Origin of the sequence: Caulobacter endophyticus (assembly GCF_029543245.1) — a bacterium.
Lineage (GTDB): Bacteria > Pseudomonadota > Alphaproteobacteria > Caulobacterales > Caulobacteraceae > Caulobacter > Caulobacter endophyticus_A.
The window spans coordinates 1-52,144 of record NZ_JARQWV010000032.1; the positions used below are offsets into that span (position 1 = coordinate 1).

At 66.0% G+C, this 52,144-nt stretch carries 39 protein-coding genes and 1 pseudogene; 19 read left to right on the forward strand and 21 right to left on the reverse strand.

All coding sequences use genetic code 11. The annotated features are described in order from the left end of the window. From P7A99_RS22725 to P7A99_RS22745, 5 genes are all read right to left on the reverse strand, one after another. Nucleotides 1-1,219 (reverse strand): right-handed parallel beta-helix repeat-containing protein (locus tag P7A99_RS22725; RefSeq protein WP_277795998.1); only part of this gene is annotated, 1,219 nt, incomplete at its 3' end. Between the two features lie 290 nt (nt 1,220-1,509). Then, the gene (locus P7A99_RS22730) at nt 1,510-2,373 is read right to left on the reverse strand and encodes a hypothetical protein (protein ID WP_277795999.1); all 864 of its coding nucleotides are present in this window, start codon (nt 2,371-2,373) and stop codon (nt 1,510-1,512) included. Between the two features lie 57 nt (nt 2,374-2,430). Next, nucleotides 2,431-3,822 (reverse strand): HlyD family type I secretion periplasmic adaptor subunit, encoded by a 1,392-nt coding sequence (locus tag P7A99_RS22735; RefSeq protein ID WP_277796000.1) that lies wholly within the window; start codon nt 3,820-3,822, stop codon nt 2,431-2,433. After that, on the reverse strand, nt 3,819-5,954 hold the full coding sequence (locus P7A99_RS22740; protein WP_277796001.1) for a type I secretion system permease/ATPase: 2,136 nt from the start codon (nt 5,952-5,954) through the stop codon (nt 3,819-3,821). Before P7A99_RS22740 ends, P7A99_RS22735 begins: the two co-directional genes overlap by 4 nt. 104 nt (nt 5,955-6,058) lie before the next feature. Further along, on the reverse strand, nt 6,059-10,333 hold the full coding sequence (locus P7A99_RS22745; protein WP_277796002.1) for a glycosyl hydrolase: 4,275 nt from the start codon (nt 10,331-10,333) through the stop codon (nt 6,059-6,061). A gap of 487 nt (nt 10,334-10,820) precedes the next feature. Between P7A99_RS22745 and P7A99_RS22750 the strand changes: the two genes are divergently transcribed. The 4 genes from P7A99_RS22750 (at nt 10,821) to P7A99_RS22765 (ending at nt 15,427) form a co-directional block, all read left to right on the forward strand. Beyond that, nucleotides 10,821-11,780, forward strand: a complete 960-nt coding sequence (locus P7A99_RS22750; protein ID WP_277796003.1) for a helix-turn-helix domain-containing protein — start codon at nt 10,821-10,823, stop codon at nt 11,778-11,780. A gap of 171 nt (nt 11,781-11,951) precedes the next feature. Next, nucleotides 11,952-12,665: a DUF2306 domain-containing protein gene (locus P7A99_RS22755; protein ID WP_277796004.1), complete on the forward strand. Its 714-nt coding sequence runs from the start codon at nt 11,952-11,954 to the stop codon at nt 12,663-12,665. Between the two features lie 373 nt (nt 12,666-13,038). Beyond that, on the forward strand, nt 13,039-14,346 hold the full coding sequence (locus P7A99_RS22760) for an amino acid permease (protein ID WP_277796005.1): 1,308 nt from the start codon (nt 13,039-13,041) through the stop codon (nt 14,344-14,346). A 259-nt stretch (nt 14,347-14,605) separates the two neighbouring features. Then, on the forward strand, nt 14,606-15,427 hold the full coding sequence (locus tag P7A99_RS22765) for a p-hydroxycinnamoyl CoA hydratase/lyase (protein WP_277796006.1): 822 nt from the start codon (nt 14,606-14,608) through the stop codon (nt 15,425-15,427). A gap of 55 nt (nt 15,428-15,482) precedes the next feature. Here P7A99_RS22765 and P7A99_RS22770 read toward each other — a convergent pair whose 3' ends face one another. Next, a complete protein-coding gene (locus P7A99_RS22770) occupies nt 15,483-17,288 on the reverse strand; it encodes a feruloyl-CoA synthase (RefSeq protein WP_277796007.1) in 1,806 nt (601 codons plus the stop codon). A 236-nt stretch (nt 17,289-17,524) separates the two neighbouring features. On the opposite strand from P7A99_RS22770, the gene P7A99_RS22775 reads away from it, so the two are divergent. Then, nucleotides 17,525-18,748, forward strand: coding sequence for an MFS transporter (locus tag P7A99_RS22775; protein WP_277796008.1), 1,224 nt, complete (start codon nt 17,525-17,527; stop codon nt 18,746-18,748). Between the two features lie 853 nt (nt 18,749-19,601). Here the strand turns inward: P7A99_RS22775 and P7A99_RS22780 are convergent. Next, nucleotides 19,602-20,327 (reverse strand): outer membrane protein, encoded by a 726-nt coding sequence (locus P7A99_RS22780; protein WP_277796009.1) that lies wholly within the window; start codon nt 20,325-20,327, stop codon nt 19,602-19,604. 218 nt (nt 20,328-20,545) lie between these two features. Between P7A99_RS22780 and P7A99_RS22785 the strand changes: the two genes are divergently transcribed. From P7A99_RS22785 to P7A99_RS22805, 5 genes are all read left to right on the forward strand, one after another. Next, entirely contained in the window at nt 20,546-21,259 is a 714-nt protein-coding gene (locus P7A99_RS22785) for a response regulator (protein ID WP_277796010.1), read from the forward strand. A gap of 131 nt (nt 21,260-21,390) precedes the next feature. After that, entirely contained in the window at nt 21,391-22,230 is an 840-nt protein-coding gene (locus P7A99_RS22790; RefSeq protein WP_277796011.1) for a cytochrome-c peroxidase, read from the forward strand. After that, complete coding sequence (locus P7A99_RS22795) at nt 22,227-24,683, forward strand: two-component system VirA-like sensor kinase (RefSeq protein WP_277796012.1); 2,457 nt, start codon at nt 22,227-22,229, stop codon at nt 24,681-24,683. Before P7A99_RS22790 ends, P7A99_RS22795 begins: the two co-directional genes overlap by 4 nt. A gap of 164 nt (nt 24,684-24,847) precedes the next feature. Beyond that, nucleotides 24,848-25,273 (forward strand): cupin domain-containing protein, encoded by a 426-nt coding sequence (locus P7A99_RS22800; RefSeq protein ID WP_277796013.1) that lies wholly within the window; start codon nt 24,848-24,850, stop codon nt 25,271-25,273. Between the two features lie 755 nt (nt 25,274-26,028). Further along, nucleotides 26,029-27,669, forward strand: coding sequence for a type VI secretion protein IcmF/TssM N-terminal domain-containing protein (locus P7A99_RS22805; RefSeq protein WP_277796014.1), 1,641 nt, complete (start codon nt 26,029-26,031; stop codon nt 27,667-27,669). A 173-nt stretch (nt 27,670-27,842) separates the two neighbouring features. Here the strand turns inward: P7A99_RS22805 and P7A99_RS22810 are convergent, their stop codons facing one another. Continuing rightward, nucleotides 27,843-28,172 carry a hypothetical protein gene (locus P7A99_RS22810; protein ID WP_277796015.1) on the reverse strand — a complete coding sequence of 110 codons (330 nt, stop codon included), beginning with the start codon at nt 28,170-28,172 and terminating at the stop codon, nt 27,843-27,845. Nucleotides 28,173-28,724: 552 nt separating this feature from the next. Here P7A99_RS22810 and P7A99_RS22815 point away from each other — a divergent pair. Both P7A99_RS22815 and P7A99_RS22820 read left to right on the forward strand, forming a co-directional pair. Further along, the gene (locus P7A99_RS22815) at nt 28,725-29,879 is read left to right on the forward strand and encodes a dATP pyrophosphohydrolase (RefSeq protein WP_277796033.1); all 1,155 of its coding nucleotides are present in this window, start codon (nt 28,725-28,727) and stop codon (nt 29,877-29,879) included. A 100-nt stretch (nt 29,880-29,979) separates the two neighbouring features. Then, nucleotides 29,980-30,477 (forward strand): isoprenylcysteine carboxylmethyltransferase family protein, encoded by a 498-nt coding sequence (locus P7A99_RS22820; RefSeq protein ID WP_277796016.1) that lies wholly within the window; start codon nt 29,980-29,982, stop codon nt 30,475-30,477. On the opposite strand, the gene P7A99_RS22825 is transcribed toward P7A99_RS22820, so the two are convergent. After that, on the reverse strand, nt 30,471-31,379 hold the full coding sequence (locus P7A99_RS22825; RefSeq protein ID WP_277796034.1) for a helix-turn-helix domain-containing protein: 909 nt from the start codon (nt 31,377-31,379) through the stop codon (nt 30,471-30,473). The two genes, P7A99_RS22820 and P7A99_RS22825, sit on opposite strands and share 7 nt — an antisense overlap. A gap of 429 nt (nt 31,380-31,808) precedes the next feature. Here P7A99_RS22825 and P7A99_RS22830 point away from each other — a divergent pair, with 429 nt between their 5' ends. Beyond that, on the forward strand, nt 31,809-32,498 hold the full coding sequence (locus P7A99_RS22830) for a MarC family protein (protein ID WP_277796017.1): 690 nt from the start codon (nt 31,809-31,811) through the stop codon (nt 32,496-32,498). Nucleotides 32,499-32,668: 170 nt separating this feature from the next. Continuing rightward, complete coding sequence (locus tag P7A99_RS22835) at nt 32,669-33,007, forward strand: P-II family nitrogen regulator (RefSeq protein ID WP_277796018.1); 339 nt, start codon at nt 32,669-32,671, stop codon at nt 33,005-33,007. Nucleotides 33,008-33,051: 44 nt separating this feature from the next. Here the strand turns inward: P7A99_RS22835 and P7A99_RS22840 are convergent, their stop codons facing one another. The 6 genes from P7A99_RS22840 to P7A99_RS22865 all read right to left on the reverse strand — a co-directional run bounded on the left by P7A99_RS22840 (nt 33,052) and on the right by P7A99_RS22865 (nt 39,456). After that, nucleotides 33,052-34,215: a helix-turn-helix domain-containing protein gene (locus tag P7A99_RS22840; RefSeq protein WP_277796019.1), complete on the reverse strand. Its 1,164-nt coding sequence runs from the start codon at nt 34,213-34,215 to the stop codon at nt 33,052-33,054. Further along, on the reverse strand, nt 34,212-34,706 hold the full coding sequence (locus P7A99_RS22845) for a cytochrome C (RefSeq protein WP_277796020.1): 495 nt from the start codon (nt 34,704-34,706) through the stop codon (nt 34,212-34,214). Before P7A99_RS22845 ends, P7A99_RS22840 begins: the two co-directional genes overlap by 4 nt. A gap of 124 nt (nt 34,707-34,830) precedes the next feature. After that, nucleotides 34,831-35,493, reverse strand: a complete 663-nt coding sequence (locus tag P7A99_RS22850; protein ID WP_277796021.1) for a phosphatase PAP2 family protein — start codon at nt 35,491-35,493, stop codon at nt 34,831-34,833. A 71-nt stretch (nt 35,494-35,564) separates the two neighbouring features. After that, nucleotides 35,565-36,866, reverse strand: coding sequence for a glycosyltransferase (locus P7A99_RS22855; RefSeq protein ID WP_277796022.1), 1,302 nt, complete (start codon nt 36,864-36,866; stop codon nt 35,565-35,567). 320 nt (nt 36,867-37,186) lie between these two features. Next, nucleotides 37,187-38,182 carry an SDR family oxidoreductase gene (locus P7A99_RS22860; protein ID WP_277796023.1) on the reverse strand — a complete coding sequence of 332 codons (996 nt, stop codon included), beginning with the start codon at nt 38,180-38,182 and terminating at the stop codon, nt 37,187-37,189. A gap of 566 nt (nt 38,183-38,748) precedes the next feature. Further along, the gene (locus P7A99_RS22865) at nt 38,749-39,456 is read right to left on the reverse strand and encodes an SDR family NAD(P)-dependent oxidoreductase (RefSeq protein WP_277796024.1); all 708 of its coding nucleotides are present in this window, start codon (nt 39,454-39,456) and stop codon (nt 38,749-38,751) included. A gap of 539 nt (nt 39,457-39,995) precedes the next feature. Between P7A99_RS22865 and P7A99_RS22870 the strand changes: the two genes are divergently transcribed. Continuing rightward, on the forward strand, nt 39,996-40,163 hold the full coding sequence (locus tag P7A99_RS22870) for a helix-turn-helix domain-containing protein (RefSeq protein ID WP_347276705.1): 168 nt from the start codon (nt 39,996-39,998) through the stop codon (nt 40,161-40,163). 107 nt (nt 40,164-40,270) lie between these two features. On the opposite strand, the gene P7A99_RS22875 is transcribed toward P7A99_RS22870, so the two are convergent. Next, entirely contained in the window at nt 40,271-40,534 is a 264-nt protein-coding gene (locus tag P7A99_RS22875) for a hypothetical protein (RefSeq protein WP_277796026.1), read from the reverse strand. A gap of 122 nt (nt 40,535-40,656) precedes the next feature. Here P7A99_RS22875 and P7A99_RS22880 point away from each other — a divergent pair, with 122 nt between their 5' ends. Continuing rightward, nucleotides 40,657-41,265, forward strand: coding sequence for a sigma factor (locus P7A99_RS22880; protein WP_431307702.1), 609 nt, complete (start codon nt 40,657-40,659; stop codon nt 41,263-41,265). Here the strand turns inward: P7A99_RS22880 and P7A99_RS22885 are convergent. Further along, nucleotides 41,245-41,589 (reverse strand): hypothetical protein, encoded by a 345-nt coding sequence (locus tag P7A99_RS22885; RefSeq protein ID WP_277796027.1) that lies wholly within the window; start codon nt 41,587-41,589, stop codon nt 41,245-41,247. The two genes, P7A99_RS22880 and P7A99_RS22885, sit on opposite strands and share 21 nt — an antisense overlap. Nucleotides 41,590-41,767: 178 nt before the next feature. Between P7A99_RS22885 and P7A99_RS22890 the strand changes: the two genes are divergently transcribed. Next, the gene (locus P7A99_RS22890) at nt 41,768-42,124 is read left to right on the forward strand and encodes a SemiSWEET family sugar transporter (protein ID WP_347276706.1); all 357 of its coding nucleotides are present in this window, start codon (nt 41,768-41,770) and stop codon (nt 42,122-42,124) included. A 289-nt stretch (nt 42,125-42,413) separates the two neighbouring features. On the opposite strand, the gene P7A99_RS22895 is transcribed toward P7A99_RS22890, so the two are convergent. Then, nucleotides 42,414-43,118, reverse strand: coding sequence for a hypothetical protein (locus P7A99_RS22895; RefSeq protein ID WP_277796028.1), 705 nt, complete (start codon nt 43,116-43,118; stop codon nt 42,414-42,416). A gap of 546 nt (nt 43,119-43,664) precedes the next feature. On the opposite strand from P7A99_RS22895, the gene P7A99_RS22900 reads away from it, so the two are divergent. Next, nucleotides 43,665-43,937 (forward strand): hypothetical protein, encoded by a 273-nt coding sequence (locus P7A99_RS22900; protein ID WP_277796029.1) that lies wholly within the window; start codon nt 43,665-43,667, stop codon nt 43,935-43,937. 535 nt (nt 43,938-44,472) lie between these two features. Here the strand turns inward: P7A99_RS22900 and P7A99_RS22905 are convergent. From P7A99_RS22905 to P7A99_RS22915, 3 genes are all read right to left on the reverse strand, one after another. Continuing rightward, the gene (locus tag P7A99_RS22905; protein ID WP_277796030.1) at nt 44,473-45,612 is read right to left on the reverse strand and encodes an acyltransferase family protein; all 1,140 of its coding nucleotides are present in this window, start codon (nt 45,610-45,612) and stop codon (nt 44,473-44,475) included. Between the two features lie 157 nt (nt 45,613-45,769). Next, complete coding sequence (locus tag P7A99_RS22910; RefSeq protein ID WP_277796031.1) at nt 45,770-47,116, reverse strand: HlyD family type I secretion periplasmic adaptor subunit; 1,347 nt, start codon at nt 47,114-47,116, stop codon at nt 45,770-45,772. A 1-nt stretch (nt 47,117) separates the two neighbouring features. Beyond that, the gene (locus P7A99_RS22915; protein WP_277796032.1) at nt 47,118-48,863 is read right to left on the reverse strand and encodes a type I secretion system permease/ATPase; all 1,746 of its coding nucleotides are present in this window, start codon (nt 48,861-48,863) and stop codon (nt 47,118-47,120) included. Nucleotides 48,864-49,389: 526 nt separating this feature from the next. Between P7A99_RS22915 and P7A99_RS22920 the strand changes: the two are divergent. After that, nucleotides 49,390-52,144, forward strand: a pseudogene (locus P7A99_RS22920) (hypothetical protein); the annotation flags it as partial.

Here is a 52,144-nt window from a genome sequence, read left to right on the forward strand (position 1 = left end):
CTGCGCCCGCGCCGCCATCGAGCGTGTCGTCGCCGGCCCCGCCATCGAGGGTGTCGGCTCCCGCCAACCCCGCCAGCCTGTCGGCTCCGTCCGAACCCTTCAGGACGTCCGCGGCCGCCGTGCCCGTCTTGTCCCCGCTCGTCACCGGCGGGGGCGAGGTCGGCAGCGTCGGAAGGCTTGCGCTAAGCGCAGGGCCCACTGGCTTTGCCCAGATAGACGCGGCGTTGTCAGCGACAATCAAATCCACGCCGTTGCCGCTATCGACCTGCGTTACGCGCTTGGCGCCGACGAGCACATTGTTGCTGATCTGCACGTCAGATGAATAGAGGCGGACGGCGGCGGTTTTGTCGCCCGTCGTTAGGTAGACAGCCCAAGGGTTGGTCGTGTTGGCCGCCAGATAGTTGCCGTAGATATCTACGTCCACCGCTCCGCGGACGCTGACCGGCTGCTTGCCGACATCGAGAACCTTATTGTCAAAGATGTCGACGCTTTTCGCTTCGTAGTTTGTTCCCGGTCGCATTGACGAGGCGCTGGTCGATCCGCCCGCCGCAATGCCGTCGCCTTTGACGTCGTGAATATAATTTCCAGAGATCTGGACGTTGCTGGAGCCGCCCTTGGCGAATATCGCCGCCGATGTGCTTCCGACCCGGGCGACCTCATTCCGGGCGATGACCACGTTCTGCGAGCCGACGACGTCAATGCCCTCCTCGTCCCGAATATCGGTGATGAGATTGTCGACAATCTGCACGTTGTTAGCTTGGCCGATCTTTACCCCATCGTGAACGGCGCACGTAATGACGTTGCCCTGAATGACGACGTTATTGACCAAGTTCGTGTAATCGGTGCCGCTCTGACTGAACTGCACCCCATCATAGCCCCCCGCGATGGCGAAGTTTTTGATGACGTAATTGTCGACGCCCAAGGCCTGGATCACGGGCTTGTCGGCGCTAGCCCCGATGATCTTGGCGGCCTGGGGGCCGTCGGCTGAAACCAACCAGATCGGAGCCCCGTCTGAGCCGCCGGCCGAATGGGGGATTTTGACGTTCTCGACGTAGGTTCCAGCGTGAACATAGATCGCCGTGCCGGGCGTTGCGGCGACGACGGCTGACTGGATGGTCGCAAAAGGCCTTTCCGCGCTGCCATCACCTCCGGCTGCCGCCCCTGCTGAGACATGGATAATGCGCAGGGGCGAGACCCCCGCAAACAGCTCTGCGGCCATGTAGATCCCCGATACAGAAAACATACTGGTCAAATGTCGCCAAGTAGACCATGGCGCGCCGACGCCAGCGGATTTAAAGATTGGGCGTCACCGGCCTGTAAAGCAACGCGGCAAATTATCGCTTAACTATAATGTCGCAGTCGGGCGCGACAGCAGTGCGCCCATCTGTCTTAAGTGCTGGTTAATATTGCTCGCAATCATTTTGTATCTTCGCGGACCACTTCCCGCCGCGCATTCAGTGTTGCGGCGCCAAGCTGGTGCAGCACCACGCGGGTCAATGGCCGCCGGCTCTACGTCGCCGCCCGGCGCCAGGGTCTTGAGCAGTCGCTTCTAGAGCCGCAGATGTTGAGGGTGGTTGGCGAGGTGATTCCACCCGCTGGGCGACCGCTCTCGTCAGGTCCCGACATCGGCCCCATCCTCTCGTCGTAGCGCCTGGCGCGTCGCCTCCGCGCAGGCGGAAGGCGCGGCGTCCCAGGACGTCCTGCTGATAGCGCCAAGGCCTTCGCCCCCACGCCAAGACGTTCTTGGCCAACGTCAAGTTGCTGACGGACACCACGGACAAGAGCGAGGCCCTCAAGAAGGTTCGGATCGACGCGGTCGGCAAGGCTGTCGAGCAGAGCGTCGAAAAAGGTCCGCAGCTGGCCGTTGGCGGCGGCCCAGTCGCCGCGCGCATGCGTGTCCATGGCTTGCCGAAGATGGCCCTTTGCCGTGTGCAGTTGGTAGACGTCGAGAAGACGCAGCAGCTCCGATTCCGTTTCCGGCAGGCCGATGTCAGCCGGCAGAATGCGGCGCAGCACGCCGTCCGTGACCGTGTAGCCGTCCATTTCCAGCGTGCGCTTGAAGGTCTCCATGGCCGGCGTCAGCTGGACCGGAGGCGACCATGAATGTTTCGGCTCCCCCGGAAGCTTCGAGACCGCTCGCTCAACGAGGACGCGCGCCAGCGGCTCGCCGTCGATCATCGCCGTCGGATCCTGGTCAAAGACGCCCTTCAGGTCGCTCATGCGGTTTTTCAGGCTGACCTGGTCCGTCCTGATCAGTTGGTAGATGCTAGGACCCAGTTCCATCAGGAAAGCCGTGAAGTCCGCATGGCGCCAGGCGCCCTCGAGGACATCGATCGCCGCGATGACGCAGCGCCTGGAAAACCGTTCGCCCATGGTCCCACCCTATGCTGGCCGCGCCGCCTCGACCCGCTCGTTCGATCCTCGCCCGCCCTAGCGCTCGCGCCCCGCCTCGCGGCGGATCTGCTCGATCGGGCCGACGAGGTAGGCGAGGATCGAGCGACGACCCACGACGATGTCGCTGGTGGCGGCAAGACCCGGAGAGAGCTTCACCGGTCCCTTGGGGGTGTCAATACGGCTGCGCTCCAAGGCGATGCGGGCCAGGAAGTATGGGCCCGCATCCTTGTCCGGGACCGCGTCGCGGCTGATGGAAACGATGCGGCCCGGCACTGTCCCATAGACCGTGAAGGGGAAGGCCTGCAGCTTGACGGCCACCGGTTGCCCCAGGCGGACGAAGCCGGCGTCCTTGTTGAGAACCTTGGCCTGGACGGTCAACGCGCCGTCGGGCACGACGACCATCAGGGGTTTGACCGCCTCGACCACCCCGCCCACCGTGTGGACCTCCAGCTGTTGGACCGATCCGTCGACGGGGGCGACGAGACGCTGCAGCCGTGACTTCTCGCGCGCCTTACGCAATTCCTCGCCTCGCAACACCACCTCGCTCTGAGCGCGCGCCAAGTCCGAGAGGGCCCGCTGGCGCGCGTCCTGCGCCGACTCCTGAGCCTGAGCGGCGAACTTTCGCGCGTCGGCCAAGGCGCGCTCGCGCTGGGCGCGGGCGACTTCGCGCTCACCCGCCTCCGCCCCCCGCTGCCGGCTGAGCTCCATCAGGCGCATGCCCGGGGCGTAGCCCTTGGCGGCCAGCGCGCTCATGCCGGCGATCTGCTTGTCGAGGATCGGCAAGGTCGTGTCGTACTTGCTGATCTGCGCCTGCGCCGAACGGGCGTCGGCCAGCGCGGCGGCGCGAGCGTCGAGCAAGGCCGACCGGGCCGAGCGCGATTGGGCCAGTTGCGCCTCCACCAGGCGAGCCTGCGTCTGCGCCACTTCGGGAGGAAGGTCGGCGGCCGGGGTGAAAGGGGCGCCTCCCCCAGCCAGGGCGTCGGCAATGGCGCGGCTGCGCGAAGCTTCGATCCGCGCGGCCGCCAGGGCGGCGGCGGCCTGGATTTCCTCGGCGCCGGAGACGGTCGGGTCCAGGTCGATAAGCGGATCCCCCCGACGCACCCAGTCGCCTTCGCGCACGTGGATGTGACGGACGACGCCCGGACCGGAGGCCTGCACCAGCTTGACGTTGTCGGTGGGCGCGATCTGGCCTTCGGCCGAGGCCACGATGTCGACCTTGCCGAAGGCTGCCCAGAGCAGGGTCAGCAACAAGCCTGAGAGAAGGAGCCAGCTCGTCAGGCGCGCGGTTGGGGACACCGGCCGCTCGATGACCTCCAGAGCGGCAGGCAGGAAGTCGGGTTCGGCCGGCGCGATCCTGGTCCTGAGACGCTCGCGCTCCGCGGAAACGGCCTGGCGCCATTGCCTTGCATAGTGCTGCCACTGGCTCATGCCGCCGCCCCTTGGCTGACGCCAAGCTGGCGCCGGTAAAGGTCGGCGTAGCGTCCATCCAGGGCCAGAAGCTCCGCATGGCCGCCGCGTTCGGCGATACGTCCCTTCTCCAGGGCGATGATGCTGTCGCACTGGCGGATCGCCGAGAGGCGGTGGGCGATGATCAGCACGGTGCGGCCACGCGCCATGGCCTTCAGGTTGGCCTGGATGATCTCCTCGCTTTCGGCGTCCAGGGCCGAGGTGGCCTCGTCGAAGATCAGGATGCGCGGATTGGTCACCAGGGCGCGGGCGATCGCCAGGCGCTGGCGCTGGCCGCCGGAAAGATTGGTCCCGCGCTCCTCGATGAGGCTGTCATAGCCTTGGGGAAGCCGCGTGATGAAGTCGTGCGCTCCGGCGAGCTTGGCCGCCTCGATCACCGCGTCCAGCGGCGCGGCCGGGTTGGCGATGGCGATGTTCTCGCGGACAGTGCGGGTGAAGAGCAGGTTTTCCTGCAGAACCACGCCGATCTGCCGGCGCAGCCAGGCCGGGTCGATCTGGGCGATATCGATCCCGTCGATCAGGACCCGTCCCGAGGCGGGGACGTAGAGCCTCTGCAGCAACTTGGTCAGGGTCGATTTGCCGGAGCCCGACGAGCCGACGATGCCGATCGAGCGCCCGGCCGGAACGACCAGATCGATGTCCTCCAGGGTCCATGGTCCGTCCAGGCCGTAGCGGAACTTGACCCCCTCGAAGCTGATGGTCCCGACGATGTCGGGCAGGGTGACGCGGCTGCCAGCGCCCGGTTCGGTGGGCTGGTTCAGCACGTCGCCGAGGCGATCGATCGACAGGCGCACCTGCTGGAAGTCCTGCCACAGCTGAGCCATCCGGATCACCGGGCCCGAGACGCGCTGGGCGAACATGTTGAAGGCCACCAGCCCGCCCACCGTCAGATCGTGGGCGATGACCGCCTTGGCGCCGAAGTAGAGGATGGCCGCCATATTGAGCTTGAAAATCAGCTGAATCGCCTGGCTGCCGGTGTTGCCAAGATTGATGACGTGCTGGCTGGCAAGAGAGTAGCCGGCCAGCTGCCTTTCCCAGCGATCCTGCCACTGCGGCTCGACCGCCGAGGCCTTGACGGTCTGGATCCCGCCGATGCTCTCGATCAGCAGGGCGTTGTTGGCCGCGCCGCGCTCGAACTTCTCGTTGATCCGCGCGCGCAACGGTCCGGTGATCAGCACGGCCACGGCGACATAGGCCGGCAAGGCCAGGATCGAGATCAGAAACAAGGACGGGGAGTAGATCCACATCGCCACCAGGAAGACGATCGTGAAGAGCGGGTCGACCAGGACCGTCAGCGACGCATTGGTCAGGAACTCGCGGATCGATTCCAGCTGCCGTACGCGCATGGCCGTATCGCCCACGCGCCTGGCCTCGAAATAGCCGAGCGGCAGCCGCAGCATGTGCCAGAATAGCTTGCTGCCAAGCTCCACGTCGATCTTTTGGCTGGTCTCCGAATAGAGGCGGGTGCGCAACCATCCGAACGCGGTCTCCCAAAGCGAGACGGCCACGAACCCGATCGCCAGCACCGTCAGGGTCGAGAGGGTGTTGTGGACCAGAACCTTGTCGACGATGTTCTGGAAGAACAGCGGCGCGGCCAGGCCAAGCAGGTTGATCGCCAGGGTGATCAGCAGGACTTCGCCGATCAGCCGCCGATACTTGGCGATCTGTGGCACGAACCAGCTCAAGTCGAACGCGCGGGTCGATCCGCCGACATCTTCCCGCGTGGTGATCAGCACCAGGTCGCCGGTCCAGTCGGCCTCGAGGGTCGGCCGGGCGATCTTGGCGATCTCCGCGCCGGGATACTGAACGAGCGCGTCGTCGCCAGCCACGCGGCCCAAGATGAACCAGCCGTCGGCGCCGCGCGCCAGAGCGGGCAGGGGGATCTTGGCCAGGTCGGCCCATCGGGCCGTCCGGTGGCGGGCGCGTACTCCCTCGTGCTTGCGAGCCAGGCGCACGAGATCGATCGGCGACAAGGCCTCATGGTGACCGATAGCGTGGCGCAGCTGCGCCGCGTCCGTGGCGATGCGGTGCATCCCCAGCAGGCTCGCGAGGGCCAGGGGGCCGCTCTCGGCCGATGGAGCAGATGGGGTCATGGGCCTGTCTGGCGGCCAGATCAGCCGCGTTGCTGGAACGGAAAGATGCGCGGGACGGCTAGCCGTCCCGCGCAGGTGAGATCGACGCTGCGGATCGGTGCGGGCTAGCCGATCCCGCCCAGACCGCCCGACCCCGACGGCGTGCCAATGATCCCGTCGCGGTCCAGATCGACGGAGAACAGCGTCTCGGCTTTCCCGACGGTGGACTTGTCGAAGGACTCCTCGCCGACGAAATGGCCGTTGGCGTCGAGGATCCAGGCGTAGCGGGCATCCGAGAACGGGCTGGCGTCCAGCACCCTGGTGCGGCCCTGATCGTCGGTGGCGATCGCCGCCAGGCTCCACTCGCCGCGCTGCTGCAGCACCGCGCCCCAGCCGTCCCGGGTAATGGCGATCGGATCGGCGCCGCCGATCGAGACCATGGCCGCGCCGGACCGCTGATCGACGAGCAGAGCCTGCGCGCCCTTTCGCTCGATCGTCCGGTAGGGCGTGGAGCCCACCACGCCGTCGCCGTTCAGGTCCGAGCCGAAGATGTCCTCGGCCTTGGGCAGCTTGTCGCCCGGGATGACCTCCTCGCCGACCCAATGGCCCTTCTCGTCGAGGATCCAGGCCCAATGCTGGGAATTGAGCCCCATATCGGCCGGGTTGCCGTCCAGAACCCGCAGGCGACCCTGATCGTCGCGCCCGACGGCGAACAGCTTGGCGCCGCGGTCGAGCAGAACCGGATCCTGCGGCCCGCCCCGCGTCAGGGTCAGCTGCGCGCCGTCCTCGAGCTGGATCAGCGCATGGCCCGTGCTGGGATCGACGAGCAGGCGCAGCTTGCCGTTGGCGGCGACGAGCTGCGGCGGCGCCGCGGGGATCTTGCCGTCGCCGTCGAGATCCTTCTGGAAAAGGGCCTCGCCTTGGGAAAGGTTGGCGCCGCCGTAGCGGGTTTCCCCGACCCACACCCCCTTGGCGTCCAGGGTCCAGCCGTAGCTGACCCCGGCGTTGTCCATGGTGTCGAGGATGCGGACCGCGCCGTTCTCGTCCCTGCCGATGCCTGAGAGCGACCAGCCATTGCGGACGAGGAGGCTGGGGCCGTCTCCGGTGCGGGAGACGCCCCGCAGCGGTCGCTCGCCGTCCTGGTAGTAGGCCAGCCCGGTGCCGGTGTCGGTGAGCAGTTTGAGGGCGCCGTTCTGAGCGACGAGCTTCAGCTCCCCACGCAGGATGATGCCGTCGCCATTGATGTCGGCGCCGAACATCGGTTCCAGCGTTTTCCAATCGGTCTTGTAGACGGCGCCGCCATTGCCGCCCAAATGCAGGCCGCTATCGACCTTGTAGGGATAGAAGGGCTCGCCGCCCTTGGTCGCGCCCAGCACTACGATGGCGCCCGTGGCGTCGCGTCCGATGCCGATCATCGTCGTGGTCGCGTCGATCTGGACGGGCTGGCGCCCATCGCCGCGGATCATCGCCTTGGGAGCGCCGTCGCCGATCGCGATCCAGGCCGTTCCGGTCTGGGCCTCGATCGAGAGGGTCAGGTCTCCGCTCTTGGCGATCGTCGTCAGCGCGTACTGCGGCGGATCGGTCGGCAGGTCCATCGGAACGCCCGGCGGCCGGAACGGAATGTCCTTGTTCTGGAAGTCGGTGCTGATGGTTCTGCCGTCGGCGGTCCGGGTGACGAGATCGCCGGGCTCCACGGTCAGCTGGACGCCGTCCGAGAACTTCACGGTGATCGCCGAAGCGCCGGGGTTGAATGCGGTGTAGCTCTTGGCGCCGGCCTTGTTGTAGGCGACGGCGAAGGCGCTGTCGGCCTTGACCGAGAGATCGGGCGCGCCGAGCGTCACCAGGGTCTGGATCCATTGCAGGGTGTAGGCTCTGGATTCCTCGCCCGCGCCGCTCTGGTACTGCGGATTGGCCAGATAGTCCTTCAGCGCCGCCTCGGGATCGGCCAGGGCCAGGGCCATCTGCGAGCCGTTCATCCACTCGGTGGGACGGCCGGGGTTCTGCATGGCCCACAGCTCTTTGATCTCCGAGAGCAGCTCGGCCTTGTGGCCGGCCATGAACAGGGAGCCGGCGTTGATCGGCGTGTACTGTATCCCGATGATGTGCGCCGGATCGCCGTCGAAGAAGTTGGTGAACTTGGCGCCGTTGTCGCCGACGATGCCCATGATCGAGCGCCGCACCCCGTCGGGGAACACCTTGTTGTCGACGTCCTGCCAGTACTGCTCGAAAGCGATAGACTCGGTGGTGTGCAGATAGACGCCCAGATCGGCGAGCTTCTGCTGGCCGGTCACCGCGCCCCAGCGGGCCACGGCGCTGGCGAACTCGAGCGCCTCCGAGGCCGACTCCTGGTTCTGGCCGATGCCCGTGCCCGACGCCCAGCTATGGCCGGCGTAGGGATCGAAGTTGCGCAGGAACCCGTAGGTGGTGTCGTTGCGATCGTCGTTGGCCGCGTCCTGGATCAGCTCGTTGACCATCGCGCCCCACTTTTCCTGCTTGGCCCATTCGGGGTCGAGCTGAGCCACGGTCGCGGCGGCGTTGATGATGTAGCCGTAGTGGAAGTGGTGGTCGTTGAGCTTGTCGTCGGAGTTGAAGTTGGCCGGGAAGCCGATGAGCGTCGCCCACTGCTTGTCGTAGACGAACTGGAACTTGTCGCCGTCGTCGGCGGTGAACCACTTCTCCAGCTGCTCCTCGATCGCCTTGACGAAGACGTCCTTGGCCTGCCCGTAGCCGACCATCTGCGCCATCAGGGCCAGATCGCCGAACTTGGCGTTCTGGCGGGCGCCCCAATAGGTGTCGCCTTCGAGCGGACTGTTCTGGGCCGAAAGGAAGGCCTTGAGCTCCCCGTGGATCATGTCGATCAGCTGCTGCTTCTGGGCGGCGTCGCCGACGAACGGCAGGATCGGCAGGATCGGCGCGATGTCCATCGCGGTCTGGAAGGTCGACCCGTTGGCCAGCACCTTCATCTCGCCGCGCGGCGAGGCGTAGCTGACATCACCGAGAGGGGCGTCGGAATTGATGTACTGGTGGCGATAGAGCGCCATCAGCGGATCCTTCGACAGGCCTGGGCCCGTCTCCTTCATGTCGGTCGTCGCCTCGAAGGTCGTCACCAGCTTGCCGCTGGCGTAATCCACTGTGAACGAGGACTTGGTGTCGGTGACGAAGGCATAGGCGTGGGCGCGGTAGCTCGTCAGCGTGCTGACCGAACTGTCGGGCAGGACCGCGACCGAATAATAGTCCTTGCCGTCGAGGTTTGACGTCATGCCGTGATCGGTGAACGTCCAGGTGGCGCCGGTCGGGCCGAAGACGCCGTAGTTCTTGCCGTTGATCGTGACGCCGATCACCCCGTCCTGAGCGTACCATACCCGGCCCGGGCCGTTATAGCCGCCCACGCTCAGCCCCGGCGGGACCTTGGTGGTGTCGTAGACCGGCTCGCCGCCGACGGTGGTCGTCAGCTTCGCCGGATCGCCGCCGGCCTTGGCGCCGCCGCCGAGATACAGCGTGCCGTCCGGGGCGCTGGCGCCATCGGCCGACTTCAGATCGGCGAAGGGCAGCTTGACGAAGCTGGCCGGGTCGTTGGTCCGCACCAGGACGTCGTCGACGCCGTTCGCCCGCCATAGCTCGACCTTGACCGAGCCGTTCTTCATGTCCGCCATCGGCCCGGTGGCGCTGACCAGCTTCGTGCCCGTGTAGTTCTCGTCGCCCGACGCGGCGTCGGTCGCGAACCAGTCGTAGGTCTCGATGCGGTCGGTCTTGCCGTCGCCGTTGAAGTCGTAGGACACCCGGAACTGGACGCCGTCGGCGACCTTCTGGCCGGCGTCGACCGGGAAGTTGAACTGGAGGGCCTTGCCGTTGAACGCGCCGTCCAGACCCGTGAGCTGGTAGCTGAGCGGATTCACCGGCACATCGCGCGAGGGGCCGGTCTGCTGGTTGAAGTCGATCACCACGTCGGCGTCGCTGCTGCGGGTCACATAGACGAACGGCAGGCCTTGACCCATCGTCGCCCGCATTTGGCCGTCCCAGTCGGCGGTGGCGGTCCAATCGGTAGCCGCGGCCATCTTGGTGCCGCTGGCGCTCAGACCCGACAGCCCCAGGCTCAGATCGCTGTGATACTCGTAATTATAGCCTTCCTCCGTGACTCGCGGGGTGTCGCTATAGCCGAGGTTCAAGCCCTTGGCGTCGGTCTGCACCGCCATCGGGTCCAGCTGCATCACGCCCGAGAACGGTCCCCATTGGGCGAAGACCAGGGAGCTGAAGACCGAGTTGCTCGGCGGCGCACCCTTGAAGTCGTCAGTCACGCGCGGCGCGACGGGCTTGTTGTTGACGCTCTCGGTGGGACCCTGTGAGCCCTCGGGATACTGCGTCGAAATATTGCCCGCGCCGACCTGGATGATTTTGTCCATTGCTCCACCCGTTCTGAGAAGGTTTCTGAGCTTGGCTTCTAGGAACCGGCGCGGCGGATGGTCTGGTAATATTCTGTTCCTTTGCGTCATCGGCTGCTGGTATCGCTCTGCCCGTCCGCAGGGCCGCCGACGACCGCGTGATTGGCCAAAAGGCAGCAGAAGCGATCGCGCGCCGCACGCTGCTAACCGCTTGTATCGCGCCGGCGGGTCCCAGCCCGCTGACACGGGCTCCCGGAGCGTCACTCCCTGTCCCCCCAAAGACCTCCGGTCTGCAGGGCCCGTCGGCCGCCGACCTCCGCTCGATCGCAAGCGGGGGCGGCGGCCCCCATCATCGCCGGTGGCCGAGCGCCTGATCCGTGCGCGGGCGTTACAGCTGTAACCTTCGGACGCGTTGGTGAAACCGCACCGCAGCCTGACCGTCCGACTTTGATCGGAGACAGGCCCGCGCTGAGGGCCCGTCGATGGCGACATCGAACCGGATCACAAAATGCAGTTGGCGGAGAGTAAGGCGCATCCGCAGCCCGCGCAGGGCGCCGGCGCCTTTGCGTCGGGCGGGCCCGCGCGTGGCAGGGGTCGAGACCGCCGTTGGCACGCGTTCGACCATGGCCTCCCGACGACGGCGGGGGTCGAAATCAAGACCCGGCGCTCACGCGTGCGCGCTGAGCGCCTCGTTGGCGTGATGCAAAATGCCGGGTCTGACGAGGTCCTGTTTCGGCTGGTGTTTCCCCACGCGGGCGTCGATCCCGCGTTCGATGCCGAGGGTGTGCCCAAAGCTCCGAAGCCAGCGCGCCTGATGGTCCCAGGGACGTCGCTGACTGCGGCGCCAAACGGCGCGGGGGACATGATCGTCATCAGCCTGGACGCCAATGCGCTGGAGGATCTGTGCGCCGACTCCGCCGTGATGTGCGCTCCGATGAGCCTTCGGGACGCCGTGATCCCGGCCGATCCCATCCTCGACAACTTGCTCTCCGCCATCTGGATGGCTCTGGCCGGAGGTCGTTTCGGCTCGGGCTTGGACCGCCGGGTATGCGAGGCGGTCCTACGGGCCATGGCGGTCTGTGGCCAAAGCGGCCGGCGGGCCGGAGGCGGCCTGGCGCCCTGGCAGGAGCGCCGGGCCAAGCAGCTGATCGGCGCGGATCTCGCCCGGGCGGCGGCGTCGGACGAGGTCGCCAGGGCCTGCAACCTGTCGCCGACCTATTTTGCCAAGGCTTTCAAGATCTCGACGGGCGCGACGCCTCATCAGTGGTGGCAAGCGCGGCGAGTAGGGCAGGCGCGCCGGCTGCTGAGGGCGGGAACGCCCCTGGCCGAGGTGGCCGCAGCCTGTGGCTTTGCTGACCAGAGCTATTTCAGCAAGGTGCTCAAGCGTCACAGCGGCGTCAGTCCGCGGACATGGACCCGCCTAAGCGCCGCGGTCGATGGCCCGTCCTCCATGCATATCGGTCGCTAAGGTATGACACGGACCCAACGCGCCGCGCCCGGTCGCCGGTCTGGTACGGCGCCCCAGGAAGTCTGGCCCGCGCCGCCGAGGCCAGACCCCGCTCCCCCTGTTTGGCGACTTTGCGTTGGCCTGCTGTTCGCCACCGTCTGGCTGAGCAGCGCCATTTTCGGCCTCTACATATTGGCGTTCTTTGGCGGCACGGTGCTGCGAGGCGAGGGGGAGGCGTGGAACGGATCCCTCCCAGGCCTCTATGACGCCGGGCATGCGCTGGCCACGTTCGCCATCGCCAGCCACATGGCCGGCGGTGCGCTGCTCCTGGCCCTGGGCCCGCTGCAACTGGTGGAGCCTGTACGTCGGCGCTTTCCAGGGTTCCACCGCCTTGTCGGCAAGCTCTACGTGGCCTGCGCGGGCCTGGCCGGCGCGGGAGGCCTTGCCTTCATCCTCGCCGAAGGCACGGTCGGCGGGGCTCCGATGGATCTCGGGTTTGCCGGCTATGGCGTCCTTCTGCTGATCGCCGCCGGCCAGACCTTCCGCCATGCGCGCGCCGGGCGGATGGACCTGCACCGCGCCTGGGCCATCCGGCTTTTTGCTCTGACGATCGGCTCCTGGCTCTACCGCATGGAGTACGGCCTTTGGTTTGCTCTGACCGGTCGCCTTGGCCACACCGCCACGTTCGATGGCTGGTTCGACAGGTTGATGGTCGTGGCCTTTTACCTGCCCAACCTCGTGGTCGCCGAGCTGATCATTCGGCGGCGCGAAAGCCGCATGGCCGCGGGCTTTGCCAGCGCGCTCGTCCTGGTGATCGCGGCCCTGGTGTTGCTGGCGACATGGACCTTCACCGCCCACTTCTGGGGGCCTGGGATCGTGCGCGGATTTACTGGCTCGGAATTCTAGCCTCGCCCCGATCTTTGCGCCCGCCGACCGCGAAGCCTCATCGCCCTGACCATCTCGCAGGACAGCGCCTATCGCCTCAAGCCTGCAGAGGTCTGAACCGGCCGCTGCCCTCTGACCGCGACCCTGGCGCCAGGCCGCTCCTACGCAAGGCCACACCTTGTCGCGCCATGGCGCGACCCGCAGGAGCCTCGCTGCGAATGTTTCAGCGGTAGCCCGACGACGAACATCGGACATGGCCGCGTAATGACTGCTCGGGCCTCATGCGCCCATGACCGGAAAAACACCCGCTTCGCGCGTTTCTCCCCGCAAGGGCTTCGAAGACGCATCATCGCATCAGGGCGAAGAGCTGCACCGCGGTCTGGCGCGGCGGCACATGAACCTGCTGGCGCTGGGCTCATGCATAGGCGTGGGCCTGTTCCTGGGGTCGGCCAAGGCCATTCAGCTTGCCGGCCCGGCGATCCTGATCGCCTACGCGCTTGGTGGCCTGGCCATGCTGGTGATCATGCGGGCGCTCGGCGAGATGACCTTGGCCCATCCGGTCGCAGGCTCCTTCACCAGCCATGCCGCCACTTACTTGGGGCCTTTCGCGGGCTATCTCACCGGTTGGCAATACTGGTTCATGTGGGTCGTCACCTGCGTGGCCGAGATCACGGCCGTGGCCGTCTACATGCAGGTCTGGTTCCCGGGAACGCCGGGCTGGATCTGGTCGCTGGCGGCGCTTGCCGGAATGGGCCTGATCAATTTCGCCACGGTGAAGCTGTTTGGCGAATTCGAATATTGGTTCGCTTTGATCAAGGTGGTGATGATCATCGCACTGATCGGCGCGGGCGCGGCGATGATCTGCCTGGGCCTTGGCAACGGGGGCGTCCCGATCGGCCTCTCCAATCTGTGGACCCATGGCGGTTTCATGCCCAATGGCTTCGGCGGCGTCCTGCTCTCGCTGCAGATGGTGATGTTCGCCTATCTCGGGATCGAGATGATCGGCTTGACGGCGGGCGAGGCGCAGAACCCCCAAGAGACCCTGCCAAAGGCCTTCAAGTCGGTCTTCTGGCGTATCGCCCTGTTCTATGTCGGGGCCCTGCTGGTGATCCTGTCGCTCTATCCTTGGAACGAGGTCGGGGTGAACGGCAGTCCGTTCGTGCTGACCTTCGAGCGGCTGGGCGTCCACACCGCCGCCGGCATCATCAATTTCGTGGTCATCACCGCGGCGCTGTCGTCGTGCAACGGCGGGATTTTCAGCACCGGACGCATGCTCTACGGTCTGGCCAAGGAGGGGCAGGCGCCGCGCTTCTTCGCCAAGACCTCCGCGACCGGCGTGCCGCGCCGCGCGATCCTGGTTTCGCTGTCAGCCCTGCTGCTGGGCGTGGTCCTGAACTATCTCGCCCCCGAGCAGGTGTTTTCCTGGGCCACCGCCGTGGCCACGTTCGCGGCGGTGTGGACCTGGGGCGTCATCCTGATCACGCACCTTCGCTATCGCCGGCTCGCGGTTCTGCAAGGCAACGACATCGCCTTTCCCCTGCGCTTCTCGCCAGTGAGCAACTACCTGGCCCTGGCATTCCTCGTCCTGGTGCTGGGCGTGATGGCGGTTCATCCCGACACCCGCGTCGCCCTGATCATCGGCCCGGCGTTCGTCGGGCTGCTGGCCATCCTCTACCGCGCGCGCGGGAACAAGGCGGGCTGAGGCCCGCGCGTCCGGCCTGCATCCTCGTAGTCCAGCCGAGCCGGGGCGATCCTCGCCGCAACCGCGGCCGACCCTCGGCCTGCGCATGGGTCTCGGCGCGGGTGCAGCTATGGCGTCGCCAGTCGTCAACGCCCTAAGCGAGACCATGAACGCTCCGATTACGGCCGTAGCCCATTTGGCGGCTCGGGAAGCTGCTCGGCAATGGAGCCCATCCAGGCTGGTCGCGGCCATGAGCCGATCAGATTGGAGCTATGAGACAATGACCAAGACCGTTGCCTTCGACGTCGCCGAAGGCGTCGCCTGGGTGCGCTTCAACCGCCCCGAAAAGCGCAACTGCATGAACCCGACCCTCAATCGCGAGATGATGGTCCTGCTCGATGAGCTGGAGTTTCGCGACGACGTCGGCGTGCTGGTGCTGGGCGGGGAAGGGACGGCGTGGACGGCCGGAATGGACCTGAAGGAGTACTTCCGCGAGACCGAAGCCTTGGGCCTGGGCGCGATGCGCCAGGCGGACCGGGAGTGCTTTGGATGGTGGCGACGTCTGCGCTGGTACCAAAAACCCACGATCGCGATGGTGAACGGCTGGTGCTTCGGCGGCGGCTATGGACCACTGTTCAGCTGCGACCTGGCCTTCGCGGCCGAGGAAGCGCAGTTTGGCCTTTCGGAGATCAACTGGGGCATCCTGCCCGGCGGCGGAACCACGAAAATCGCCACCGAGCTGATGTCGTTCCGGCGAGCGATGTATCATGCCCTGCTGGGCGAGAGCATCGATGGGCGCACCGCGGCCGAATGGGGTCTGGTCAACGAGGCCCTGCCTTTGGAGCGCCTGCGCCCGCGCGTGGCGGAAGTCGCCAGCAAGCTGCTTGAGAAAAACCCAGTCACGCTGAAGGCGACGAAAGACGCCATCCGCCGGGTCGGCGAGATGACCTACGACAACGCCGAGGATTTCCTGGTCCGGGCCCAGGAGGCGGCCAACAGCTTCGATGACCAAGGCCGCCGGGAAGGCATCCGTCAGTTCATCGACGACAAGTCCTACAAGCCCGGCCTGGGCGCCTACGCCCGCCCGGGCAGCGTCCGATAACAGAAGGGGCCCGGCCGGAACCTCCGGCCGGGCCCCCTCGACGACCTTCGGATCGCTAGAATGTCTTTTGGTCGTAGAGCTGATCGACCAGATCGGCGCGGCGCTGGAGAACCGCGCGCTGGTTCAGGTAGCCCTTCTCGGTAATCTCGCCGTCGGCGGCGCTGGGCGGAGCCTCCATGATTGCGAACCGCGCAACGCGGGTGCTCGAGCCGGCGCGGCGGGCGTTCATCTCGCCCAGTCCCGAGGCGATCGCCTGGCGGATCAGCGGATGGGAGGCGGCGGGACCATCGAACAGCTCATCGCCCAGGAGGCGCTCCAGGTGCTGGCGGCAAGCCTCCTCGTTCAAGAATAGCAAGAGGCCAAGCTCGGCGCGCCCTTCTCCCGCGACCACGGCGTCCGAGACCAGGGGCGCGGTCGCGGCCACCGCGGTCAGCCTAACCTCGTCGGCGTTGACCCAGGTTCCCGAGAGCAGCTTGAAATTCTCCGCGAGCCGACCGCCGAAGAGGATGCCCGCTTCCGGAACGAGCGGCTCGATGAGCTGGCCGGCGTCGCCACTGCGGTAGAAGCCGTCCTGGTCGAACATCGCCGAGGTCGCAGCGCTGTCGCGCCAGTATCCGGGGGTGACGTTGGGCCCGCGGACCCGCAGCTCGGCGCGATCGGCGGTGGGGGCGAGCTTGATCTCGGTTCCCGGCAGGGGAACGCCGAGATTGGCCGCATGGCGGGTGTGGAAGTAGAGGATCGTCGAGCAAGGCGCCGTCTCCGTCGAACCCCAGGCGCCCAGGACAGGGGTAGAGCGGCCGCAGGCTCGCTCCGAGACGGCCTGGAGACGCTCGCGCAGCGAGGCGGGCAGGCCCGCGCCGGCGTTGAAGAGGATGTCGAGCCGCTCGAAGAAGCGCTCGGCGAAGCTTTCGTCCTGCTCGAGGATGGGCAGGAGGGCGTCGAAGCCGGCGGGAACATTGAAGTAGGCCGTCGGCGGAGAGGCGCGCAGCGCCGCCACCGTTTGACCGATGCCCCCTGGTGTGGGCTTGCCGGCGTCGATGTGCAGGGTCCCGCCGTACCAGAGAACCAGGTTGAAGCAGAAGTTGCCGCCAAACGTGTGGTTCCAGGGCAGCCAGTCGACCAGCACGGGCGGCCGCGTCTGCAGGAACGGCCAGACCTGACCCAAGGCCTGGACGTTGGACACCATCATCCGTTGCGTGTTGATCACCGCCTTGGGCATGCCCGTCGAGCCGGAGGTGAACAGGAGCTTGGCAGGGGCGTCCAGCAGGAGCGGGGGGATGAGCCCATCGGCGCCGCCGCGACGCGCCACGGCCTCACGCCCGCCCAGGCCCGTCACCGGCGTGCCCACAAAGCGCGAGCCCCGCATGGCCGCGCGGACGGCCTCGGGATCCGCCGCGACGATAAGCCCTGGCGTGACCTGTTCGAGGACGGCGCTGAACTTCGTCCACGGCCGCATGGCCGGCTGGACGTAGGCGGGTGACACGACCGCGATCGGGACCCCCAGCATCATGGCGGCCAGCAGGAAGACGGCCTGGTCGATGCTATTGGGACCGATCGCCATCAGAGGCCGGTCAGCAGACAGGCCCGCTTCGCGCAGAGCGGTGGCGACCGAGATCACCTCGTCGAGCGCCTGACCATACGAAAGGAACCTGCGACCCTCGCCATCGGCCTCCGACAGGAAAACGCGGTCGGGCGCGCGATGGGCCCAGAACCTCAGACGCTGGGCGAGACCGGTGGTGACGGGAAGGGGCGCGAGGCGGTTTCTCAGCAGGATTGCGCCGTCGCTCCGGGTCTCGCTGTGCAGCTCGACATCCGGGAAGAGGAGAGGCGGGCCAAGGCCCGCGCGAAGATGAATGTTCATGGGGAGCTCTGACCAATAAGGGCCTGGAGCGTGCGGCACGGCCGCTACCGGCGGGTTTCGAGACGCGCTCTGTTCGTTTCAGCTGAAATGTTCGTCGGCGGTGAGGCGCGGGGGCGACTTGGACCCAAAAGCGTCCATCGGGTTACAGCGGTAACCGTCCCGGCCGCCCCCGACATCGGACCGATGCGCGGGCCTGGAATGGTGAAGGCTTACCGTCGCTTTTCGGAAACTCCATCATGGCTCGATCCGTCTCCAACACGCTCGTAACGCCGGCCTTGTGTTTTCTCGCCGCCCTGGTCGAGGGTTACGATCTCCAATCGGCCGGGCTGGCCGCGCCGCAGCTGGCCAAAGCCTATTCGTTGTCGCCGCAGACCCTGGGCATGGTGTTCTCCGCCAGCACGCTGGGACTGCTGCTGGGCGCGATCCTGTGCGGGCGTCTGTCCGATTTTATCGGCCGCAAGGGACTTCTGGTCACAGCGCTCATGGTCTTCGGCGGCTTCTCGATCGCCACCGCCCTGGCCCCCGACGTACACAGTCTCCTGGCCATGCGCTTCCTGACCGGCCTGGGCCTGGGCGGGGCCTTTCCCGTCCTCATCGCGCTCGTCGCGGCGAGCGGCGATCCCAGGACCCAGGCGCGCCGCGTGACGATGGTGACGGCCGGCATGCCGCTTGGCGGCGCGCTGGCGGGGGCGCTCGTCGCAGCCCAGCCGGGCCTGGACTGGACGGCGATCTTCCACGTCGGCGGGATTACGCCCATCATGCTCGCCGTCGTCGTGGCTTGGGTCATGCGCGAGCCGACGATGCCCCAGAGCCTCGATCTGGCCTCGCCCGCGCCGTTGCGCTCGGCGTCGACGTCGACGGTGCTGTTTGGCGGGGGGCGCGCGGTGCCGACGCTGGCGCTGTGGGTCAGCTCGTTCGGCACCCTGGTGGTCCTCTATCTTCTCCTTAACTGGCTCCCGACCCTGATGATCTCGCGAGGGCTGGCTCGCCCCGAAGCCCTGCTCGCGGCGGCGGCCTTCAGCGCGGCTGGCGCCGTTGGCACGCTCGTTCTGGGCGCGCTTCTCAACCATCTGCGTCGCGGCCTCCTTCTGGTCTGCGTCTATGGCGGGCTTGGACTTGGCCTGGCCGTCCTGGCCGGCGGGTTCGTACCGCCGATCGCGGCGGCGGCGTTGGCCGGCTTCTTCGTGATCGGCGCCCAGTTCGTCCTCTATGGTCTGTCAGCCGAACCCTATCCGCCGTCGATGAAGGGGACGGGGGCCGGCGCTTCGGTCGCCGCCGGCCGGCTTGGCGCCCTGGCTGGCCCTTTGATGGCCGGCCTCCTGCTGACGGCCGGCGGCACGGCCGGCCAGGTGCTCGCGCTGCTGATGCCGATCGCCTTGATCGCATTCTTGGCGACCCTGCCTCTGGGGCGGCGCGAGAGCGTCCGCGGCGTCATCAGGAGCGGCGCCGGGATCGTCTAGTCGCCGTCGGCCGATCGCTCACCGGGATCCGCGGCGATCGGCCCGCTCGCGCGTGGAGCGCGGTCCCGGCCGTGGCCGCGGAATACCGCCGCCTTGGGCCAGCTTGGCGCCTACCGCGGCTGCCAGCTCCTGAGACCCAGCGCATGGGCCATGAGCGTGAAGAGCGTTTCGGAGCCGGGCGCCCGCGTGTAGCGCTCCGCGACGCGGCCGCTCACGACCAGGGCGCCAGCCCAAAGCGCCAGCACGATCAGGCCGGCGACGAGCGAGGGCCATGGACACCGTGGGGGCTCTGGTGGGAGGTGGGCGGGCGGGGAGCTCCGGCGAGGCCGAACGGTGGGGCGAGCCGCCCCGGCGGCGTCTTGTTTCTGTTCCATGTCGTCGGCTCGGTCTGGGACGCCGATCTTCGGCGCCGTCGACGCCAGGTTCTCACCGCCGACGGCTTCATACGGGTGTCTGGAAAGCCAGGTCGGGTTACCGCTGTAGCGGTCCGGCGGCCGAGCTTGCCTGACGCCGGCCTGGGCGACTGGGGGGAGAGGCGGAGGCGGAGCCGCGCGGCGGGGAGGCGGACCAGCCATTCGGCGCCGCTGAACGACCGATCCCAGCAGAAGTCGTCAATCGGCGTTCACCCTGAGCCGACTAAAGCCACCGCTCCGGCAAGTCATTGAAATCGGTAGCGATGCCTTGCGCCGCTCGGCGTGAGCCAGGAAGGCGAGTCAATCCGTTGGGGCAGTCCCGCGCATACAGACGCCGGGCCCGCGTGGGTACGGGCCTGGTCGCCTCGGCGGCGCGCCGCGATGACGCCCGCCGGTGGGGACGTGCCGCGACCGGCCCCAGCCGGCCGCGGTCGCCTCATCTAGAAGCGGTGACGGACGCCGATCGTCACGGCGGAGCTCTCGTAGGTCGCGTCCAGGACCGAATCCAGCGCGCCGGTCGTCTGGTTGAAGCGCTCGACCTTGTGGTCGTCGCCCCACAGATAGCGCAGCTCGGCCGTCAATTCCCAGGACGGCGAGAGTTCATACTGTCCGCCAATCATCGCCTGATACGCCAGGCGCCCGGACGCGCTGGTCGGGATGTTGATGATCGGCCCGATGGGGGCGCCCGCGGGCGCGCCGGGCACGCCGCCGACGTCGTACTGGATATCGTAGTCGAAGCTGGCCGCGCCCACGCCCGCGCCGATCATGCCGCGCAGCTTGCCCCAGCGGGGAGTGTCATAGGCGACGTTGACCATCTGGGTGGTGACCTGGCTTTCGCCGTCGATCAGGCGGCGTTGGACGCCGTTCAGCGTGAGCTTCTCGACGTCGTTCTTGCGCGAGGCCAGTTCGGCTTCGAACCGAAGGCGGCCCCAGTCGCCTTCGCTGGCGACGAAGCCGACGACCAGGCCCGCCAGGGCGCCGTCGTCCTGGGGCGCGTCGATCCGGCGCGGAGCGCCCGCCAGATTGGCGCCCGAGAAGGATTGCTCCTCGCCCAGGTTCACGCCCGCGAAGCCGCCCACATAGAAGCGGCCGTCGTCGGCCAGGGCCGTGCTGGCGCAGGATCCAGCGCCCAGCGCCAGGGCGAGGGCGAACAGTTTGGTTTTCACGGTGGCTCTCCATCGAATAGCGGGCCGCACGGCCCGGCTGGCGCGAAAGTCGGCAGCGCGGCGTGTCTAGGCGGCTGCGAACTTCAACTCGATGTCGGGGAGGGAGCTTCGCAATACAGATGAAATGAATGGATTTCAGATGAATCCGCTTTTGATTTGAGTAAACGGGATCAAAATGAATGAATATGGTCACAGCATTTCCGACCGCCGGGACCCTGATGGCGTCTGCTAAAATCCTGATCGTCGATGATGATCGCGCCATGCAGAGTATGCTGCGCGAGTATTTCTCGAATAATGGCCTCAAGCCCTCGGTGGCGGCCAACCGCCTGGAGATGGCGGAAAAGCTGCGGGCCGAGCCGCATGTCATCATTCTCGACCTTCAGCTGGGCGAGGACGATGGCCTTGATCTGCTGCGCCTGATCAGGGCCCAGTCGGACGTGCCCGTGATCATCACCACGGGCCATCGGCGCGAGGAAATCGATCGCATCGTCGGGCTGGAGCTGGGAGCGGACGACTACGTCAACAAGCCTTTCAGCCCTCGCGAGCTGCTGGCGCGCGTGCGGGCGATCCTGCGCCGGGGCGGCGGCGCGGTCGATCTCAAGCGCATGCGTGGGCGCAACCGCATTCGGTTCGGCGCCTGGGAGCTTGACCGCAGCGCCCACACCATCCGCCGAGGAGAAGGCGAGCCCATCCTGCTGACCAAGGGCGAGTACGGTCTGCTTCAGGCGTTTCTCGACGCCCCCAACCGACCCTTGTCGCGCGAGCACCTGCTGCGGGCCACGCGCATCCATGACGACGTCTTCGATCGGTCCATCGACGTCCAGATCCTGCGCCTTCGCCGCAAGCTTGAAACCGATCCTAGCGAACCGCGCCTGATCGAGACGATCCGCGGCGTGGGCTACGTCTTCAAGGCGGTCGTCGAGATCCCGTGAAAAGGCTGATCGTCCTGAGCGCGGCGGCCATCGCCGTCGTGGCGGTGATCGCCCAGCGGCCATCGCGCGTAGGGGAAGGCGCCCCCGTCACGGAGCCGTCCGTCGGACGGCCAGGCGGCCCCTTTGCGGCGATGCCGCTCGACCGCCCGCCGTCCTCCAGCCAGGACGCGCGTGAGGTCGCGCTTGGCGAGGCGCTGTTCGCCGACACGCGACTCTCGGGCGACGGCGCACGCGCCTGCATTACCTGCCACGACGTCGCCACCAACGGCGCCAGCGAGCGCGCCAGGGACCTGACCCCGCAGGGACGGACCCTCCCGGTCAATACGCCCACGGTCTTCAACGCGGCGAAGAACTTCCGCTTCAACTGGTCGGGCAACGCCCAGACCCTCGAAGACCAGGCGCGCGCCTCCATCCAGAACCCCTCGATCATGAACAGCGACCTGACCAGGGCGGCGGACGTCCTGGCCAAGGACGCCGCAATGGCCGCCCGCTTCCGCGAGACCTACGGTCGCGATCCGAGGCCGGAAGACATTCTGCGGGCTTTGGCTCGCTACGAGGCCACGCTCACCACCCCCGGCTCCCGGTTCGACAGGTACTTGATGGGCGAGACGAAGGCGCTCTCAGCCAGCGAGCAGCGCGGCTACCGGCTCTTCCAGTCGGCCGGGTGCGCCTCATGCCACCAGGGGGTCAATGTCGGGGGCAACCTCTTCCAGCGCAGCGGCGTCTTCCATCCGCTGGCGGATGCGGACTCGCCGGTGCTGCGCGTGCCCTCGCTGCGGAACGTGTCGGCCACGGCGCCCTATTTCCACGACGGCAGCGCCAAGACGCTCGAGGACGCGGTGCGGGCGATGGGCCGCGCCCAGCTCAATCGCGTCCTGACCCCCGCTCAAGCGAGCGACATCTCCGCCTTTCTACGAAGCTTGGACGGCGAATACCGCGATCGTCCGGTAACACCGGCGAAGCCTCGATGAGGCGGCCTGGCCTGTTTCTCCTGGCTGCGCTGGTGATCCTGCTGTTGACCAGCCTTCTGCTCAATAGCCTGCAGCCACGCACGGCAAGGCTCGAAACCATGGAGCGCGGCCTCGAGAGCTTCGAAAGCGCTCAGCACCTCCTACGGCGCGATGTGATCAGCGTAAGGGCGGGTCTGCTGCAATCGTTCGATCCGCTGGTGCGCGACGTCGCTGCCCTCGACGCCGCCCTGGCGCGTCTGGCCGGTTCGGCCGGCAGCCAGAGCAACGACCCCCTGGTCGCACGCTTGCGGGCCTCGGCCGCGCGTCAGGCCGCCTTGACCGAAACCTTGAAGAGCAACAGCGCGCTCCTCCAGAACAGCCTGGCCTATTTTTCCACGCTTAGCGCCAAGGCCGATCGTCCGGCTGGGCCCAATGTCGAGGAGGCCAGACTTTCGGGCGCCATGCTGCGGCTGACCCTCAACACCTCGCCCGATACCCAGGCGCTGGTCGACCGGCGAATCCGGGATCTGGCCGCCCGCCCGGCGGTCTCCGCGGCCGAACGGGAGGCCCGCGCGGTGCTGCTGAGCCATGCGCGTCTTCTGCGGCGGCTCCTTCCCCAGACGGACCAGGATCTCGCCAGGCTGCTGGCCGAGGACGACACCGCCGCCCGCGCCGAGCTTCGGGCCCGGATCGCCCAGGAGCGCGGCGAAGCCGAGCGGACCGCGCAGCGCTATCGCTTCGCCCTCTATGCTGCGGCCCTGATCCTCACCCTGGTGATCGCCGATCTCGCCTTCAAGCTGGCCACCCATCTGGCGGGGCTAAGGCGGCGATCGGCCTTCGAGCACGACGTCGTGGCCATGTCGGCGGAGATCATCGCCGCGCGACCTCACGAGGCCAAGGGACGGATCGATGCGGGCCTGGCCAAGCTCGCGGCTCATGTCGAGGGCGATGCGGCGTTCCTTTTCGGGGAAGGGGTCTATGGCTGCGCTCGCATCTGGCCGATCCTGCCGCAGAGCCAGAGGGGCGACTGGGCGACACCGGCCAAGGCCTTGGCCGAAGCCGCGCAAGCCAGTCACGACGGGGTCTTCGACGGTTACGCCGACTGGCCCTGGCGCGAGCATGCAGAGCATCCTATACGGCGCGCCCATGTCGTGGCGATGGTGGTGAGCAACGAGCGCGGCGAGCGCTGCGTTCTGGGCTTCGCCCGCTTTCGTGGCGAGGTCCAGGTTCAGCCCGCCGATCGGGGCGTGATGCGCCTTGCCCTGGACGTCCTTTCGGGCGCCATTCGCCGCGCCCGGGTCGAGCAGCAGCGCGTGGCTCTGGAGACGCGCCTGCAGCACGCCGGGCGGATGGAGGCGATCGGTGGGTTCGCCAGCGGCATCGCCCACAACTTCAACAACATTCTCAGCGCCATCGGCGGCTATGCGGAGATGGCGGCGGCGACGAGCGCGAGCCCGCGATCCCGGACGCGATACGCCCGCGAGATCACGGGCGCCGTCGCGCGCGGGCGCCGCCTCGTCGATCAGATCCTGGCCTATGGCGGCCGTTCCTCGTCGCCGCCGCAGCGCGTCGATCTGAGCGGGCTGCTCGCCGAGAGCGTGGCGTTGCTTCGAGCGGCCCATGGCCGGACGGCGCGCTTCATCACCGAGAGCGATGACGAGGACCATTCCGTCTGCGGCGATCCCGAGCGGCTGCAGCAGATCATCATGAACCTGGCCACCAACGCCGTTCAGGCCATGGGTCCCGGCGGCGCGGTCAGGCTGGCGCTCTGTCGGCGCGTCAACCGCGCGCCCGTCGAGCTCTCCAGCGGCGTGCTGATGGCCGGCGACTACGTGGTGCTGCGGGTGGCCGACCAGGGCGCGGGCATGTCCCAGGCGACGATGGCGCGCATCTTCGAGCCGTTCTTCACGACCCGCGCCCAGGGTAACGGCCTGGGTCTTGCGACCACGGCCGAGACGGCCAGGGAACTTGGCGGGGCCGTTAGCGTGTGGTCGGAGCCAGGGCAGGGCGCGGTCTTCGAGGTGTGGTTTCCGTCCCAGAGCCAGGCTCCGTCGCCGGAAGTCCTGCCCTGCGGTCGTGGCGAGACGGTCCTTTTGGTCTGTCCCGATGCGGCGGCGCTGGGCCGGGACGAGGAACGCCTGGCCGCCCTGGGCTACGAGCCCGTCGGCTTCGTTGAACCCGCGCGCGCACTCGCGAACTTGCGCGACTGGCCCGAACGCTTCGACGCGATCGCTGTCCGAACCGAGGACGAGAATGTCATCCTGGACCTTCGGCGGGCCAGCGCCGACCTTGGATTGGTCGTGATCGCCGAGGTGGGCGCTTCCTCCGTCAAATCCCTTCGCGCGCTGGCCGCGTCCCTCAGCGACTGCAGTCTGGCTGCGTGTCCGCTGAGCTCGGCGGATCTGGCCAGGCTCATGGTCGAGGCGATCAATCGGCCGCGCCGCTTGGCGCACGCCCGCGCCGATCGATCCTGAACCGACCTCGAGGTTACAGCTGTAGGCGAGCTTTCGCCCGGGCCGACCGGCTATCGGCTAGGGCTGGAAGGGACCGATGAGGTCCCGGACCCGTCGCGCGCGCGCCGCGATCGATCTGCAACGGTGGGCGCGCCGGAGACGTGATGATGAGCGGAGAACCAGTCTTGACCTGTCGGGTCGTGCGCCCTGGCGCGCCCGTGGTCGGCAAGCAGGGCCTGACCTACGAGGTCGGCGTTTCGGCCGAAACGGTCGGGGCCAAGGCGATCCACATGCAGACCCTGACCCTCCCGCCCGGGGCCCGGGGCAAGCCCCACAAGCACGAGCGGCACGAGACGGCGATCTACGCCATCGAAGGGGTGTCGGGGTGCTGGTACGGCCAGGATCTCGAAGAGCACGCCTGGATCCGAGCCGGAGACTACTTCTACATCCCCGCCAACATGCCGCATCTGCCCTACAACGACGCCGATATCCCCTTCGTGGCCGTCATCGCCCGCACCGACCCCAATGAACAGGAAGGCGTGGTGCTCCTGGAGGATCTTGAAGGGTCGCGCGCCGGAGCGGCGGACCTGGCCGCGATCCAGCGGCCGTAGGGGCAGCGAAAAGAGCGGCGGGCGCTCGGGCCCGCCGCAATTTCGATCTCTCCTGGGAGGGTAGGGCCCAGCTTGGCGCGGCGTCGGGGGGACAAGGCGCCATGAGTCGAGAGGATGTCGTGTGCTCGCGGTCACGGCATCCCCAGTTGTCGCCTGACACAAAGGGGGGTGTCGTCAGGCCTGATCGAGCGCTTCGGGTGGCGAGGCTCTCGGGGAGGCTCGCGGCGGAGGTCCGGCGCTTCTTGCGACCAGCTATCGGCCAGCACCGCTCGCGCCGCAACGCGTAAAGGGTTTCAGCTGTAACCGGCTTGCGTCATCATGCGGACAAGCGCGTTTCACCGCGCAGGCGCTGCCATCCTCAGAGTTTTTCGGGCGCTGGAGAGACGTCATGATCGGTCGCCCATCATGGGTATTGAATTCCGGCGCACCGCATGCGCCGCATGGGGAGCAGCGCTGCACGAATTCTTCAAGATACTCGCCGTGAATCCTCGAGTGAGCTTCCCACTACGATCGTAACCCTGTCCTGGTCTGACGACACGGTCCTGCAACCGGCGAGGACCACCACAGCCGACGGCTCGGATCGAGCTGATCGCGGTGCGCGTGGAGGCCTTGATGAAGTTTGTCAAAAGACGTGCGACGGCGCTGCGCCGCGCCGTCAACCTTGAACCCATCCTAGGTCGATCCGTCGCCGCACGCGGCCCGTTCCGCCGGGTATGGGCTTCGCCCGCTGCCCGCCCCGGGCGGGAGCCCCATAGATGACCGCGCCGTCCAGGCGGGTGTCGTCAGGGTGGGGGACGACGGTCACGGCGCTTGCGCAGGTTCCGCCACGCGGGACGCGTTTGGCCGGCGCCGTGGAAGCGCGCTCCTGGTCGCAGCCGGCCGACCAAGCCGGTCCGTCGACGCCCCGGATCGATCGTCGAAACCATCTGCTTGAGGCCGCCGCGCCGCTTCTCTGCCTCGTTGCCGGCGTCCAGGCCAAGCGGCCGCGCGGCGGGCTTCCGGAGCTACACCGGAGGGCCATGGCGCTGGCCGCCGCCTTCGATGATCGTCTCGCCAGCCTGAACCGGGACGCAGAAACCCTTCAGAGCGCTCGTTTCGCAGTATTTGCGACGGTCGACGATGCCGCCCAGGCTTTGCCGCGCACCGGCGCCGACGGCGCCGAGTGGGCGCGCCGCACCCTGGTCCGCACCGCATTCGGCAGGTGCATCGACCCGCAGCGATTCCACGATCTGCTCGACGAAATGCTGCGAACGCCATCGGCTCGGGCCGAACTGATCGATCTCTACCATGCCTGCCTGGTGACCGGGTTTATCGGCGGCGAGAGCGCCAGGGCGGAAAGGGGGCGGCGCATGGCCCAAGGCGTCAGTCGCGCCTTCGGCGTCGTGGCCCCGACGAGCCCGTGGTCCGGAAAGGTGTCATCATCGGGACGCGGCGTGGCGACGTTCCTGGCTGGCTTGCGCGGCGCGCCGACCGACCCCCGGATCACGTTCGCCTCGACCATGACGGCCGCGCCGGGCCCCAACCGGGCCAAGAGCCATCCGTTTCGTGCTCTTCGGCAGCCGGAGGCCTGCCTCCAAGCGTCCGGCCGGCTGGCGCATTCCCGCGTTCCACCAGCCCGCGGCCGGCTGGAGGGGCGGGCCTGGTACGTGGTCATCGGGCCCGATGGCGGCATTGCCCCGCAGCGATGGCTCCCAAGGCCGCCTGAGCGCCAGCCCTTCGGTCGCGACCGTCTGGATCAACCCCGATGGTTTGACGACGAGGCCGTCCTTGTCGCGCCTGCCGGCGGATTTTCTGAACAGAGGTCAGCGGTTCGGGCGGAGATCCTGAGCGCGCTGCGCCAGGCGGCGTCCGCGCGCCCACCAAGCGGCGTCATCGTCTCCATCGGCGTCGACATGCTGCTGACGCTCGATAAGGCGCGGATCATCGATCAGGCTTGGCGAATTCGCGAGCGCCTATCGACCCTCTCGCGCGCCTTGGCCTCGCCCTTGAGCGTCGAGCTCGTGATCTGCAAGGCCGATCTGATGGCGGGCTTCGACAGCTTCTTCGAGGGACTCGGCGGACCGCGACGCCGCGCGGTCCTCGGCGTCAATGTTCCCGAGGTTCGCCATGGCGGCGCTGGCCTTATCGGTGCGTACGACCAGCTGACCGACGCCATCGTGACGCGAATGTCCCATCGGCTGGCGCATGAGCGCGAACCGCGCAAGGTCAGCTTGATCCTAGGATTTCCGAGCCAGCTGAACGGGCTTCGCGCACAGATCCACCAGATGATCGCGGCGGTCTCGGGTGGCGAAGGGGGCGCGGCGGTCGACAAGGCGACGCGGCTAAGCGGGGTGTTTCTGAAAGCCGGCGCTGTCGAGACTTGGGGGCTCGATGAGGGTCTGGAGCGGCGCGCCTAAGCGTCCGCTGGCGCGGGGGCTCTCCACAGCGCGCGCAGCCTCGGGGTTGGCGTTCCAGGCTCTGGTTCGGCGCCTGTGCAGGCGGGGACGCTGGGTCGCGGAGTGCGGGTCGGATCCGCGTGGCCCTTCCGACGAGAGCGGCATGGCGCACCGGGGTGCGCCATGGGCGCCCGTCACTGGGCGCAGTCCGACCGCGTCTTGGCCCGAGCGTCGCCTTGGGCTTCCGAAGCCGTGGCCGTGCGGCAGGCCTGATCGCCGTTCTGCGAGCGTTCGTCAGTCGAGCGCGTCAGGGTCGGATCACGCAGCGCCCGGATCACGCCGCCGCAGGAATAGGCGTTGACGGCTTGCGGGCCCTTGTGAACGGCGCGCGGCACGCTGACGAGCTTGCAGGCCCGGCCCTGTGCGTCGCGCACGACGGTCGTTTCGGCGGTCGCCGTCAGAGGGGCGGCCAGGATCAGCGTGAGAAGCGCGCCGGCGAGCGCGCGGCCGGGAAAGATGGACATGAAGAACTCCAGATCGTTGGCGCCGTGGCGCGCCTTGCGCCGCAGCTGGTCATTGACGGGCCGCTGCATAGACGAGGCGCGTGCGGTCTGGGGCGCTCTTTCGTTACAGATGAAACCGCTGTTCGGAAAGATGGCTACGGCTGTGGTCCGCTGGTCCGTCAATCGAGCGGTGCTGCCGAGGTGTAGACTGTAGAGAAAGTAAGTCGCTGGTCGCGCTGGAAAGTTCTCTCGCAGGACGGTTTATATTTCAGTTGTAGCCATTTCTAAGCCTCAGGTTTCATCCCAGAACTTAATCGAGGCGATCAAAGCTGCTTAATCGCGCCTCCGGGAACGCAGCCTGGTCGGGGCCGTCGCCAAAGGGGCGAGCGGCTTGGAGACGACGCTTGGCAGGGGAGGGGGACCATGCGGCAGTTTCTCCGCCGATGCCTGCTGAGCTTCGCCCCACCTCATACCCAGGTGGGCGACCTGATCGTGGTGACCGGCTGGTTCAACGGACCTTACGTCATCGAGGGGGCCGCGGTGGCGCCTTCATCATGCGAAAAGGCAGAGCCCATGGCTTTTGATACGCCGGCGCCCTCGGATCTGATGCTGGCGCCGGTGCGCTCGGCCGCAGAGCTCAGGCGCTTCATCGATCTGCCCAATCGGCTGAACGCCGAGGACCCCAACTGGGTCGTGCCGCTGATGTACGAACGCATGGCGGCGCTTACGCCAAAGACCAATCCGTTTTTCGACCACGCCGAAGTCCAGCTGTGGCTGGCCGTTCGCGACGGACGCGACGTGGGAAGGATCAGCGCCCAGATCGATCGGCTGGCCACCGAGTCAGGCGCGGGAAAGACTGGAAACTTCGGCATGATCGCCGGCGAGGATGATCCCGAGGTCTTTGGCCTGCTGTTGCGCACCGCCGAGGCTTGGCTGAGGGAGCGCGGCTGCACCCAGGCGCTTGGACCTTTCAACCTGTCGATCAACGAGGAGGTCGGCCTGCTGGTCGACGGCTTCGATAGCAAGCCGATGGTGATGATGGGCCATGATCCGCGCTATGCCGGCGCTCGTGTCGAGGAGCAGGGTTACGTCAAGGCCAAGGACGTCTACGCCTATGTCTGCGATCCTCGCGCCGCCCTGCCGCCCGTGGTGGTGCGCCGGATCAAGCGTGGTCTGCCGGCGGGCGTCACGATGCGCCAACTGGACATGAAGCGCTACGACGAGGAGGTCAAAGCCCTGACCTCGATCCTCAACGACGCCTGGTCGGAGAACTGGGGCTTCGTGCCGACCACCGAGGCCGAGACGGCCCAGCTGGGCAAGGCGCTCAAGGACGTGATCGATCCGCGCCTGGTGCTGTTCGCCGAGATCGACGGCGAGGTGGCCGCCTTCATCGTGCTGCTGCCCAACGTCAACGAGGCCATCGAGGGCCTGAAAGGCAAGCTGCTGCCCTTCGGCTGGGCCAGGCTCCTGTGGCGGCTGAAGGTCAAGCGTGTGAAGTCGATCCGCATTCCGCTGATGGGCCTAAAGAAGAAGTTCGCCGACAGCCTCCGCGGTCAGGTCCTACCGTTCCACCTGATGAACGCCGGCCGCGACGCCGGAATCGCCCTGGGCTACGACAAGTTCGAGTTCTCCTGGATTCTCGAGGACAACATGCCCATGCGCCGCATTTCCGAGGCGATGGGCGCGCGGATCTACAAGACCTACCGTCTCTATGAGAAGACGCTGTGAGCAGGCGACGTCAGGCGTGTGGCGAGTTTCCGCATGGCTTTTGCCCGGGGCGCCGGCCATGCCGTTAGCGACGACGTCCGCTTTCGCCTGGGGCGCCTTCGTGGTGCTCGCCGTCGGCTGGCGGCTTGCGAGTCTTGCGCGTTCGCGCGCGAACGAAGCGAGTCTTCGGCGGGCAGGCGCCGTCGAGGTCGGGGCCCGCAATAGTCTGGCGCTCACCGTCGCCCATGTCGCGATCTATCTGGGCGCGATCGGCGAGGGGGCCGTCAGGGGCTTTCGGCTGGACGGCTTCGCCGCCGCGGGCCTCGTGCTCTATGGGTTCGGCGCGGTCATGCTTGCGCTCGTCATTCGCGATCTGGGGCGCGTCTGGACGGTCAAGGTCTTCATCGCCCCAGACCATGTCCTGGTGCGCACATGGCTGTTTCGAACCTTTCGCCATCCCAATTACATGCTGGCGATCGGGCCCGAGCTGGTTGGGCTATGCCTGGCGCTCCACGCCGTCGTCACCCTCGCATGGGCCGTGCCGGTCTATGGCGCGCTGCTATGGGTCCGGATCCGGCTGGAGGAGGCGGCCATGCGCGAGCGCTTCACCGCCTACTGAAAGCGGGTCCCGGCGCCATGCAGGCGCGAATAGGCGCTCGGGCTCATTCCCATCTCGCGCTTGAAGACACGGCTCATGTGACTCTGATCGGAAAAGCCGCTTTCGGAAGCGACGCAACTGATCCGGGCGGAGCGGCCGTCCAAAAGCGCTCTGGCGCGATCCACCCGGCAAGCCTGCAGCCAGCCATGGGGCGTCAGACCCGTGGAGGCCTTGAAGGCGCGAGCGAAGTGCGCCGCCGACAAGCCGCAGGCAGCGGCGATTTCGACAAGCGGCGTTTCGGCGGCGAGGTCTGAAGCGATCATCTCCTTGGCGCGCTTGACCTGCCAGGGCGCTAGGCCGCCCTTGTGGGTCTTCACGGCCCCACCCACGCCGTAGGTGTCGGCGACGTGGGAGCTCAGCGACAGGATCAGGTGATCGACCAGCAGCCGCTCGGCGGGCCCGGCGCGCTTGAGGACTTCGACGATGAGGGGCTCAAGCCTGGACATCATCGGGTCCAGCGTCGACCAGCCGTCGGGCGCGTGGAGACCGTCGATCGACCGATCCGCGTCGGCGGCGAGATCTTCAAGGGCGGTCTTGGGAATTCGCAGATGAAGGCTGTCGACCTTCGGGCCCAAGAGCGCGGTGGGCGCGGCGCGCAGGTCCAGGATGTTGGTGCCGCTGCGCTGAATGTCGCCGGTGTGGCCGGCAGCACCATCGAGCCAGAGAAGGTGCGAGGGGTGAGGACGGACCTGGTAGACGACGATATGGGCTTCCTCGGGCGGAGCCGCGATCGCGATCCCCTCGTCGGCGCTGCGCTGCAATCGCGTCAGGCTCACCGCGCAGCGACGGGTCTTCACGGTAAGGCCGGCGGTGACGCCGGCTTCCTCGACGAAGGCGTTGACGGGGTGGCGAGGAGCGATCACGCGCAAAATCCTGCGTTTACGGCGCTCGCATCGCGGCTGCGCCTGGCGGGGCGTTCAACGAGCCTGGATCCACGCCTCGGCCACAGGCCAGGCATGAGGAGGGCGGTCGATCCTTAGCCCCCCGGCAAGGACTACGACCACTTAGCAAAGCCCGCGTGTGCAGGATTGATCAATTCTGCTCCGACAGTAACGCCCCGAACAAAATCGACATTCCTTAGTGTCGCTGCGCGGTCATCGCCTAGGACGTGGGCAATACTTGGGTTTGCGCGTCATTGGCTTGGACGTCGCAGAAACGATCAATCGGCCTGGGTCGCGAAACCTTATTTGAGCCGGAAACGCGACCGACTGGCCGAAACTTCGTCCGGCGCCGCAATCCCCCATCGGATCTAGCTTTGGTGTTGCGCCCCCCCGCCGCAAGAGATGCTTCCTATGTCAATCCAATATCTCGCGCTCAACTTCATTGTGGCGCTCTTCGCCCTGATCAACCCGATCGGCAATCTGCCCGTCTTCGCGGCCATGACCGCGGGTGCAAGGCCAGGCGCCCGTCGTCGGATCGCCGTCTACATCGGCGTATTCATCATCGGACTTTTGGGGCTCTTCTACCTCTCCGGCCTGGCGCTTCTTCAGGTCTTCGGCATCTCGCTGTCCGCGTTTCGGATCGCGGGCGGCGCGATCCTCTTTCTGCTCGGGCTGGACATGGCGCGCAACGACCTGACCGGCGGCGACCAGAACGAGGAGCTGGCGTCGCTCGCCGATCACCCAAGCTATGCGCGGCGGTTGTTCGAGAGGATCCTCGTCCCGTTCGCGATCCCCATCCTGATCGGTCCGGGCGCCATCTCGACCGTGGTGATGTATGCCAGCGAGACCCGTTCCATGGGTCTGAACGCCATGGCCGCGGGCATGGGCGGCATCTGCGCCGCCGCCGTGGCCGTCGTCGCGGTGCTGTGGGCGACGCCGCTCATTTCCCGGCTCCTGGGCCGGGTCGGCATGACGGTGACCGTGCGCGTACTGGGGCTGATCCTGTGCGCCATGGCCGTACAGTTCATGATCATGGGCGCGGCCGATGCGACCCACGGCTTCATTCGCCATGAAGCGGCGCGCCCTTACGCTCCGCAATAGCGGCACGCGACGGTTCCGGCGTGCGTCCGCACAGTCTCCGTTGCGGGCGTAACAGGATCCACGCTCGGCGACATCGCCGTGAAGTCCGGCGAAACCAGAGTGACGGCCCGCCCGTGAAGGACGGCCCCATCCCACCAAGCGGAGCGCGGCGCAAGGTCCGCGACCAGTGCATGAAAATGATCGTCGCCTACGTCAAACCCTTCAAGATGGACGCGGTGCGCCAGGCGCTGGCCGAAGCGGGCGCCGAAGGGCTCACCATCTCCGAGGTTCGGGGCTTTGGTCGCCAGAAGGGCAAGCTGGAGATCTATCGCGGCGCCGAATATGAGGTGCCGCTGATCCCGAAGATCAAGATCGAGGCGGTGATGCCGGCGGCCGCGGTCAAGGGCGCCCTGGTCGCCATCCAGGAAGCCGCCGCGACCGGCTCGATCGGGGATGGCAAGATCTTCGTCCTGGACGTGGCCTCCGCCATCCGTATCCGCACCGGTGAGACTGGGCTGGCCGCGCTTTAATCCCGACCCGGCCTCCCTCGAGAGCAGACTCGGTCAAGCGTCTCTCATCGGCCCCCGATTGCGATCCGCTCAGCCGTCAGGAGGCGGCGATGGGCGCCCGGGCCATGCCCAGTGGCGCGCTTGAACAGGCGGCTAAAGTGGCTCTGATCGGCATAGCCGCAGGCCATGGCGATTTCGGCGAGCGACAGGTCGCCCTTCAGCAGGTCTAGAGCCAAGTCCAGCCGTCGCGCCTGTAGCCAGGCATGGGGCGCCTGGCCCGTCGAAATCTTGAACGCCCGTGAGAAGTGCGCCACCGATAGCCCGCACTGCTCGGCCACTTCCGGAAGAGACATCTCCTTGCGCAGGTTATCGGCCAGCAGCGACTTGGCGCGCGTCAGCTGCCAGGGCGCCAGCTCTCCGGTCCGGAATACATGCGGGCGCATGCCGCCGTACGCGTGGGCAATGTGGCCGGCCAAGGCCAAGCCAAGATGGTCGACGACCAGGTTGCTCGCAGGACTTCCGGCGTCCAAAGCCGACAACAGCGACGGACGCGCGGCCGCAAGGACCGGATCGATCGTCTGCCAGTCGACCGTGACCTGAAGCGTCTCGACCGGCGCTGCGCCGATTTCCTCGGCAAGGTCACTCAGGACGAGACGCGGTATCTTGATGAGCAAAGTATCGACGGGCGCGGCGATGATTTCGATCGGCCGACGGTTCAGATCGACGATGTGGACGGAGCCCTCAGGGCTGTCGGGCGCGGGCGCGTATCGCCCGTCGATCCAGAAATCGTGAGCCGGATGGTCCTTCAGCTGAAAGAGAACAAGGAAGCCGTCCGGGTCTCGAACCGAGAAGGCCTGGGGGCCAGACTGAGCCTGCGGGGAAAACCGCGTAATCGTTAGGGCCGACCGGCGCGTTCGCGCCTGCAAGGCCCGTGTTGTCGGAGCCGGAAAATCCGTCGGGTCGAGGAGGGATGAGGGCTGCGGTTTGGACATCTGACAATCAGAAACTGAGCGCGCGCCGACCGTCCTCCAGGCGCCGCGACAATGCTGCCTCGCCCCATGGCCGAAGAGCGCGGCGCGATCACGTCCTGAGGTGGCGGCGGAGATCATGACAACGCTATCGAACGCTGTCATCCCGGCCGCGCCAGGATGCTGCGAGTTGGTCGGAAATTGGGCGTTTTGATCGGTTGCAGCGCCTTGGCCGTTCCCGGCCAAGACGTCCTGCTTCACTTCGGCTCGGGGAAGACCGGTGTCATATCGATGTAGGGGGTCGTTGGCTTTTCACCCGGCGCCAATCGTGCCGGAACCGCCGGACCCGTGGGGCCCAATGAGCGGATGTAGCGATACAGCGAGCGCTTGTTGTCGTCGCTCATCGCATGGGTCGAAGGCCAGGGCATCGGCGACCCATCCGTGCGTGTCTTGAGCATGGCGACCCAGTCCTCCTCCGAGAGGTTCTGAACGGTCAGTCGCAGGTTTGCCGCGTAGGTCACACCCCATGGGCCATGGAAACCCGCCGGACTTCCCATCAGCCACTGCTCTTCGGGGGTCTTGCCGCCGTCGCGGACGAAGCCGGGCGTGTGGCAGTCATTACACCCGCCGACCTTGACGAGGTAGCGACCCACCTCGATGTCGCTGGCGCCGGTGACTTGGGCCGGCGTCTCAGTTTGGGGAGAGCATCCCGCAGCCAAGCCGGCGGCGAGCATGATTGGGATCAGTTTCATGGCCAGGGTCCGGGAGGTTTGACACGCCCTCCGTGTTGGGGCCCCGGCGCTTCAAAGCCATGTCCAGATCGGCTTGATCGATTACAGCCGACATCGAAGACACCAGGTCCTTAGCGGCAAGCCTTCAGGTCCGCCTAGCGGTCGTCGCCAATCCGCAAAGCCCGGCCCAGGCCGCGCCCGCGCTCCAGGCCGCGAGAACGTCGCTTGTCCAGTGAACGCCCAGATAGATCCTGCTCGCGCCGACCAGGCCAGCCGCGATCAGGGCCAGGCCAAGGGCGATGGCACGGTCCCTTGGCCGCGCGGCCGTGCGGAAAACGACGATCGCCAGCGACAGCGCGAGCGCGGTGGCGAACAAGGTCTGCGTCGAGGGAAATCCCGGGCCGTGCGCTTCGGCTAGGCGCCAGGCCGCTTCCGGCCGCTCGCGCGTGAACATGGACTTCAGGAATAGGCCAAGAACGACGCTGCCCGCGCCGGCAGCGGACACGAGTACGGCGTCGCGACGTCGTCCCCGGATCTTCAGCGCCAGCGCAAGAAGCGCGGCGACTGGCCCCGATACGAAGGGGGACGCGGCGGCGCTGGCCAACGACGCCATCGAAATCAATTCGTCCGGGCCGATGGGACGATCCGTGGTGCGTGACGCCCTCAGGTGCTCGAGCACCCAGAGGTCCGGCAGCGTCGCGTTCCCCGTCACCGCAAAGGCGGCGGTCGCGGCAAACGCACAGGCGCCGCCCGCTGCGGTGAGGGTCAAGGTTCTGGAGGTGCGCAAAATGATCCCGAGTTCAGTCATTCAGGGTGCGGATGCGATTGTGAGCGGCAAACGCCGGACGCACACAGGAAGCGGTCCGTCCGGCGCCATCGTCAGATGAACTGGGAGGCGTTGCGCGTGCGCACCTCCGCAAGGGCTTGGATCAAGGAGGTTCGAGCGTCGTACCGCTTGAACTCTTCGGACAAGGCTAGCGCACGTTTGCGGAAGGCCTTGTTCCCCAGGACCTGGGACAGCGCGTTGGCCATGTCTTCATCGCTAGGGGTGTCGGTGTTCAGGCTGACGCCCGCGCCCGACCAGGCCACCCTCGCCGAAACTTCCTTCTTGTCCTCCGTGGTGCCGGCGACCACGAGGGGCACGCCCACGGCGAGCGCCTGCAGCACGCCGCCGAAGCCTCCGTTGGTCACGAGCGCATCGAGCCTGGGGAGAATCCAGTCGAAGGGCAGGTAGTTGGCCACCCGGACGTTGGCGGGCATCTGGTCGGCCCCAGGCACCTCTCGCCCGCCGCCGGTCGCGACTATCAGGGTGTCGCTGTCGTTCCCCAGCGCCGCGATAGTCGGCGATAGAAGCCGGCGCATGTCTTCGTTGGCGATCGTGCCTTGGGTCACGAGCACCACTCGGCGATAGCGGTCCAGGTCCGGCGCCCAGGCGGGGATCTCCACAGGCGCGGGCGGCTGGGGCGGAAGCCCGATGAAGCGGAAATTGTCCGGCAACGGCCCGGTGGGGTATTCAAAGCCTGGCACGCCGCTTTGCAGGAAGATGTCGGCGTTCCGAAGGTTGGCGCGGAGGAAGTCGCTGTTTGCCGCGCCCAAATTCAGGTCCGCTAGCACGCCATCATAGATCGACTGCAGCGGCGCCAGCAGATCCTTGACCATCGGCGCGACGACGTCGCGATAGTGCATGCGCTCTTCGGGGCTGTCGGTGAACGGCGCGCCGGGTCCGTAGGGGCCAAAGTCCGGGCGAACGAGTGGCGGTGGACAGATCCCGCATTGGATCACGGTGGGCCGGGGCGCGTGGTTGCGGAGGATCATCGGTAGGGCGCCGTAGAAAAGCCCCTCGGTCAGCACGACCTCGGCCGGCCACTGGAGCAGCAGCTTCTGGAGCCCGGCATCCTGCTCCGCGATAGCGCCCAGAAACATCTTCTCGAAGTCGAGCGCTATCTGATCGTGCTCGGACAGATTGGCGCGGCCCTCGAAGCAGGCGTTGATGTCGGACAGGTCGAAGTCGACCGGTGCGGGCAGGGGGTGGAACCTGAGCCCAAGGCTGGTCACGCGCGAGCGCATGGTCGTGCCGGTATAGACGCAGATCTCGTGGCCTTGCTCGGCCAGAAAGCAAGCGATGCCGAGCATGGGGTTTACGTGGCCGCCCGCGGGGAGGGCGGCGATAACGATCTTCATGAGGGAGCCTCTTCTTGGCCGCGCACAATGCGGCAGAGGCGCTCGACATAAGCAGGGACCTTCGGGGGCTCTTGGCCACTTCCGGCGCCTGCCGTCGGATCATGCTGTCAACTTGAATGCCACTCGGAAGTGGTCGCCTCGCGTGCGGGCGCTGAACCCGAGTGGGGTTTAGTGGGACGAAACGACATCGTTTTGTAGATAAAGGCGCCAGCACGCCGTGAACATGCTGAAGGGCAGCCCCAGCATCGTGACACCCCGATCTTGCTGCGTCTGCGTCAGGTCGGCAGGCAGAGGGGTGGGGGAGGTTTTTGTGGCCCGCGTCAGCCTGGCTGACCGCCGCCGCCGGTGGCGCCAAAGATCTGACCGGTGGAATAGCTCAGCGCCGGATCGGCGGCCGCGACGTAGAGGCCGGCAATTTCCGCGGGTTGACCGGGGCGGCCCAGCGGACTTTGCGAGCCGAAGGCTTGCAACTTTTCAGCCGTCGCGCCGCCGCTGACCTGTAGTGGGGTCCAAAAGGGGCCGGGCGTCACGGCGTTCACGCGAATGCCTTTAGGCGCCAGTTGCTTGGCCATCGACTTGCTGAAGTTCAGCATCGCCGCCCGCGTCAAGGCATAGTCGACGAGATCCTCGGAGGGATCCCCCGCCTGCTCGGACGCGGTATTGACGATTACCGCCCCGGCGCTCATGCGCGCCACCGCCGCCTTGGTCAGCCAGAACGGCGCGTAGACGTTGGTCTTCATCGTCGCGTCGAAATCTTCGCTGGAGATGTCCGCGATCGTCGGTTTGGTCTGCTGACGCGCGGCGTTGTTGACCAGGATGTCCAGACCGCCCAGCTCGCGCGCCGCGCGCTCGACCAACTGACGGCAGAAGGCTTCGTCACGCAGGTCGCCGGGTATGGCGACCGCCTTGCGCCCCGCCGCGCGGATCAGCTCGACCACCTCGCGGGCGTCCGGCTCCTCGGCGGGAAGGTAGTTGATCGCCACGTCGGCGCCTTCGCGGGCATAGGCGATGGCGGCGGCGCGGCCGATGCCGCTGTCACCGCCGGTGATCAAGGCCCGCTTGCCGGCCAGCCGGCCCGAGCCTTTGTAGCTCTGCTCGCCATGGTCGGGCCGCGGGTTCATCTTCGAGGCCAAGCCTGGCCAGGGTTGGGTTTGAGCGGCGAACGGTGGCTTGGGATAGGAGGCGGCTTTCGGGGTGGTCGGTGCGCCTGGGGGCTTGGCCTCCTGCCGGGCCATCGCCGGGGCGGCGACCGCGGCGACCGAGGCGAGGGCCCCGGCCGTGATCAGCCCGCGGCGGGATGTGGCGTTGTCGGTCATGGGGGGTCCTGGCTCTATATGTTCGCGACGGCGCGTCGGGCGAGATGCAGGCCTAAACCTCCCATTGAGGCGGGGTTCCGCCAGGTATGAGCCTTTGGTCGAACGCCGAGTCTCACCCAAGGCGTCGTGAGGCGCTAGACAAGCGCCGCCGTGCGGGCCTCTTGCTCGAACGCCTCGCGGGGCGGGGTGGCGGAAGCGGCTGACGGGCAAGGACCGGCCTTCGCCGAGATGCAGCCGCCATCGGTCGACCTCGCGCTCCACACGCAGCACCCCAAGCCAGGTTGGCGATCGCCGAGCGGTGGACGCACAGGAAGTTCGATGGCGTTGGCTGGCCAATCCGTCCAGATGCGCGGCGAGCAGCAGGCTGCGGCCGCCCGCCAGCCGTAGCTCGACATAGTCGGCCTCGACCACGGCCAGGATGTCTTCGATTAGCACAAGCTCGACGCCGCGCGCTGAGGCCACGGTTAGGGGGCTGACCGCCCGGCGGCGCGGGTCAAGGCGGCTTCGCGACCGCGATCCTCCCGCCCAACCGCCACCTCGACCATCAAGCGGCAAGACCAAACAAATCAGGTCAAGTGGTAGCCGCCATCCACCAGGAAATCGATGCCGTTCACACCAGGCGTATCAAGCAGGAAAAGCACCGAGCGCGCGATGTCGGTGGTTTCCACCAGTCGACCCTCGGGCGTGCGTTCGAGAATTCGATCGATCGTCGGCTTGGGGGCTTTGGCGAAAGCTTCGGTATCGCCGATCGCGCCGGGATGAATCGCGTTGACCCGTACCGGCGCCAACTCCACCGCCAATGTGCGCAGTAACCCTCTCACGCCGCCGTTGATTGTCGAGATGGATGTCGAGCCGGGGTAGGGGCGCTCGGAGGCCATTCCGCCTAGGAGAACAATGGCAGAGGTGGGCGTGTAGCGATCGACCAAGGCGGCGGCGACAGCGGCGTAGCCGACCAGCTTCAGGCCAACGGCGCGCTGGGCCGCCGCGACGTCGTAGTTTCGAATGGCGTTCTGGTCGCGCTCGACGGCGCTCAGCACAAGGTGATCGATCTGACCGATCTCGGATAGGGCGTTTGCGATCGCTTCGGGATGCGTCAGGTCGAGGGAAAGGCCCAAATGTCCCACGCCCAGTTCCTCGGCCGCGGCCGTGGCTCGACCGGCTTCGCGGCTGGTGAGGATGACGCGCTGACCCCGTGCGGCAAGCATACGGGCGATCGTGTAGCCGGCTCCGCCGGTGCCACCGACGACTAGCGCCGTTTTGTAGGGAGAAGGCATAGAAGCTCCAGCGACAAGGCTAATTCTGAAGCCGAGCTGCGCCGGGCTTCCAAAGGGCTTCTAGGGGGGAGTGAGTTCAGCGATCTTGCCTTCTTCGCTCGTGGTTGCCGGTTTCCTGCTACGTCTAACCGACTGGTGAAGCTAGGCCGCTTCTCGCGGTTCTTTATTCCGGAACACTACACTCGACGACCTGCAACTCGAGACCTCGCCAGACACTCCCAGAATCTATGACGGCTGAGGTTCAAGCGAATGGGCCCCTGCGACGGTTTCGAATTTGGGAAAGCAAAGATAGCGTCACGCGATGGCGGGCGGGCGTCAGCGAACGTCACGGAAAGTAAATCAGAGAAAGATAAAGCCTATATCGTCGTCATCTTGTCCGCGCAATCATAATTCCACGTATCTGCCAAACGTCCAAATTCTCCAGCAAAATCAAGAGGCTCGAAAATTGCGGTATTGATCACGGGTATACACAAACGTGTTATCAAAAAAGCCCAGCAAATTCAATTTTCTGGGCTCGAAGTCATGATTGAGTGGGAGACGTGCTCGGCTTGACCCAGGTCCACGTCAATCGGGTGCTGATGGACCAGCGGCGCCGGGGGCTCGTGGACTGGAAGGCTTGCAAAGTGTCCATCAACGATTGGGACGCCCTCGCGCGGCTTGGCCAGTTCGACCCAGCCAATCTTCGCCTCCAGAACGACCCCGCCTGATCGTCGCGGCCGATCGCGGCCGTCAGCGCCGTAGTGGGCGGTCGACCGTCGTCGACGGGCGTTCGGGGGGGGGGGGGGGGGCGCGAGCCCGCCCCTTCTAGACGAGCTCAGGCCGCCGTGGCCGAGAGTTTTTGGGCGGCGATGGCGGCAGCGGCGCGCAATATGAGGATCTCGTGGATGATCAACGCGGCGGCGTGCTTTCGAGACGCCGCCAGGCCCTCCACGCGTGACTTCCCGTCGCTGCCGAAGACCTTCCAGAGCCAGTGGCCCGCCGGGGTGGGTGAGACGGTGAAGCGGATGACCACTTCGCCAGCGGCGATCTTCGAGCGTCTGGCCGGCGGCGCGAGGGCGCACCGCGCCTGGCTGGTCATGTCGGCGCTCCTAAAGGATAGGCAAAGCCCTCCGGGTCGCGCGGGCGCTCAGGACCCGGCGCTCGTCGAGCGTGGACCTTGACCCGGGCGTTCCGCGGCCAGACGCGCGCCAGGTTTCGGGCTTGGGCGATCGCACGCCGGCGGGCGGTGAAGAACAGAACCTCGCCCGTCTCGGCGATCTTCACGCACCAACCGCCATGACCTCGTCCGACGATACGTCCCGCGACCGGGCCTTCAAGGCCGAGCTGGTCGAGGTCCTGCCGCGTCTTCGCGCCTTCGCCCGAAGCCTGGCGGGGGACGCCCATGCGGCCGACGACCTGGTGCAGGACACCCTTCTGAAAGCCTGGAACGCCCGCGAAAGCTATGTCGTGGGCACCAACATGAAGGCTTGGGCCTTCATGATCCTGCGCAACCAGTTCTATCACCAGATCCTGGCTGGCGTTGCCCAGAGCCGCTCGAAACTGGCGATACATGTCGTAGTCGACCGGCCCCGCCAGCAGGATGCGCGGCCCGGCGAAAGCGGCCGCAGGGAGGGTGAGACCATCGTCGGCCATGGCGGCATAGGCGTCGCTCACGCGGGAAGTTCCTTCAGGGTATGCAGGAAGGGATGCTTGGCTGACGGCGGCTTGACGCTATCGGCGACGCACCGCGCCGGGCAATCGCTCGTGCGCGCATTGGCTCTGGCGGCCATCCACAGGGCAAGCCGGTTCTTATGTCTCGGCTACGGCTAGGGCGACCTCGAGAAGCTGCTCGCTCGCGCCTGCGCGGAGGATGGGAACGTCGATGAGCACATCGGCGGCCAGCACGCCGTCGTGCTCGATGGTTTGGGCCACCGCGACCAGCGGCAAATCGGGAGACACGGCCTTGAGGATGGCGAGCCGGCGCAGGTCCTCCTCATAGTGGTCCGGGCGCAGGCCGGCGATGACGAAATCAACCTGCGCCAGGCCGCCTAGACGATCCAGGCTGGCCTGTTCGGCGTCAACGACCTCCCAGCCGCGCGCCTCCAAAGCCGCACAGGTCTGGCCATCACAATGGTCGGTCAGTACGCGAACCATGAAACCCTCGCTTTGCGCTTGAGGCGTGGCGACGCGCCAAGGGGCGGTCGTCCCTTCCAGGCCAAACCGCAGTCGTCGCCAGGTGGTTCCGGACGGATGGCATTGGGCGATATGGGCGCGACGCCAGAGGTTCGTGTCGCAAAATCCAGCCATCTTTTGATAGGCCAGGAGGGTTGGTTTGGGCCATGACGGCGACGGCGTGAACCATCGCCGCCACGATCGCTTATTGCGTCAAATGGCAGGCAGGCTGCGCGGAATGACCAGACACTTTGACCTTGTGGCGCTGATCGGGCTCGGCGCGGCCCTCTGCTCGATGAGCAGCTTCGTGCCCCAGTTGATCAAGATTTGGCGTGAGGGCGATGCTTCAGCGGTCTCGCTTCAGATGTTCGCCCTTACGGTCGCCGGCTTCACGCTCTGGGCGATCTACGGATTCTTGCGCGGAGGTTGGCCGCTGGTGCTAAGCAACCTCGTCTGCCTGGGCCTTTCGGCGGCGATCCTGATCTCCAAAACGATCCTGGAGCGACGATCTGCTTGAGGTCGTCATCGCCGCGGCCATGAAAGACCCTGTCGCATCATCCCGCTCAGGCTTCCGGAATGCGAGCCTTCGGGCCAAGGCGGCTCACCACGGCCAACGAGGCCCGGCGCGGAACCCAAAGCATTTCAAGCGCCGCCGAGAAGCAAGCGGCCGCGGCCGCCGAAGCGCAGCGTTTTGGGCCAGAAGCAGGGCCAGTCCCTGGAGCCAGATCGCTTCCGCTGGCCGAAATAAAAGGTCTGCACCATGATGGTTTGCCGGCCGGCGGCCCGGAGCCGCGCCTGCTGCTCGACTACAGCACAAGGTAGTCCGAGAGGTCCGTGAAGACGCCCTTGAGCGTAATCAACGAAGCATAGGCATCGCCGCCGCCATCAGGATCAAACCACAACGTCGTATAGCCGCCGGATATCTCGGCCATTAAATAGCCATCCCACGGCCTTTCGACCTTCGCGGCGAACAACGCCGTCAGATCGATCTGATCTCCGGCCGAGAGGTCGTTGATCACGCCCCAGCCATCGCCCTCGAAACGGAACACGTCGCGACCCGCGCCGCCCGTCGCCTCGACCTGATGGCGGATGATGAAAGTGTCATCGCCTCCATCCCCGAGCAGACGGACACGCGTGCCGCTATTGTCCGTGATCAGAGTGTCATTCCCAGCGCCTCCCGACGCGAAATGACCGGCGATTAGCAAATCATCGCCACGCCCCCCGACAAGTCGGTCAAACCCGCTGAGCACGTCGTCGCCCGATCCGCCGACGAGCTCGAAGGCGACCACGTGGTCCAGGCCCGTTTGAGACCCTGCCACGCCGTTCTTGGTCACAATGATCGGTGAGGCCGCCTGTTCATAGGAGACCTTCCCCCCGGGCGCGAGGATACTATCCTCGGCCGGGTCAAGCGGAACCTTTACACTCAAAGGCAGACTAAGGGCGACGCTATCGAGCAGTTCGCTCTCATTGGAGACGCCAAGCTCTTCAAAACTGATGATCAATTGGTCCAACTCGCCCTCCACAACTGTCAGCGAGGCTGGAGCCCAGCGATGAAGAGCGGGTAAACGGCCTGCCGGATGCGACAATCGGCGCAGAGACGTGCTCGGCGGGCATCCGCAATGACTCTCGACTGCTGCGCATGGGAGATAATCGATCTAAGGTTGCGAGCGCTCAGGGAGCCTTGGCCATGACGACGATGCTTGAAGTGCTTCGATATGGCGGTTCCCATTGGGGTTTCAGCGCCCTTGGCGGGCTCACTGGTCTCTATGTTGTCTGGATCCTCGTTCGCACCGCCTATGGCTCAGGCGCTCGCGACGAGCCGCCGCAGCGTTGAGCAGCCGACGGCCGGTTTTGATTGTTCCGGAGAGGTTCAGCGCTGAGCGACCGCGCACCTGCTTTCCGGCGTCAAAACCCGCATTCCAGCCAAGCTTGTAATCGATTTCTTCAACCTATGCGTCCAATTATCGCAGGTAGGGGGCGTCGATAGGAGACTCGGGATGAGTTCTGCACCCATATTCGTGACCTCTGCGAGTGTCGGATCAGCAAGCGACACCAGCATGATCGTGTTCTTCAGCCCTTCGGGACCGTTCAAGGACGGCGAGGTGCAGAGCGAGACGTCATCGCGCCTGGTGATGTCCCATCAAGGTTTTCTCGCGTTCGCTGCGACCGTAGCGGCCCATGCGGAAGAGATAAAAGCCAGGGCCAGGCGGCTGCAGGAAGCGGCAGAGGCGCAACGTGTCGCCGAAAAGGTTGCCGCGGAACGTCGTCGAGTCGATGAGAGCGAGGCTGAGGCCGCCCCGCCAAACCTGCCTTTTGTACCCTTGCACTGACCCTCAGCTCTGCGAGCGCTGGCCGGGAGAAAAAGCTTCGCCCTGTCGCGGAGCGGGGCCGGGCAGCACCTGCGCCTCTGGCCGACCGACTGTGGTCATCTAGCCTGGGCGAGTTCTCGAACGACCCGAGCCTTCTGCTTGGCGCGCCCTAATCCCCGCGGTCCACCAGGATCGCCTACGTCTTGGGCGACGGGGCAGGGGGGGGCGCCGGCCAGTTGGATAGCGTTGGGCGCGCGGGAGAAGAGTTCGAGCAAAAAGGGCCAGCTGTCGTCTTTGGTCTTGCCGACGCGATAGAACTGTTTTGCCCTCGCCGCCGGTTTGGGCGTGCTCACAGGCGCCGATTTCGACAAAGGCCCAGAAAACGGCGGGCGAACTATAGCTCAAGGGCTTCAACGTGCGGTACGACGTCGAGATCTTGCCCCGAGCGAAGTGCTCGCGCCGGATCTTCGCCACCGTCTCCATTACCATCATCCCCGTCTCGATCCACGGCTACACAAGCTGCCGATCCGGCCACCAAAGCCTCAAGGACAGGGGCTCATTTTTGGACGCCGATATCCCCGAGATGGGGGTCACTTTTGCTAGCCGAAGCACACCCCAGCGTCTGCAGTTTTCCCGCGATACGCGCACCAAGCGCGATGCCGCGCCGCTCGATACCGTAGTAGGTCGCCGCCGACAGGACGTAGGATCCGACGACTGTGGCCAGGACCACGCCGGCGCTAAGGCTCGCACCCGTGAGCCCCAAGCGGCTAAAAACAACAATCGAGCTGTAGAGTGGGATCATATGGATCAGGTAGACAGAATAGGATGTCTCCCCCAGCCATCGCAGCAGCGATGAGGACAAAACCCGCTCGATAGGCGCGCCAATTACCGGCAACCGCCCGACCGTTGCTGTCAACGCGACAAACCACACGCCAAGCGCGACGACCTGGAATTTACCCTCAAGCGCGATCACGCCGGTCGCAGCCGCTAGGATCAGGCCCAGGGCCGTCAAACTCGGGCCGCGCGTTACGAGGAAGTAGCTGGCCCCGCCAATGACGAAGTGCAGAATCTTCGCTCCCAGGAAAGCTTTGCCGAAAAGGGGTGAAATCGCCAACAGCGCCAGCACGATGATGGCTGCAAGCCACCAGCGCTTTGACGATGTCGCGCACGCCAGCAGCGCAGGAGCAACGAGGTAGAACTGCCATTCCAGCGATATGCTCCAGGCCTGACCCAGGATCGTGAAGGCCGCGCGAGGCGAGATCGCCTCTGGAATCAAACCTTGAGCAAGTGGAATATGTGTAAGCAGGTGAAGGGGGAGATTGACCCCAGCTTCTTCGACCAGTCGAAGTCGCGAAACGTTCGCGGGCGATAGTGCAGAGACTTGCGCCCACGCTTCCTGCTGGACGTCCAAGAGCAGCGCTGAAAGGAAAAGCGCAATCAGGTAGAGGGGAAAAATCCTGAACCCGCGCCGCAGAATGTAAACTCCGAACGGTTCGTCTTTCACGTCGAGTAGTCGCGTGATGACGAATCCGGACAGCAGTATGAAGACGTCGACGGCAAGGGTGCTGCGCCCGATAAGCCCAAGCTGCCAGCCGAATGTCGCCGCTAGATGACCCGCGATCACCCAGAGCGCCATCAACCCCCGAAGCCCTTCAAGGCCCGCAATCTTCGCTTGCGCCGGTCGCTGCGCCGCCATCGAACTCCTCCGTGCGAACACTTGGAAATTTGAATGAGCCACAAGTGGGGCGAAGTTTGGATCCTCATCGCGGCAAGGCGGGATTAATAAGACTTTTCGACGCCTGTCGCCTCATGACCCACGCCATGTTCTGAAGCTTTGCTTGGAATATGTACAGTCAGCTTTCCCGACCAAACCGCCAGAATGTTTGGGTGATCGGATCTATCAGGTAAGCCAGGGCCGAACGCTTGCGCAGTGGTACGAGCACCTCAACCGGCATGCCGGCCTGCAGCCGCGTTTGCGCGCCCCTTACGGCACGGATCTTGTCGAGCTCGGCCTCCGGGACGGCGATCTCGGCGCTGAAATATTGCGCACCGGTCTTTTCATCCGTCAGGCTGTCGGCGGAGATTGTTTCCAAGCGCCCATCGACCAGAGGAAGCTTCTTGTCGTGGATGGTGCTGAACCGCACCTGAGTGCGTTGGCCAACGCTGAGATCGTCGACATCCGCTGGCGACACCTTGGCTTGGATGACGAGGCGCCGGTTCTGGGGAACAATCTCCATCAAGGTCTGGTTGGGGGCGGCGACGCCGCCAACCGTAAACACCTTCAGGCCCACCACTTTTCCAGAGGTGGGGGCCCGAACGATGGCGCGAGACAGCTGTTCTCGCGCCGCGGACAGCTTAGGCTGCAATTCGTCTAGCTTGACTTGCACCTCGCGCATTTGATCGGCGATCTCCTCCATCCGCTCGCGCTCCAGAGAGAGCAGTTGCAGCCGCGACTCGCCGATGGCTTCGCGTGATCGGGCGATTTGAGCTCGGTAGGCGCCGTCTTCGCCGGCGAGAGAGGCGGCGTTTCGCTCGAGCGCCAAAACGCGCGTTTGGGGCGCATAGCCCTCGTCAGCGAGCGCTTTGACGCCGCGCAGTTCTTTCGAGACCAGGTCCTGTTGCCGCCGATTGGCGTCCAGCTGCCGTTCGGCCCCGCTCGTCTGCTCAGCCAACTGGCGCGACCTCTGAACCAGGACGCCCCTCTGGGTGCTCAACGCTGCTCTACGCGCAGCAAAATGGCGGCGCTGAAGCTCAAGCGCCTCTGCGGCCAACGGGCGATCCTCGGACGCGATCGCGGCAAATTCCGCCGGAGGCGAGAGACTGGGCGCGCCGTCTCGCTCCGCCTGCAATCGCGCCCGCTGGGCCCAAAGCGCATAGACCTCCGCCGTGAGGCCTCGCTCGACGCTGCGCACTTCCGAAGCGGAGAGCTCGAGCAGAACTTGGCCCTTCTTGACGTTTTCGCCCTCCTGAACAGCCAGGCGCGTTACGATGCCCCCATCGCGCACCTGCACCGCCTGGCGGTTGCCCGCGACGGCGATCAGGCCGTGAGCGTACGAGCCGGCGTCTAGAGGCGTGAGCGCAGCCCACCCGAGGAAGGCCACGAAGAAGGCGCCCGCAATAAGAGCGCCAATCTTGAGAGTGGCGTCGGGCTGATCGGGCAAGCGCGTATAGGCTTTGTCGCCGACGAGTTCAGCGCTCATTTTATGATCCCGTGCGGCTGATGACCGGAGGCCGCTTAACCGCGCTCGCGCGCTGGGCCATTTCCTTCATGACCTCTTCGCGGGGGCCATCGCGTTCGACGCGTCCCTCGACAAGAAGAACCAGCCGGTCGGCGCTGCTAAGAATGGCCGCCCGGTGAGCGACGATAATCACTGCACCACCCCGCTTTCGCACGAGCCTTACCGCCGCCGCAAGCGCTGCCTCCCCTTCGGCGTCGAGCGCCGAGTTGGGCTCGTCCAGGACGATCAACACTGGATCGCGATAGAGGGCTCGCGCAAGCGCGATGCGTTGAGCCTGTCCAGCCGATAGCCCCCGCCCGCCCAGGCCCAGGACCGTGTCGTAGCCTCTAGGCAGTTGAAGGATTAGCTCGTGGACGCCGGCGGTCTGAGCCGCCGCGATGACGGCCGCATCGATCGCCTCGGCGCTGCGCTCTTCGTCGGCGACTTCGAAGCGCGCGATGTTGTCGCGGATCGTGCCAGCCATTAGGCCCGAGTCTTGAGGCAGGTAGCCGACATGCCGACCTAGCCGATCCGCCGTCCAATCCAAAAGGTTGGCCCCGTCCAGGCGCACGAGTCCCGCATCCGGGCTGACGGCGCCGGCGGCAAGTTTGGCCAGGGTCGTCTTGCCGGCTCCGCTGGGTCCGATGACGCCGACGATCTCGCCCGGCTCCACCCTCAAGGTAACGCCCCGCAGCAGCAGCGCGCTCTGGCCGGGAGCGCGGACTGACGCCTGCTCTAGACTGAGAACGCCGCGTGGCGCGGGCAGTTGCGTGCCGCCGCGACCTGCATCGGTCTCGGAAAAGAGCCGTAGGAGATTATTCATCGCGTTCCGGGCCTGGCCAACGACGGTCCAGGATCCAACCAGCTGTTCGACCGGCTGTAGGGCGCGGCTAAGCAGCACCGAAGCGGCGATGATGGAGCCGGCCGATATCTGGCGCTCCACCGCGAGCCATGCGCCCAGGCCCAAGGCCGCTGACTGGAGAAACAGACGCACAAATTTTGTCGCAGCCGCATAGCGTCCGCCGGTGAATTGAGCCTTCGCAACCAGGTCCAGCCCTCGGCTGCGCTCGGAGAGCTGACGCTCGCGAAGATTGCGCCCCATCCCGAGCGCGCGAACGGTCTCAGCATTTGAGGCCGAAGCCTCCTGCACGGCATAGGCCACGGCCTGGGCCTGGGCCGCGTCCTGCTGCCGAGTGCGCGTCGCCTTTTCATTGGCCAGGGCCAGCCACACCAGCAGCACGCCGCCGGCGACGGTGAGAGCGCCCAGGGCAGGGTGGATCAAGAACGCCACAAGCGCGTAGAACGGGGTCCACGGCGCGTCGATCACAGCCAACGCCGCAGGGCCAGTGAGAGCGGCGCGAACCGTGTCGAAGTCGCGCATTCCCTGCTGAGTGGTCGCCGGGCCCAACCGGCTCATAAGTCGCGTCAGGATCGGTCCGCCCAGCACGCGATCAAGGCGCAGGCTCGCCAAGATAAGCAACCGGCCCCGCACCGCCTCCAGCGCCGCCAGGGTGGCGAGGGCAAAAGCAACAACCCCTGTGAGATAGAGCAGGGTAAGGCGTCCCTCCGTGGGAACCACCCGATCATAGACCTGCATCATATAGATCGTCGGCGCGATGTAGAGAATGTTCATCAGCGCGCTGAATACCGCCACCCCTACAAAGTGTCGGCGGCACGTCCTGACGGCGTCGGCCAGTACGCTGGGTATCGGGCCGTCAAGCAGCTTCACAGTTGTTCTCCCTGAGCGTGCGCCGGCGCGGCAGGATGCAAGGACGCGCACTATGCGCCGATGGCCAGCGTTCGACGAGTCGTAGCCTGATGCGCTGGCCCGCGCCACCTGCGGGAAGAAGGCCGCCCTCATATAGTCAAGTTTGATCGCCGGCAGATCGCGGCGCAAATGCGGTCAAACTTTGAGACTACACCGGAGAGCGTCGTTCTCAGAACGGCGAGATATAGCGTCCGAGGTGCGACCAATTGTTCCTGCGTGCGACAAAATGGAACAGGATATTCGCCCTCAAATCTCAAATTGATCTTAGGTGAATGCGGCAAACTGTCCCGCGTTGCCCTTCAGTCATTGCACATAGATACCGCTGCTATCGCTAAAAACCCTTATCCGGATTGGGTTTAATCTTTTGTTATCCCTGCTTTTCTCAAATGTTAATGCTAGTTAGCGACATTCTGTAACCGTGCAGGAACGTTCAGACGCCGATATTTTCCTACGACATCGTCACGTGCTCTGGGATCAGCTCCGCAAAATGACCGTCGCCACCACCACCTTTTCGCAAGTCGCCGACGTTACTGAGCAAGTCAGTGGCTCCACTGTATTCAATGCACTTGCTGAAAGCGTGACCATCTATGGCGACGGCCCCAGCCTGAGCCTTGGCGGCGGCGATCTAAATCTCGCTGGCGGCCAGGTCCTGAAGGCCGCGCCCGTCGTCACCGCGGCCGTGACGGCCGAACGTCCGATCGGGCTCGATTACAGGCCGCCGGAGGCCAAGGCTTACGATCAGAAGACCGATATCCCGTCCAACGCGCTAGACGCCAAGGACTTCCCCAGCATTGACGCCTGGCTCGACGCCTGCGTCGCTCAAGGCGTCCCGGGAAAAATCGGCTCGGGCACCTATGTCGTTGATGGAGAGCCGCGCTATTCCCCGGTCGGGATCTACGGCTACGGCGAGACGCCGCCCAAATTCGTGGCTCAGAACGTCGACTGCTGGCTCTATCTGAAGTCCGATGACGTCACGCTCAAGGGGCTGGCGTTCGAGGGGTTTGGCCAAGTGCTCGGCGGCAGCGTCGCATTGAGCGACGGGGCGCCTTACCATTCCACGACAACCTATGCATTTGATCGCTTCGATCCTGCCAAGGGCGGGCTTGCGATGGATGTGCCGGCGACGACCTCGACCGTCGGTCCGGCTGTGACCATCACCGATTGCGAATTCGTCAATTGCGAAAACGCTTTCATGTTTGTTTCGGACACCACCCAGATGGGCGCGGTGAATTTCCACGGCAACACGCTGGTCGGCACCTACGGGATGCTGAACATCTTCAGCACCCTGTGGACGGAAGTGAACGCCACCTACAACGAATGGGGCGACGCCACCGGCGATCGGGCCCAGCCCGGCTTGAAGAGCAACGGAGTTCAGACCGGTATCGCGATCGGCACCGACAAGACGATTTACATTGAAGGCCACTCCACCAAGCTCAACATCACTAACAATTACGCCCACGATATCGACTCGCTCTCGCGCTATGACGACACCAACGCCGCCGTCTTTGTCGACGCGCGGGGCGTGATCAGCGCTGAGCGCGGCGACAACGTCATTTCGTTCAATCGCATCGAGCACCTTCGCGGCCTTCTCGGGCAGGAAGACTCCAACGCCATTTACGCCAAGGCCCATGGCCTGATTATCCAGGGCAATTGGATCGAGGACAGCGGGGCGGCCTATTACACCTCGACCAAAAACGGCTCGGAGGCCACGGGCGTCCTGGTCAAGCCGCTTCATGACGGCGTCCATGACGACGTCGCCTCCGACATCGAGGTTATCGGCAACACGTTCGTCGACATGCCCACGGCGCCGGCCGGCATCGTGAAGGACTTGGCCGTGATCAAGATTTCCGAGGCGGTGGGCGATTCCAAGATCGCTTTTAACACCTTCATCGGGGGCGGAAATCTTTCCACCTCAAGTTCTGCGGGCATCATCCGCGTTTATGGCGACGTCGAGAAATTCGCGGTCGTCGGCAATCATTTCGTCGATGTGGCTCTGGCTTCGGGCGCGAACGCGGTCGTGTTTCAAGAGCTGATCGGCACTTCCAGCAGTGTGGTTGAGGTGTCCAACAACAGCGCTGAGAAATCCGTCGGCGCCTACAGCAGCGACGCCCGCTGGTTCAACTTCACCAGCAAGACCCCAGGCGCCCTGGTGACGGGGCTCAACGTCCTGGAGGGCGGCTACAAAATGCTCTCCTCGCGCGCCGGCGTTACAACCACGACGTCGCAATCCTACGACGCCCCCACCGTCGTGATCACCCCCGAGATCGTCACAGCCACGGATCTGCGGATCGCCGATCTGCAAACCTTGAGCGCGAGCGGCGCCGTCGTTGACGCGTTTGTCCAGGCCAGCGACGCGCGGTTCTCCGTTCACGACGGCGGGCTCTACCTGAAGGCGGGTCAGTCAGTGGACTTCGCCAAGGAGCCGGTCGTTGAGCTCATCTTGGTGACGCGCGATAGCGACGGCTGGACGGGTGTGGTGCTCAACCTGACCGCGGCCGGCGTGCTTGGTGCGGCGCTTGAAGTGGAAATCACCCAGCTGACCCAAGTCGCCGAAAATTCGTCCAGCGAAATCAAGGTCGCCCAAATCGGCCTGACCGGCGGGATTGAAGGCGCCGCCTATAGCACGAGCGACGCCCGGTTCTTCGTGCGCGATGGCGCGCTTTATCTGAAGTCTGGGGCTGGCCTGGACTACGAGAAAGCCTCGCAGATCGCCGTCGGTGTTACGGCTACGCTCGGCGACGCGAAGTTCGTTGAAACCGTCAATGTGCAGGTAAAGGACGTCAATGAAGCGCCGACGGCGATTGTTGTCGGCAACCTGGTTTCGGTAACCGAAAACACGATCGTCGAAACGAAGATCGCCACCCTTACCGTCACCGATCCCGATAAGGCTTCGAGCTTCCGTCAGTTCAGCTATGTCGTTGATGACGCGCGGTTCTACGTCAAGGATGGCGATCTCTATCTCAAAGCCGGCCAGGTTGTCGATTTTGAGAAGGCCTCCACCATCGTCGTGAACGTCACGGCGAGCGACGGGACTGGCAGCGTCAAGACGTCGGTGTCGGTCAAGGTGAACGATGTCGTTGAAACCACGCTCCCGCCGGTGACGAGCGGGGACAAGACGGGCACGGCGGGCGCGGACGTCCTGAAGGGTTCGGACGGAGCCGACAAGCTGGCGGGGTTGGCGGGAGCCGACACCCTCGATGGCGGGGCCGGCGACGACACGCTCGATGGCGGCGCGGGCGCAG

Bases quoted from the DNA above. Each gene is read 5' to 3' on its own strand.
- P7A99_RS22765 (WP_277796006.1), top strand. From the start codon at position 14,606: ATGACCAAGACCGTTGCCTTCGACGTCGCCGAAGGCGTCGCCTGGGTG.
- P7A99_RS22885 (WP_277796027.1), bottom strand. From the start codon at position 41,589: ATGGTTCGCGTACTGACCGACCATTGTGATGGCCAGACCTGTGCGGCT.
- P7A99_RS22795 (WP_277796012.1), top strand. From the start codon at position 22,227: ATGAGGCGGCCTGGCCTGTTTCTCCTGGCTGCGCTGGTGATCCTGCTG.
- P7A99_RS22830 (WP_277796017.1), top strand. From the start codon at position 31,809: ATGTCAATCCAATATCTCGCGCTCAACTTCATTGTGGCGCTCTTCGCC.
- P7A99_RS22790 (WP_277796011.1), top strand. From the start codon at position 21,391: ATGCCGCTCGACCGCCCGCCGTCCTCCAGCCAGGACGCGCGTGAGGTC.
- P7A99_RS22735 (WP_277796000.1), bottom strand. From the start codon at position 3,822: ATGAGCCAGTGGCAGCACTATGCAAGGCAATGGCGCCAGGCCGTTTCC.
- P7A99_RS22740 (WP_277796001.1), bottom strand. From the start codon at position 5,954: ATGACCCCATCTGCTCCATCGGCCGAGAGCGGCCCCCTGGCCCTCGCG.
- P7A99_RS22785 (WP_277796010.1), top strand. From the start codon at position 20,546: ATGGCGTCTGCTAAAATCCTGATCGTCGATGATGATCGCGCCATGCAG.
- P7A99_RS22750 (WP_277796003.1), top strand. From the start codon at position 10,821: ATGCAGTTGGCGGAGAGTAAGGCGCATCCGCAGCCCGCGCAGGGCGCC.
- P7A99_RS22810 (WP_277796015.1), bottom strand. From the start codon at position 28,172: ATGTCCATCTTTCCCGGCCGCGCGCTCGCCGGCGCGCTTCTCACGCTG.
- P7A99_RS22730 (WP_277795999.1), bottom strand. From the start codon at position 2,373: ATGGGCGAACGGTTTTCCAGGCGCTGCGTCATCGCGGCGATCGATGTC.
- P7A99_RS22905 (WP_277796030.1), bottom strand. From the start codon at position 45,612: ATGGCGGCGCAGCGACCGGCGCAAGCGAAGATTGCGGGCCTTGAAGGG.
- P7A99_RS22855 (WP_277796022.1), bottom strand. From the start codon at position 36,866: ATGAAGATCGTTATCGCCGCCCTCCCCGCGGGCGGCCACGTAAACCCC.
- P7A99_RS22745 (WP_277796002.1), bottom strand. From the start codon at position 10,333: ATGGACAAAATCATCCAGGTCGGCGCGGGCAATATTTCGACGCAGTAT.
- P7A99_RS22815 (WP_277796033.1), top strand. From the start codon at position 28,725: ATGGCTTTTGATACGCCGGCGCCCTCGGATCTGATGCTGGCGCCGGTG.
- P7A99_RS22770 (WP_277796007.1), bottom strand. From the start codon at position 17,288: ATGAACATTCATCTTCGCGCGGGCCTTGGCCCGCCTCTCCTCTTCCCG.
- P7A99_RS22850 (WP_277796021.1), bottom strand. From the start codon at position 35,493: ATGACTGAACTCGGGATCATTTTGCGCACCTCCAGAACCTTGACCCTC.
- P7A99_RS22910 (WP_277796031.1), bottom strand. From the start codon at position 47,116: ATGAGCGCTGAACTCGTCGGCGACAAAGCCTATACGCGCTTGCCCGAT.
- P7A99_RS22835 (WP_277796018.1), top strand. From the start codon at position 32,669: ATGAAAATGATCGTCGCCTACGTCAAACCCTTCAAGATGGACGCGGTG.
- P7A99_RS22805 (WP_277796014.1), top strand. From the start codon at position 26,029: ATGACCGCGCCGTCCAGGCGGGTGTCGTCAGGGTGGGGGACGACGGTC.
- P7A99_RS22865 (WP_277796024.1), bottom strand. From the start codon at position 39,456: ATGCCTTCTCCCTACAAAACGGCGCTAGTCGTCGGTGGCACCGGCGGA.
- P7A99_RS22860 (WP_277796023.1), bottom strand. From the start codon at position 38,182: ATGACCGACAACGCCACATCCCGCCGCGGGCTGATCACGGCCGGGGCC.
- P7A99_RS22875 (WP_277796026.1), bottom strand. From the start codon at position 40,534: ATGACCAGCCAGGCGCGGTGCGCCCTCGCGCCGCCGGCCAGACGCTCG.
- P7A99_RS22760 (WP_277796005.1), top strand. From the start codon at position 13,039: ATGAACCTGCTGGCGCTGGGCTCATGCATAGGCGTGGGCCTGTTCCTG.
- P7A99_RS22845 (WP_277796020.1), bottom strand. From the start codon at position 34,706: ATGAAACTGATCCCAATCATGCTCGCCGCCGGCTTGGCTGCGGGATGC.
- P7A99_RS22775 (WP_277796008.1), top strand. From the start codon at position 17,525: ATGGCTCGATCCGTCTCCAACACGCTCGTAACGCCGGCCTTGTGTTTT.
- P7A99_RS22900 (WP_277796029.1), top strand. From the start codon at position 43,665: ATGATCGTGTTCTTCAGCCCTTCGGGACCGTTCAAGGACGGCGAGGTG.